This is a genomic window from Polaromonas sp. YR568 (assembly GCF_943369675.1).
Classification (GTDB): Bacteria; Pseudomonadota; Gammaproteobacteria; order Burkholderiales; family Burkholderiaceae_C; genus Polaromonas.
Genome location: NZ_CALROB020000035.1, coordinates 1 through 54,411, shown reverse-complemented (window position 1 = coordinate 54,411; position 54,411 = coordinate 1). Strand labels below are relative to the sequence as shown.

The following is a 54,411-nucleotide window of genomic DNA, read 5'->3' as shown; positions in this document are numbered from 1 at the left end:
GGGAGGTACCGTTGTGGCAAAAATTCTTCGGCAAATATTCCCACCCCCGTCCGGTGAAATTGGCTCACCCCCGTCCAGGCTCACTGCGTGTAGCCTGTTCCCCCCTTGCAGGGGGCGGCGCCTGCGGTCTGGCGAAGCCGCAGGCTACACGGAGTGAACGACCGTGGGGGCGATAATCCAGGCTTCATTTCTGGAGCCCGCATTGGACATTGCACTGTTGATCAAAGCCGCCATCATGGGCATCGTCGAAGGACTGACCGAATTCCTTCCCATCTCTTCAACCGGCCACCTCATCCTGGCCGGCGCGCTGCTCGGGTTTGACGACGACAAGGCGAAAGTGTTCGACATCGCGATCCAGACCGGCGCCATCTTCGCGGTCATCCTGGTTTACTGGCAAAAAATACGCGCGACCGTGGTGGCGCTGCCGACCGAAAAGCAGGCGCAGCAGTTTGTGCTGAACGTGCTGGTGGCCTTTGTGCCGGCGGTGGTGCTGGGCCTGCTGTTCGGCAAGGCCATCAAGGAGCACCTGTTCACGCCTGTCGTGGTGGCCAGCACTTTCATCATCGGCGGCTTCATCATTTTGTGGGCCGAAAAGCGCCAGCAGAACAACCCCGCCGTGGCGCGCATCCAGGAAGTGGAAGCGATGACCATGATGGACGCGCTCAAGGTGGGCCTGGTGCAGTGCCTGGCGATGATCCCGGGCACCAGCCGCAGCGGCGCAACCATCATTGGCGGCATGCTGCTGGGCCTGTCGCGCAAGGCGGCCACCGATTTCTCCTTCTTCCTGGCCATGCCCACGCTGATAGGCGCGGGCGCCTACAGCCTCTACAAGGAACGCGCGCTGCTGTCGATGGCGGACCTGCCGATGTTCGCGGTCGGCCTGGTGTTTTCCTTCTTCAGCGCCTGGCTGTGCGTGCGCTGGCTGCTGCGCTACATCTCGACCAACAGCTTTGTGCCGTTTGCGTGGTACCGCATCGCTTTCGGCATCGTGGTGCTGGCCACCGCCTGGAGCGGGCTGGTGAACTGGGCGGGATAACTCCTCGGGTTATCCGCGCGGAATAGCCGCGGGGGCTTCAACGCCGATTGGCGTGACGTCTGACAGGCGCCGCCACATTCCGGTGTTAGGCTGGATTTTTCAACTCCATCCTGAGGCGCACCATGAGTATTCTCGGCAAAATTTTCGGCAAGATTTTTCCCTCGCTGCAAAAGCCCGACGCCGCACCGACGGACGCCCCTGGAACCGTGACTGCGGCGCCCGCCCCGGCGCCCGCGGCGCCGCCCATGCAGCAGGTGGACGTCGAAGCCCTGCTCAACGACATGGCCAGCAAGAACCCGGAAAAACTCAACTGGAAGACGTCCATCGTCGACCTGATGAAGCTGCTGCACCTGGACAGCAGCCTGGGCGAGCGCAAGGAACTGGCGAAAGAGCTGGGCTACACCGGCGACATGAACGACAGCGCCACGATGAACATCTGGCTGCACAAGCAGGTGATGAACAAGCTGGCGGCCAACGGCGGCAAGGTACCCGCCGACCTGATGGACTGACCCTGCAGAGAGCGCTCAGGCGGACCTGAGCTTCTCCACCAGCGCCGCATAAGCCGCCATCGCCTCTTCGCGGCCCATGCCTTTGCGCTGGGCCCAGGCGTCGTACTTGGCGCGGCCGGTCACGTCCATCATGCCCGGGCGCTCGCCCGTTGCGTCGCCCACCGTGGCCTGTTTGTAGAAGGCGTAGAGCGCCAGCAATTCGTCGTTGCCGGGCGGCTTGGCCAGTGTCTTGACGGCGATGCCGGCGGCTTCAAAGGCGCGCTCGGTCTCGCTGGGGCCCGCGGGCGCCACCGGCGCGCCGAAGTGGGCGTCTTCCAGCGCCACGTCGTCGGGGAACCAGCGCGCGTCGAGCAACCGGCCCGAGCGCACGGCAAAAGCCAGCACGCCTTGCGACATCAGCCCTGCGGCCGTGAGGGTGGCGGGCAGCACGGCGATGCCGGCATTGAACACCGTTTGCCCGAAGGCGGTGAACTTCACGTCACCGGCCCAGGGCAGCATGGCCTGCAGGCCCTTGTTGCCGCGGTAGATGCCGCTGGCACGGTTGGCGCCGGGCTGGAACCAGGCCATGTCGGACGCGCCCCTGGCGAAGATGCCGGCAAAGTCACCGGCTTCCAGCGACGCGCGCAGCGCCTGCGCAAAAGCGTCCAGCGCTTCCGTACTCATCTTCGGGTCGTCCACCGCCATGCCCAGCGAGGCGGCGCTGCTGGCGCCGAAGAATTCGAGCACGTTGCGCGCCACCTGTTCGCGGTCGTTGTCGACGCAGATCATGTGGTAGCTGTTCTCCAGCACCACCATGCGCGCCTTGGCGCCGCCGATTTGTTCGACCAGGTAGTTGGCGGAGGCCAGGCTGGTGAGTTCGTCTTCGCGCGCGTGGATGACCAGGGTTTCGCTGGCCATGTTTTTGAGGTCCGTCATGACCCAGCGGCGCAGGCGGTCGACCTGGCGCACGCAGGCCAGCGGCACCCAGCGGTAGTGGAAGTTTTCGCCGCGCGCGAACTTGGCCTTGACGATGGCGCGCAGCTGTTCGTTCTTGATGCCGAAAGGGTCTTCTTCTTCTACCTTCATGCGCGCGGGAACGCCGGGCACGTAATACATCAGGTGGCGCGCCGGCGTGTACCAGGCGGTGGCCCAGCCGTCGATGTAGATGGGCGGGGCCAAGGCGATCAGCTTGCCGCGCGTGTGTTTCTGGCGCTTGGCCAGCTCGGTGGCCAGCAGCGCGCCCATGCACATGCCCATGATGTGGAAGTTGTCGTGCTGCGCGGCGACCTCGTGGTACTTGGCCGTGACGGCTTCCATCCATTGCTCGGCGGTCACGTTCACCAGGTCTTCGGGCGTGGTGCCGTGGCCGGGCAGGGTGAGCGAATGCGTGACGAAGCCGGCGTTCTTGAGCCGCTTGTGCATGGAGCCCAGGTCGTATTGCGTGCCGCCCAGGCCGTGGATCAGGAAAACGGCGGGCGTGCTTTTGTCCACGGCCGGCCCGGCTGCGGCGGGCGGTGTGACGGGAGGGGTGGCGGTGTCCATGGCCATGACCTCAGGCCTCGACTTCCAGCAGCACGGCGACCTGCTCGACCTGGCCGTCGGCGCCGCGCACGCCCGACAGGCGCGCGCTCACGGCGGCCACGCGGCCATCGCTCCAGCGCAAGGTGTTCTTCCACAGCGCGTGTTCGCGCTGGCCCTGCGCCAGGTCGCGCCAGTCGGCCAGCAGAGCGGGCTGCTCCTGCGGGTCGGCGTGGGTGATGAAGTCCTGCACGGTGAGCAGCCCGGCGGCGTTGGTGCGCAGCAGTTCGCTGGCGCCTTCGCCCCACTGGGCGGCGCCGGTTTTGGCGTCGAAGTTGGCGACCACGGTGCGGTTGGAGTCGAGCACCTGGCGGTAGCGAGTGCGCCAGTCCTGCGCCTGCGCCAGCGCCTGCGTGGCGGTGGCGCCCAGCGCGTTGACCACGCCCACCAGCAGCGCCATCACGGCCACATAACCCTGGACTTCGATCACGGCCTCGCCGGCAAAACCTTCAACCTCGGCAAACGGCCCGCCGCCGGCGTTGGTCCAGGCGATCAGTGCGAGCGCGCCCAGCAGCGTCGCCACGGTGGCGCCTCGCTCTTTCCAGAGGATGGCGGTGACCACCATGAAAGGCAGCGGCAAATAGGTGAGCGTGGGGCCCAGCGAAGCGCTGAAGCGGTCGGAGACGTCGCTCGAGAAAATCAGCGCCGCCACCACAAAAAACAGCACAAAGGTGCCGGCGCCGGCGAGGAACTGGCTGGTCGCCATGCCGCCCGAGCGCTTGACCTTGAAGCCGGCGAAAGAGGTGACCAGCGGCGCGATCAGCAGGATGCCGACAAAGGTGGTGCAGGTCCACACGCGCCATTCCGTCAGCATCGGGATGGTTTGCGGCAGCGCCCAGCTCCAGAGCACGATGGCGATGCCGCCGCCCAGCGCGGAGGTGAGCAGCGCACCCAGCAGGAAGCCGGCGTAAGCCTTGCCCGGTTCGCTGCGGCCGTCGGGGCCGGGCGCGCGCAGCAGGCGCGCCACCCAGGCGCCCAGGCTGGCCGCCAGCGCTTCGTTGGCGCCAAAAGCCAGCGCGGGCAGCAGCGCCAGGCCGTCCAGCAGCGACAGCGCGACGGCCGCCAGCGCGGCGCCGGCCAGCACGGCGGGGCGTTTGGCGGGCTTGACCACCATCAGCGCGCCGAAGGTCACCCCGGTGGCCAGCCAGACGGAGGCGCTCAGCGTCATCGCGTTGCCCATGCTCTGGGACAGGATGGCCGCGACGGCCCATGCAAGAAAGGTCACGGCAAGGGTGACGATGAAGGGCAGGGCCATGGAATTCTCCTCGCAGAGTCGCTCGTTGTTGCTCGGCTGGACGCCGGATGGTGGGGCTTAGTTTATCCAGTCTGTTGTCACTATTACTTAGGTGTTTAAGGGTAAATCCCCGCGACTTCAATGCAGTCGATATCTACCATATGGACGCATATCCACAATATGGACAAACATCATGCCCGTAGACAGTCCCGACCAGACACCCCTGATGCCCTACCAGTACCCGAACCCGCCCGACGCGAGGCCGGAAATCGTGGTGCAGCACGCCATCCCCACCGACGAGCGGCTGTGGGTGCCGCAGGCCGAGAACGTCTGGTTCCGCCCGCTGTGCCTCAATGCCAGCCAGGGCTACTGGATGAACCTGCTGCGCGTGCGCAAGTCCGGCGTGCTGAGCCGGCACCGCCATCCGCAGGCGGTGCACGGCTTTGTGCTCAAGGGCCGCTGGCGCTACCTGGAGCACGACTGGGAAGCCACCGAAGGCAGCTACGTCTTCGAGCCGCCCGGCGAAACCCACACGCTCTACGTGCCGGAGGACGTCGAGGAAATGATCACCTACTTCCAGGTCAACGGTGTCATGTACTACACCGACCCTTACGGCAAGGGCATGGGCTACGAAGACGTGTTCACCAAGATAGAAATGTGCAACAGGCACTTTGAAGCCGTCGGCCTGGGCGCCGGCTACACCCAACAATTCATCCGCTGAGCGCGGCCATCTTTCAGGAATTCATCCATGACTTACCAGGCTGACCTTTTTAAAGGCAAACGCGCGCTAGTCGCCGGGGCGACGCAAGGCATAGGCGCCGTCATCGCGAATCACCTCGCGGCGCTGGGCGCCGAAGTCACGGCGCTGGGACTCGGCGGTGGCGACGGCTCGCTCGATGCGGCGGTCGAGGTGCGCCAGGCCGACGTGACATCGGCGGCCAGCCTGGATGCGGCGCTGGCCGGCATCGCCACGCTGGACATCGTTTTCAACTGCGCCGGCATCATCCAGCGCGGCGCCGAGCACGACCTTGAGGTGTTTGAAAAAGTGCTGGCCGTCAACCTGACCGGCACCATGCGCGTGTGCACCGCCGTGCGCGAGCGCCTGAAAGCCAGCCGCGGCTGTATCGTCAACACCGCCTCCATGCTGAGTTTTTTCGGCGGCGGCCTGGTGCCCGGCTATGCGGCCAGCAAGGGCGGCGTCGCCCAGCTCACCAAGTCGCTGGCGATTGCCTATGCGCCCGACGGCATACGCGTCAACGCGATTGCCCCCGGCTGGATCGCCACGCCGCTCACGCAAGCCCTGCAGGACGACCCGGCGCGCGCCGGCCCCATCCTGGCGCGCACGCCCATGGGCCGCTGGGGCACGCCCAAGGACGTGGCCGAGGCCGCGATGTTTCTCTGCACGCCGGCGGCCAGTTTCATGACCGGCGTGATCCTGCCCGTGGACGGCGGCTACATGGTGTCGTGATGGCGCCGTCCGCCCCGTCGCAGGTCGCGGGCACGGCCGCGTTCTCCAAATTCATGCACGTGCTGCAACTGGTGGCCGACTCGGAGCAACCGCTCAACGTGGGCGCATTGGTCAAGGCCAGCGGCTACCCCAGGCCCACGGTGCACCGCATCGTCGCCGCGCTGGTGGCCGAGGGCTTGCTGGTCGAAAACGAGCGCGGCGCCTTGTTGGCGCTGGGCCCGCGCCTGATCCAGCTGGCCAGCCGCAGCTGGGGCCGCTCAGACCTGCGCGTGGCCGCGGTCGATGAACTCAAACGCCTGCGCGACCTCACCGGCGAAACCGTGCACCTGGCCGTGCCCAATGGCCGCACCATGGTCTACATCGAAAAACTCGAAAGCCCGAGCGCGGTACGCATGGCGTCGCGCATAGGCACCAGCGTGGCCCTGCACGCCACGGCGGTCGGCAAGGCTTACATGGCGGCGCTGGAGCCTGCCGTGCTGGAGCCGCTGCTGCGGGGCTTGCCTTTGCCGCGCTACACCGGCAACACGCTGGTGACGCTGGCCGACTTGCGCGGGCAGTTGCAGCTCACGCGCGAGCGGGGGTGGTCTGTGGATGCCGAGGAGCATGAGGCGGGGATTTTTTGCTACGGCGCCGTGATACGCGGCAGCCGTGGTTTGCCTGTTGCCGCGATCAGCGTGAGTACCTTGATGTTTCGGCAGAAGGCTGAGCCTGAGGCCGCTTATGTTGCGCCCTTGCTGGAGGCTTGCCGGGTGATTTCTGAGAGGGTAGGGGAGGTGCCTGCCTTGGCGGGGGCTGATATTTTTTAGCCCGGTCTTGCTCCGGCGGGGCGCCCTCTGCGTAGGCTTGCTGGCCGGGCTACCCCCGGCCAGCAGAACTAAGAAGAAAGCGCCCCGTCGGAACAAGACCCGAACGACGTAGAGGGTCAAGCCCGTCTGGCAAAGACAAAGGACCTAAATCCACCCTTCCAACACAACCTTCCCCCGCGCCTTGCCAGACTCAACCAACTCATGCGCCTTCCGCAAATTGGCCGCGTTGATCGCGCCAAAGGTCTGCGTCAAGGTCGTGCGGATCAAACCTGAATCGACGAGCTGGGCCACCTCGTTGAGCAAGCGGTGCTGCGCCACCATGTCGGGCGTGTTGAAGAGGGCGCGGGTGAACATCAGTTCCCAGTGGATGGATGCGCTCTTGCGTTTGAACAGCGTGATGTCGAAGTTCACCGGGTCGTCGATCAGGCCGAACTTTCCTTGCGGTGCGATGGCTTCGGCGATTTGCGCCAGGTGGCTGTCGGTTTGCGTGAGGCAGACGATGTAGTCCACGGCGGGAATGCCGATGCGCTTGAGCTCTTCCGCAATCGGGCGGCTGTGGTCGATGACGTGGTGGGCGCCGAGCTCTTTCACCCAGGCCTGGGTTTCGGGCCGTGAGGCCGTGCCGATGACGGTGAGCGAGGTCAGGCGCGTGGCCAGCTGCGTCATGATGGAGCCGACACCGCCCGAGGCGCCGATGATCAGCAGCGTTTTGTTGTTCGGTGTTTTGCCCGGGGCTATGCCCAGGCGGTCGAACAGCATTTCCCAGGCGGTGATGCTGGTCAGCGGCAGGGCGGCGGCTTCGGCGTAACCCAGGGTTTTCGGCATGCGGCCGACGATGCGTTCATCGACCAGGTGCAGCTCGCTGTTGGTGCCGGGCCGGGCGATGGAGCCCGCGTACCAGACCTTGTCGCCGGCCTTGAACAGCGTGACCTCGGGGCCGACGGCGCGCACGATACCGCTGGCGTCATAACCCAGCACCTTGTAATCCGGGCCGGCACTGCGGGCCGCGTTTGCACGTACCTTGGTGTCTACCGGGTTCACCGACACCGCTTTGACCTCGACCAGCACGTCGTGGCCCGCGGGCGTCGGGTCGGGCAGGGTGATGTCGGTGAGGCCGGCCTCGCCTGGGGCGTTGAGTGCGTGGGCCTGGATGTAGCCGATGGCTTTCATGGTGTAGTTCCTTTACGGGTAGTTGTACTCAAAGCAATGCCTGAACTGTATGGGTTTTGAAAATCAAGATAAACAAGCGATCAATTGAAGCTATTTACAAATAAAATTTGTAAATGAAAGCCCTTCAAGACCTGGAGATTTTTGTCCGCACCGTGGACTCGGGCAGCCTGTCGGCCACCGCCCGCAGCCTGGGCCTGACGCCGGCCGCCGCCAGCGCTGCGCTCAAGCGGCTGGAAGAAGAACTGCAGGCGCCGCTGTTTGTGCGCTCGACGCGGAGCCTGCGCCTGACGCGCGAAGGCGAGGTGTTCCTTGCGCATTGCCGGCCCGCGCTGGCTGCCTTGCGCGATGCGCAACTGGAGCTGGCCAGCGGCCGGCAGCAGGCGAGCGGCGTGCTGCAGCTGGCCGCGCCGTCCGACTTCGGCCGCAATCTTTTGCTGCCCTGGCTGGAAGAGTTCCAGCAATTGCACCCCGGCATCCAGTACCGGCTGCATTTGTCGGACCGCGTCACCAATGTCTACAGCGACCTTGTCGATGCCGCCTTCCGCCAGGGCGAGCCGCCCGATTCGAACATGCTCGCCTTGCCGGTGCACCTGACGAATCGCCGCGTGCTGTGCGCCTCACCGGCTTACCTGAAAGCGCGCGGCACGCCCGAAACGCCGCAGGCGGTGGCCGCGCACAGTTGCCTCTGCTTCATGCTCGGCGAGGACGTGTACGACCGCTGGAAGTTCTGGCGCGACGGCGAAGAGGTCACGGTGCGCGCCGGCGGGGGCAACGTTGCCAATGACGGCGACGTGGTGCGCCTGTGGGCGCTGGCCGGGCGCGGCATCATCTACAAATCGCGGCTGGATGTGACGGCGGACCTGGCCGCGGGCCGCCTGGTGGCGTTGTGCCCCGAGTGGCAAACGGAAGCCTCGCCCATGTACATGGTGTTACCGGGGCGGCGGCAATTGACGCCGGGGCTGCGTTTGCTGCGGGAGTTTATCGGCGGGCGCTGCGCGGCATTGAGCGGCGACTAGTTTGCAACGGTGTGCCTTATCACGCAAGCGAATGCTTCAAACCCGCCCTTACCCCAGGGTTGCGTTCAGGACTACAGACCTGCATCGCGCTTGCGCGCACAATGAATTTTCAGCCGCCACCCTGGCGGATCGCAAGGCAGCCCGGCCCGCAGGCCCGCGCGCTGCCATTCCCGAAAGATTCCTGAAAGGAAAAACTCCATGCAAATCCAGGTCAATTCCAAGCACACGATGCACACCGGCGAATCCTTCGAGCGCTGGGCCAGCGGTGAGCTGCATGAATCGCTGAGCCGCTTCAAGGGCGACATCACGCGCATCGAGGTGCACATGAGCGACGAGAACGGCGACAAGGCCAGCCCCGACCAGAAGCGCTGCGTGATGGAGGCGCGCCTGGCGCATCACGACCCGCTGGCCGTCAACCACCAGGCGCCCAACCAGGACCTGGCGTTTCGCGGCGCGAGCGACAAGCTCAAACGCGTGCTGGACCACACCCTGGGAAAACTGCGCGACCACCACCGCGACCGCGAGACCATACGGCGCGAACCCGAGCCCGAAGCCGGTACGCCTTAGCCTGCGCTAAGGCTTGTCCAGGGCCTTGACCATCGCAAAGCGGCGGAACTGCGCGCCGCGCAGTTCGATGTGCTGTTCCTCTTTCACCGTGAAACCCTGGCGCGCAAAAAACGGCTGGCCCAACAGGCTGGCCTCGGTGTAAAGCTGGGCAACGCCGAGTTCGCGCAAGGCGGCCTCGGCGCGGCCCAGCAATTGCGAGGCTACACCGCGTCGCGCCGCCAACGGTGAGGTGAACATCAGGTCGATGTGGCCGTCTTCTTCATAGCCGACAAAACCCAGCAGCCCATCGCTGTTTTGCGCGTCCTGCGCCAGCAGCACCTTCAAAGGCTTCAAGCGCCTTTCCCAGATACCCAGGTCGGGCGGTTGCGGCGCCCAGGCTTTGCGCTGCGCTTCGTCATAGTGGGTGACCGCCAGGCCGTGGATCGCATCGGTGAAAAGCTGGGCGACGGCGGCGAGGTCTTTGTCGCTGTAAGGCCGGATGCGCATGCGCTCAAAAACTTCCGAGGTAATCCATCTTGCCCAGCGGCACGCCCTGGTTGCGCAGGATGGCATAGGCCGTGGTCAGGTGGAAGAAGAGGTTGGGCAGCACGAAGTTGAGCAAATAAGGCTCGCAGTCAAAAGTCATTTCCTTGCCGCGTATCTTGAGCGTCACGGTGCCGTCGGCGCGCGCATTGATTTGCGCTTCATCCACGGTCTTGAGGAAGTCCACTGTTTTGGCGATGCGGGCCTGCAGCTCTTCAAACGTGGTTTCAGTGTCGGCAAAGCTGGGTGGGGTGATGGCCGCCAGACGTGCCGCGCCGAACTTGGCGGCATCGCTCGCGCCCTGGACCTGGCCCGAGAGCGGGTACATGTCGGGCGCCAGGCGGGCATTGACATACGTGGCGAGGTCGACCTTGTTGGCTTCTGCGTGCGCCTTGGCTTTTTCGAGCACGGCCGACAGGTTGGTGAAGCCGCGGATAAAGACGGGGATGGAAGCCTGGTAGAGGGTCAGTGGCATGGGGAGTTCTCGTGGACGGGTTGGTTCGGCGGGATGGCCGGGGGCGGAGACGCCGGAACCGATTTTGTTCCTGTTGCGGAAATTTTGCTGGCCGTACCGCGCGGCCATCGCGCCGCTCCCGGGATTGCCGCTCAGGAGCCGGCCATCAGCTTGTGCACCAGGTCGGCCGTCGTCGACGCCTTGTATTTGCGCATCAAACGCGCGCGATAGATTTCAACGGTGCGGTGGCTGATGATGAGCGCGCGGCCGATTTCCTTGGAGGTCATGCCGTCCATCAGGTGGGCGGCCACTTCGCGCTCGCGCGCGGTGAGCTCGGCCGTGACGGGGCGGCGCGAACTGAGGTCTTCAAAGGTCCAGATGCCGGCCTCGTGCGGCGCGCTGCGGTTGAGGGCGCGGCCGGTGACGTGGCACCAGAAGGTCTCGCCCTTGTTGCGGCCGTCCACGCGCTTCATGATGCGGTCGTCGGAGTACAGGCCCTTGGCGTTCAGGATGGGGATCATGCGCGCGCCAATGCGCTCGTACTCGTCCACGCTGGGATAGAGGATCAGGAAGGACTGGCCGGCGAGTTGTTCACGCGTGGCGCCGAACATCTCGCACAAATGCTGGTTGCAGTCCACAATCGAGCGGTTGCGGGACAGCACCAGTCCCACAGGCGCCAGGTCGAACGCGAGCTGGTAATCCACTTCCACAGTACTTACCTTTACGGAAAACTACGTAACTTAATAAGTAGTATCGTAATGGATTGCTGACGGTGCACCCAGTCCACCCAGGCTCACGACACAAGGAGATGATTTGTGAAGAAACTTTTTCCCTCAGCGGCGGAGGCCCTCAAGGGCGTCGTCCAGGACGGCCAGCTTCTGGCCGTCGGCGGCTTCGGCCTCTGCGGCATCCCGGAGGCGCTGATCGACGCGCTGCGTGACAGCCAGGTGAAGAACCTGACGGTGATCTCCAACAACGCGGGCGTCGACGGCTTCGGCCTGGGCAAGCTGCTGGAAACCCGGCAGATCAAAAAAATGATTTCCAGCTACGTCGGCGAGAACAAGGAGTTCGAGCGCCAGTACCTGGCGGGCGAGCTGGAGCTGGAATTCACGCCGCAAGGCACGCTGGCTGAAAAGCTGCGCGCCGGCGGCGCCGGCATCCCGGCCTTCTTCACCAAGACCGGCGTGGGTACCCAGGTGGCCGAGGGCAAGGAACTGCGCGACTTCGACGGCGAGACCTATGTGATGGAGCACTCGCTGGTGCCCGACGTGGCGCTGGTCAAAGCGCACGTGGCCGACAAGTCCGGCAACCTGCGCTTCAACCTCACGGCGCGCAATTTCAACCCGGCCGTCGCCATGGCCGGCAAGGTCTGCATCGTCGAGGTGGAGAAGATCGTCGAAGTCGGCGAGCTGGCGCCCGACGACATCCACCTGCCGGGCATTTATGTGCACCGCATCGTGCTCAATGCGAATCCTGAAAAACGCATCGAGAAGCGCACCATCACCGAGAAAGCGGGAGTTTGATATGCCCTGGACCCAAGACCAGATGGCGGCGCGCGCCGCCCAGGAACTCGAAGACGGTTTTTACGTGAACCTCGGCATCGGCATCCCGACGCTGGTGGCCAACTTCACCGGCGACAAGGAAGTGTGGCTGCAGTCGGAAAACGGCATGCTGGGCATAGGCCCCTTTCCCACCGAAGACCAGGTCGACGCCGACCTGATCAATGCCGGCAAGCAGACCGTCACCACCATCAAGGGCTCGGCCATTTTCGGCAGCCACGACAGCTTCGCGATGATTCGCGGCGGCAAGATCAACCTGTCCATCCTGGGCGCCATGCAGGTCAGCGAAAAAGGCGACCTGGCCAACTGGATGATCCCGGGCAAGATGGTCAAGGGCATGGGCGGCGCGATGGACCTGGTGGCGGGCGTCAAGCGCGTCATCATCCTGATGGAGCACGTCGCCAAAAAGAAGGACGGCACCGAGGACATGAAGATCCTGCCCAAGTGCACCTTGCCGCTCACCGGCGTGGGCGTGGTCGACCGCATCATCACCGACCTGGCCGTGATGGACGTGACGCCCGAAGGCCTCAAGCTGGTGGAACTGGCGCCCGGCGTGACGCGCGAAGCGCTGCAGGCCAAGACCGGCGTGACGCTGATTTAAGAAGCCGTTCCTGCAGGCCCATTAAAAAAGCCGCCGCCCTGAAAAGGTGGCGGCTTTTTTTCCGCAAGGCTTTTTTGCCGCTTACTTTTGGGCGGATGGCCTGCCGGGTTTTTGTTTGTCCGGCGTTGCCGACTTTTCGGCTTTCTCTTTGGCCGCGTGTTTCGCCCCGACGTTGGCCGCCGCGGCCTTGCGCCTGGCCGGCGTCGCTTTTTCCTGCTGCAATTCGTCGCGGGCCAGGTTTTCAATCATCGCCAGCAGCACGGTGCGCGTCAGTTTGATGTGTTCGGGCGCGATGCCTTCGATGCTGACGTTGTTGGTCTCTTCGGCCAGCGGCACCAGCAGCTTCTTGAGCGCGCGGCCTTCGTCGGTCAGGTGCACGTACATGTTTTTCTTGTTGGTGGGAATCTGCTTGCGCTCGATGTAGCCCAGCGATTCCATGGCCTTCATGGCGGTGAAGGTGGTGGGCTCCATCACGCCGGCGCGCTCGCTGAGTTCCTTTTGCGTCAGGCCGTCGCACTCCCAGAGGATGCGCAGGAAAGTCCAGTGGCCGAAGGGCACGCCATGCTGCGCCAGCCGCACCTGCAGCGCGCGGTGAAAGGCGCGTGAGGCATCGCGGATCAGGTGCGCGAGGCGGTCGTTGGGGACGGCTTCACGCCAGTGGCGGATGATGTTTTGGGTGTCGTTGCTCATGAACCGACATTGTGACTGACTTGGTGCGCCGGGGTGCAATCCCGGCCGCTGCGAGCGGATTCCAGCAGCGCCAGGCAGACCGCCGTGGTGGCGCGGGCCCATTCGCCGCTGTGCACCGCCGGCCTGTCATGGACCACGGCGGCATACAGCTCGTCAATCACCTCCTGGCGCGGGATGGCTGGGGCGGGGAGAAGCTCCACGGTTTTTTCGCTGTCGGTATAAATGCTTACTTCCGAGGGCCCAGGCCGCAGGTCGGCTTTTTCGCAGCTCACGATGAGCTGGCCGAAATGCTGGTGTTGCAGGCCGGTCGGCAGTGCGCTGCCGGCCGTGTACAGGCTGCCGCCGTAGTTGCGGGCGGCCTTGAGCGCGCTTTCTTCGGCGGACGTGGCCGCGCCCTGCAGCCGCTTGCGGGCGGCGCCGTAGTCGGCCGGGTTTTTGGCTTGGCCCATTTCGCCGATGTTTCCCAGCAGCTCGTCCGAGTCGTAGTGGCCGTAGCCGCTGTAGGTGGCCGAGGCGAAGGCGCCGCCTTCAAAGCCCAGCAGCGCGCTGTAGGCGCCCTCGGTGGGGCGGCTCGCGTCCCAGGCGCCGGTGTGGGCGCGCAGGCTGCGCACCAGTCCGCCGCCCAGCAGGCGCACGATGTCCATCTGGTGCGTGGCCTGGCTGTGGATCACGCCGCCGCCGGCGGCCGTGTCCAGCTCTTCGGGCCGGCGCGGGCGGTAGAGGAAGTCGGTGAAATTGAGCGCGTGGATCATCTTCACCGCGCCGTAGCGGCCGCTGGCTATCAGTTCGCGCGTGCGGCGTATCGGGGTGTTGAAGCTGTGGCTGTGACCCACGATCAGGTGCACGCCCGCATTGCGGGCCGCGTCAATCATGCTTGTGCATTCATCCACCGTCAGCGCCATGGGTTTTTCGACCATCACATGTTTGCCGAAAGAGGCGGCCAGGCGCACGTGTTCGGCATGGAACTGGTGCGGCGAGGCGATGTAGAGCGCCTCCACCGCGGGGTTGGCGCACAGCGCCTCGATGGAGTCGTAGCTGGGCGCGCCGAAGTCTTTTTCAAACTGCGCGCGGGCGGCGGCGATGGGGTCGGTCGCGCCCACCAGCTTGACGCGGCCGTCGTGCACAAAGGTGGGCAGCATCAGCGTGAAGGCCCGCCCCAGGCCGACGATGCCGAGTTTCAAAATGCGCTGTGTCATAAGTCCAGTACCAGTTCAGGCGATTTTGCACGCGAGACGCAGACCATGATGTGGTCCGATTTTTCCTCGTCGGTCAGCACCATGTCGCGGTGCTCGGCCTCACCGGCCAGCAGATGGGTTTTGCAGGTGCCGCAGGTGCCGCTTTCACACGAGCTGGCCACGCGCAGGCCGCTGCCGCGCAGGGCTTCGAGGATGGTCTGCTCCGCGCTGACCTGTACCGTCTTCCCGGTTTTCGCCAGGCGCACGCTGAAGGGCGTGTTTTCGGCATAGGCCTTGGCGTCGACGCCGAAGCTCTCGAAATGCACGTTGCCCGAAGGCCAGTGGCCCGACATGTCCGCCACGCTGTCCATCAGGCCCCTGGGGCCGCAGCAGTAGACGTGGGCGGCGGCGGGTTTTTCAAACACCGGCCACAGGTCCAGCGCTTCGTCGATGTCGCCGTTGTCGTGGTGTATCTGCACCTGGCCGGGAAACTCGGCTTGCAGTTCTTTGCTGAAAGCCGTGCCGGCGGCGTCGCGCGTGCAGTAGTAGAGCTTGAAGTTGCCGGCCTGCGTGCGCTTGAGTTGCCGCATCATGGACAGGATGGGCGTGATGCCGATGCCGCCCGCGACAAAAACAAAGTCATTGGCATGCGCGGCCAGCTCGAAATTGTTGCGCGGCGCGCTGACCTGCAGCATCTGCCCGGCCTGCACCTCGTCGGCCATGCTGACGGAGCCGCCGCGGCCGCGCTCGTCGCGCTTGACGGCGATCTGCCAGGCGCCGGTGTCGGCCGGGTCGCTGCACAGCGAATAGTTGCGGCGCACGCCGCTGGGCACCTGCACCGTCAGGTGCGAGCCGGCCGTGAAGGCGGGCAGGGGGGCGCCATCGGGGTGGCGCAGCTCGAACAGGTAAATGCCTTGCGCGACTTGCTCTTTGCGCGCAACCTTCAGGGGGAAGAAATCGGGCTCCGCCGCAGGCAGATCTCCAGCGGGGGCGCTAGGGTTAACGCTCATCCTTGTCTCCACAAATTTTCTTGACAAAACACAAAATAACGATATTCTTAGACGCCTAAGAATAATCCGGCTGCAGCGTATTTGCAAGCTGTTTTTAAACCCGTTTTGAATGAAGGGCCCAGGCACCGGGCCCTCGCTGATTTGATTTTGAATTGAAGGACATTCGCGATGTTGACCGCCGAGGAAAATGAACTGCTCTGCCGCGTCGAAGGCCAGGCCCCCATGGGCCAGCTGATGCGCCGCCACTGGACGCCCGTCTGCCTGATCGAAGAGGTCGGCGAACCCGACGGCACGCCCGTCAAGGCGCGCGTGTTCGGCGAAGACCTGGTGGTGTTCCGCGACACCAAGGGCCGCGTCGGCGTGATGGACGAATACTGCCCGCACCGCCGCGTCTCGCTGGTGTTCGGCCGCAACGAGGACTGCGGCCTGCGCTGCCTGTACCACGGGTGGAAGATGGACGTCGAAGGCAACGTGCTGGAGATGGTCTCCGAGCCCGCCGCCAGCGGCATGGCGCAAAAGGTCAAGCACCTGGCCTACCCGGTCAAAGAGTGGGGCGGTTTTGTCTGGGCCTATATGGGCCCGAAAGAAACCCAGCCCGAGTTCGTGCCGCCGGCCTGGGCGCCCACGGCCGATGCCAAGGTGACGATTGCCAAGGCGCTGATCCCCTGCAACTGGGCGCAAATCCTGGAAGGCGCGATCGACTCGGCGCACAGCTCCAGCCTGCATTCGTCGGACATGGTGCCGGCGCGCGTCGAAGGCGCCGAGGCCACCGACACCAACTGGCTGCGCCCCTCCACCGACAAGGCGCCGCGCATGCAGGTGGAGCGCGGCAGCTACGGCTTTCGTTATGCCGCCATCCGCCGCCCGATCAAGAACGCGGCCGCCAACGACTACATCCGCTCCACCGTGTTCGTTGCGCCGGCCACCGCGCTGATTCCGCCCAACAACCTCTACAACGTCGCCAACATCAACGTGCCGATGGACGACACCAACACGGCGTTTTATTTCATCGCCTGGGGCCACCCCTCGCAGACGCCGGACACCGACAGCTGGCGCAAGTTCCTGGGCCAGCAACTGGGCCCCGACCTGGACGCCAACTACGCGCCGCTGCGCAACCGCGGCAACAATTTCTGGCAGGACCGCGAGGCCATGAAGGCCGGCAATTTCACCGGCATCACCGGTTTCCCCAACCAGGACATCGCGATGTGGGTGACCATGGGGCCGATCGCCGACCGCACGCACGAACGCCTGGGCGCCAGCGACATGGCGGTGGTCGAATTCCGCAAGCAGATGCTGGACGCCGTGCGCGCCTTCCAGGCCGGCGAAGCCGCCATCGGCACCGGCGACTTGCGCATCCCGTCCAGCGTGGTCGCCTTCCAGGCCATCGTGCCCAAGACCACCGACTGGCGCGCCTACCAGGCGAACTATGTGTGGGATACGCGCGAGCCCGCGCTGGAGCCTTCGTATTCGACCTAGGCCGCGGCCCGTCCTCACACTTCTTCTTTACCCTTATCGCTTCCGTTCCGCGCCAGTCAAAGTCAGTTGAGTCAGTCAAGTCAGTCAATAAAGCCAGCCCTAAAACCAGGAGACAAGTCCCATGAAACCACAACGCCGCTCTTTGATGCTGGCCAGCGCGATGCTGCTGGCCGGCATGCTGTTGCCCCCCTTCGCCGCCGCCCAGGGTACCTACCCGAACCGGCCCATCAAGTTTGTCGTGCCTTATGCCGCCGGCGGACTGCCCGACACCGTGGCCCGTATCTATGCGCAGCGCCTGGGCGACAAGCTGGGCCAAGCGGTGGTCGTCGACAACCGGCCCGGCGCGAACGGCGTGGTCGCCGCGCAGGCCCTGGCCACGGCGCCCAAGGACGGCTATACCTTTCTCGTGACCGACGGCTCGATGTTCTCCATCAACCCCGCGATCTATAAAAACCTGGGCTACGACTACAAGCGTGACTTCATGCCGGTCTCGCTCGCGGCACGCGCGCCGCTGTACATGGCGGTGCACCCCAAGGTGCCGGCCAACACGCTGCAGGAATTCATCGCGCTGGCCAAGGCCAGGCCCGGCACGCTGAACTACGGTTCTTCCGGCATCGGCAGCACGCACCACCTGACCATGGAGGCCATGAAGGCCGCGCTGGGCCTGCAGATCACGCACGTGCCTTTCAAGGGCACCGGCCAGTCGGTGCCCGCGCTGATAGGCGGCCAGGTCGAGGTGCTGTTCTCGGCGCTGCCTTCGCTGGCGGGCTTTGTGAAGAGCGGGCAGGTCAAGCTGCTGGCCAACAACGCGGCGCAGCGCTCCAGCCAGGAGCCCAACGTGCCGGCCATCGCCGAAATCATTCCGGGTTTTGACTTCGCGCCCATCGTCGGCGTGCTGGCCGCCACGGGCACGCCGGCCAGCGCCATCGAACGCATCAGCCACGAGATGGCGCTGATATCCAAAATGCCGGAAGTCATCACCACGCTCAACAACGCCGGCATCGAGCCCATAGGCGGCAGCCCGGCCGACTACGGCAAGGCCATCCTCGGCGAAAACGAGCGCCTGGCCAAGGCCATCACTGCCTCCGGCATCAAACCTGAATAAACCACTTACTTAACCTCGCATCAATCCCAAGGAACAAACCGCGACATGTCAAAACTGAAACTGACCTTCGGCTGCTGGAACTACGACCGCACCCGTGCCCTGATGGACGGCAGCGTGCAGCCCGACGGCATTGATTTGAACTACCTCAACATGCCGGTGGAGGAAACCTTCTTCCGCATGTTGCGGCACAAGGAATTTGACGTCGCGGAAATGTCGCTCTCGTCGTACACGGTATCGATGTTCAACGAGACGCGGCCCTTTGTGGCGATCCCGGTGTTCCCCTCGCGCTTCTTCCGCCATTCCTGCATCTACGTGAACGCCAAGTCCGGCATCCGCGAAGCGAAGGACCTGATCGGCAAGCGCGTCGGCAACCCCGAGTACCAGATGACGGCGCCGGTGTGGATACGCGGCATTTTGTCCGACCACTACGGCGTTCCCGTCGACAGCGTGACCTACTTCACCGGCGGCGAGGAAGAGCCCGGCCGCTCCGAAAAAATCAAGCTTGATTTGCCGCCCAACATCAAGGTCGAACGCATAGGCCCGGACCAGACCCTGGCGCAGATGCTGCTCGACGGCGAGATCGACGCGCTCTACACCGCGCGCATGCCTTCGAGCTTCCTCAAGGGCGGCGGCAAGGTCAAGCGCCTGTTTGAGGACTACGAGCAGGTCGAGCGCAACTACTTCAAGGAAACAAAAATGTTTCCCATCATGCACACGGTGGCGATACGCCGCGACGTGTACGAGGCCAACCGCTGGGTGGCGCGCTCGATGATGAAGGCGCTGGAAGAATCGCAGCGCCGCACCTATGAAGACCTGTATGAGACCGCGGCGCTCAAGGCCATGTTGCCCTGGCTGACCTCGCACGTCGAGCAGGTCAAGCGCGAGATGGGCGAGGACTTCTGGCCCTACGGTTTCGAGAAGAACGAGGCCACGCTGCAGACCTTTTTGCGTTATTCGTTTGAGCAGGGGCTGTCGAAGCGGCTGCTGAAACCCCAGGAACTGTTCGCACCCGAATCGCTGGAGGCGTTTAAGATCTGAGCCCGTGACTTCCACGGTTTTTATCCCTGACGACGCGCGCCACGGCCGCGCGCCGGGCCAGCACCCCACGCGCACGAATGTCTGATCCCCTCCTGGGCTACCTGCTGTCAAGCGGGGCGCTGCTGCTTTTCACGGCCTCCATCCTGCTCACCAAGGCGGCGTCCAGCCGCCTGGACCTGGGGTTGGGCTTCCTGGTCGCGACGTCCACCAACGTCGCGTTTTCCGCGCTGGCTTTCGGGGTGCAGATGCAGCTGCGCGGTGACGGCCTGCAGTGGAACCTGCCGGCCTTCTTCATGTTTGCGGCCGCGGGCGGGTTTTCCACCTACCTGGGGCGCTGGTTTTTCTACGAGTCCGTGGTGCGCTTCGGCCCCGCCAAGGCCAGCATTTTCCAGATCAGCAGCCCGCTCTTCACCGCGATGATGGCCTGGCTGCTGCTGGGCGAGCGGCTGACTCCCGTGGTGGCGCTGGGCATGGTGCTGACCATCGCCGGGCTGATCCTGGTGAGCAGCAAGCCGGATATTTTCTCGCGGCGCGGCCCTGTCGCCGCGATGGCGCCCGACGGCGAGCCCGCGCCCGCCGTGGCCAATGCGGAAAAATCTCCCGCAATGCAGCGCCTGATGCAGTCGGTGCTGCTGCTGGGCATGGGCAGCTCACTGGCTTATGCCATCGGCAACGTGCTGCGCGGAAGCGCCGTGCGCAGCTGGAACGAACCCATCCTGGGCGCCCTGATAGGCGCGGCCTGCGGCCTGGCGCTGCAGGTGGCGTTCAGCGCCGGCAAGCGCGGCTTGCTTGCCCGTGCGCGCGCGGCCAGCCGCAGCGGCATGGCCATGTTCGCGGCGATAGGCGTGACCACCATCTCGGCGCAGATGTGCGCGATAGGCGCCATGCGCTACATCCCGCTGTCCATCGCCACGCTGGTGACGCTGTGCACACCCATCCTCGTTTTTCCGCTCAGCCACCTGCTGTTTAAAGACCAGGACAAGATCACGGCGATTACGCTGGCCGGCAGCGGATTGACTTTGCTCGGTATATTCATCATCGTGATGCGCTGAGCTGCGGCCTGCGGGCCCGGTCCATCCGCAGGGAGACACAAAGGACAAGGCATATCCATGGACACCCCGGACAAAGCGCTGCGCCGCGACTACGCGTCGGCGGCCGAGGCCATGGAGATCCTCAAGGTCAGGCAGCAGACGCTGTACGCCTACGTCAGCCGGGGCTGGATACGCAGCGTGGCCCAGCCGGGCCAGAAAGACAAGCTCTACCTGCGCGACGACCTCACGCGCGTGGGCATGCGCTCGCTGGCGCGTTCCGGCCACGGCGCGGTGGCGGCCTCGGCCATGAACTGGGGCGAGCCCATCTTCCCCACCTCCATCACCGAGATCACCGAACAGGGCCCACGCTACCGCGGCCACCTGGCGGCCGACCTGGTGCGCTCCGGCGCCTCGTTTGAAGCGGTGGCCGAACTGCTCTGGACCGGCGAGCTCAACACCCGCGCGAAAGCCTGGACTGTGCGCAGGCCTTCCGCCGAGCTCGTCAGGCTGACCGGGACGCTGACCTCGCTGCAGGCGCGCGACAACGTGCTGGAATCCTTCGCGCTGGTGGTGCTGCTGCTGGGCATGCGGCGCGGCTCCGTGGCCGAGCGCCTGTCGCAAGGCAAAACCCTGCCGGCCGCGCGCGAGATCATGCAGACGGTGGTGGCGTGCTGCGGCTTTGTCGGTGCGGCGCACAGCTACCGGCCCATGCAGCGCGGCGAGTCCGTGGTCACCGGCCTGCTGCATGCGCTGGCCATGCCGCCGACCGAAGAAAACAGTGAGGCCCTGCGCGCCATGCTGATCCTGATGGCTGACCACGAGCTGCCGCCGGGCACGCTGGGCGCCCGCGTGGTCGCTTCCGCCGGCGGTACCTTGCACAGCTGCCTGGCTTCGGCGCTGTGCGCGACCTCCGGTGTCGACATAGGCCGCATGTACGAGCGTGTGGAAGACTTCCTGGGCCACGGCCGGACCACGGCCGTGCTCGTCAAGCGCGCCCATAAGCTGCACGCCCAGGGCCAGAGCGTCCCCGGCTTCGACCACCCGCTGTACCCCAAGGGCGACCCGCGCGCCGCGCAACTGCTGGCCATGGTGTTCGCGCGCCAGAACCCCAGCCGCGAGCTGCGCGCGATCTCGCGCTTCATCGACGAGATGCGCGCCGGCGCCGGCCTGCTGCCCCGGCAGGAACTGGCCCTGGTGGTGATGGCCCGCGCCCTCGGCCTGCCGCGCCAGGCCACCGCCGCGCTGTTTGTGCTGGGCCGGCTCGCGGGCTGGGTCGCGCATGTGCAGGAGCAGCGGGCCAGTGGGACGCTGTTACGCCCCCGGGCCAAGTTCGTGGCGCCCGCGGCCACCTGACCGGTCCCGTCCTCACCAGCAGGGGCCGCGGGACTGGCTTTGCCAGACCGCAGGCGCAGCGGCCCCCTCGGGGGCAGGAAGCTACACGCAGTGAGCGACCGTGGGGGCATTTGATGTTGATTCGATGTTCAAGATTGAATCAATGTCGGGTCTTCACTAGGATGACTGACGCCTGCAAATTGGCGCCATAAATACTGGAGACAAGACAATGCAATTCAATCGCCGCACCGGGATGCTCGCCCTCTGCTGTTCCGCAGCTTTCGCCGCTTTCACCAGCCCGCTCAGCTGGGCCCAGGACTACCCCACCAAACCCATCCACATCGTCGTGCCGTTGCCGCCGGGCGGCTCCAACGACGTGCTGGCCCGCGTCCTGGGCCAGAAGATGTCCGAGTCCTTCGGCCAGCCCGTCATCGTCGACAACAAGCCCGGCGCGGCCGGCAACATTGCCACCGCCTTCATGGCCAAGGTCGAGGCCGACGGCTACAACATCGCCGTCGCGCCCAACCAGACCGTGGCCGTCAACCCGGTGCTGTATCCCAAGCTGCCCTTCAACGTGAACCGCGACCTGACCGGCATCACGATGATGGGCCGCGTGCCCATGGTGCTGGTGGTTTCGCCCGACAAGGTGCAGGCCACTACCGTTGCCGAACTCATCGCGCTGGCCAAGGCCAACCCCGACAAGCTCACCTATGCCTCCGCCGGCTCCGGCAGCCCGCAGCACATGGCGGCCGAGGTCTTCAAGTCCATGACGGGCACCAGCATCACGCAGATCGCGTACAAGGGCTCGGCCCCGGCACTGGTCGACGTGCTGGGCGGCCAAGTGGACGTGATGTTCTGCCCGATGAACTCGGCGCTGCCGCACATCCGCAGCGGCAAGCTGCGCGCGCTGGGCACCACCGGCAGCAAGCGCGTCGAGTTGCTGACCAACGTGCCGACGATTGCCGAGACCGTTCCCAAGTATGAAAGCGACATCTGGATCGGCATGGTGGCCCCGGCCAAGACGCCGAAGGCCATCATCAACAAGCTCAATGCCGAGCTGCGCCGTTCGCTCGCGCTGCCCGACGTGCAGGCCAAGCTGGCCGAGCAGGGCATTTACGCCGAGACCAGTACACCCGCTGAATTCACCAAGCTCATTGCCGACGACCAGAAGCGGTGGGCGGCCGTCATCAAATCCGCCAACATCAAACCCGAGTAAGAGCCACTCAAAAAACCCTCCTGGCGTTGTTGCGCCGCCTTGCCGTGCTGTAGCACTGTCTGCGGCGACGCGCCTAGCCAGGACCGCTTCGCTGGGCTTTGTGAGTGGCTCTTCATAAATCCGAACAAGTTTTTCATCAGGAGATTTCATGACCGTTCCTTCCGGCTCCGCCGTGCGCCGCGACATTCCCAAGCCTTCCAAACCGGAAGAAACCGTCTGGGCCAGCGATGCCATCGCCGACATGATGCGCGCGATGGACATCCCTTACGTGCTGCTGAATCCGGGCGCCAGCTTTCGCGGCCTGCACGACAGCATCGTCAACCACCTGGGCAATGAGAAGCCGCAGATGATGGTGGTGCTGCACGAGGAGCACGCGGTGGCGATTGCCCACGGCTACACCAAGGTCACCGGCAGGCCGCTGATCGCCATCCTGCACAGCAACGTCGGCCTGATGCACGGCTCCATGGCCATCTTCGACGCCTGGGTGGACCGCGTGCCCGTCATCGTGCTGGGCGCCACCGGCCCGGTCGACGCCAACAAGCGCCGCCCCTGGATCGACTGGATCCACACCGCGCAAGACCAGGCCGCCCTGGTGCGCCACTTCATCAAGTGGGACTGCCAGCCCGCCTCGATTCCTTCCGCGCAGGAAGCCCTGCTGCGCGCGCGGCAGATCGCCACCACCGCGCCGCAGGGCCCTGTGTATGTGTGCTTTGACGCGGCGCTGCAGGAATCCAAGCTGACCGAACGTCCAGCTATCCCAGACCCGGCGCGTTACCTCGCGCCGCCGCAGGCACGCCCTTCGGACGACGTTGTCGCGCAAGCCGCCGCGCTGCTGTCCGGCGCCAGCCGCCCGGTGATTTTGATGGGCCGCGTCACGCGCAGCGAAGCCGCGTGGGCCGAGCGCATCCAACTCGCCGAAACCCTCAACGCCGAAGTGCTGACCGACCTGCGCGTGGGCGCCGCCTTCCCGACCGACCACCCGCTGCACGCCGCGCCCAGCGGCGCCTTCCTCACGGCCAATGCGCAGGAAGTGCTGCGCGAAGCCGACGTGGTGCTGAGCCTGGACTGGCTGGACCTCTCCGGCACGCTCAAGCAGGCCTGGGGCGACAAGCCCGTGGGCAGCAAGATCATCCAGGTCTCGGTCGACCACTACAGCCACAACGGCTGGAGCATGGACCACCAGGGCCTGCCGCCCGTCGACGTCTTCATGCTGTGCGAGCCCGAGCCGGCCGTGACCTTGTTGAACCAGCAAATCAAGCCGCGCAAGACGCCCGCACCGGCCAAGCGGCCGCTGCCCGTGTACCCGCCCGTGCAACCCGTGCCGGGCGCCTCGGGCGCCAGCAACATGATGGTGGCCACGCTGGCCGCCACGCTCAAGCGCGCCGTCGGCGACCAGAAGGTCTGCCTGATGCGCCTGCCGCTGAGCTGGAGCGGCGAGATGTGGGACTTCAAACACCCGCTGGACTTCCTCGGTTATGACGCCGGCGGCGGCATCGGTTCCGGCCCCGGCATGTCCATAGGCTCGGCGCTGGGCCTCAAGGGCACGGACCGCCTGCCCGTGGCCGTGATCGGCGACGGCGACTACATGATGGGCGTCAACGCGTTCTGGACGGCCGCCAACGCCCGCATCCCCATGCTGGTGGTGGTCTGCAACAACCGCTCCTTCTTCAACGACGAGGTGCACCAGGAACGCGTGGCGCGCCAGCGCAAGCGCCCGATCGAAAACCGCTGGATAGGCCAGCGCATCAGCGACCCGGCGCCCGACCTCGCCATGATGGCGCGCGGCCAGGGCCTGACCGGAATCGGTCCGGTCGAGGATGCCGGCGAGCTCGAGAAGATCCTGGTCGACGCCATCGCCGCCGTGAAGCGCGGCGAAACCGTGGTGGTCGACGTGGTGGTGCAGACCGGCTACAGCGCGGCCATGACGGCGGGGCTGACGCGGTCCAAGGACTAGCCTTTTTTCCCGGTCTTACTCCCTCTCCCGGCGGGAGAGGGAGTAAGACCGAAGAAGAGTTGAAAGAGTTGAATAGCCAGGAACCCTGACGCGTTGCTATCCCTTTTTTTTTTCCTCTCCCGCTGGCGGGAGAGGGTAGGGTGAGGGGGGTGCGGCCTTGGATCCGTCACAGCGCCCGAATGCGGGGAACCCTCACCCCTGCCCTCTCCCAGGGGGAGAGGGAGTAAGCCCGAAGAAGAATTGAATATCCGAAAGCATCAAAGGACACAAACATGCGCGCACACGAAATCCCCGCCGGCGTCTTGCCGACCCAACGCGGCCTCTACTACGGCGGCGCCTGGCACGCCCCCAAGGCCGGCGGCAAAGCCGAGACCTTTAACCCGACTTACAACGAAGCCATCACCACGGCCCCCATCGCCGATGCGGACGACGTGGACGCCGCCGTGCAGGCCGCGCATGCGGCTTTCCCGGCCTGGGCCGCCACGCCGCCGGTGGAGCGCGGGCGTTACCTGCGCAAAGCCGCAGCCGTGCTGCGCGAGCATGCCAAGCCGCTCGCGCTGCTGGACTCGCTGAACAACGGTAATCCGGTCTCGGCGCTGGCCATGGACGCGGGTTTTGCCGCCGACTGCCTCGACTATTTCGCGGGCCTGGCCACCGAGATCAAGGGCGAGACCATCCCCATGGGCGACGGCAACTTCAACTACACCATCCAGGAGCCGCTGGGCGTGATCGCCCGCATCGTGGCCTACAACCACCCCTTCATGTTCGCCGCCGCGCGCCTGGCCGCGCCGCTGGCCGCCGGCAACACCGTGGTCATCAAGTCGCCCGACCAGGCGCCGCTGTCCATCCTGCGGCTGGCTGAACTCGTGGGCGACATCTTCCCGCCCGGCGTCGCCAACTTTCTGTGCGGCGGCCGCGAGTGCGGCGACGCCATGGGCAAACACCCGCTGGTGCGCAAGATCACGCTGATAGGCGGCGTGCCCACCGGCAAGGCCGTCATGAAGACCGCGTCCGACAACCTCAAACCCGTGCTGCTGGAGCTGGGCGGCAAGAACGCGCTGATCGGCTACCCCGACGCCGACATCGACAAGCTCGTCAACGGCATCATAGGCGGCATGAACTTCACCTGGTCGGGCCAGAGCTGCGGCTCCACCAGCCGTGTCTTCCTGCACGAGTCCATCCACGACCAGGTGCTGGAAAAAGTCGTCAAGCTGCTGCCCGAGCGCCACAAGCCCGGCATCCCGACCGACCCCAAAACCACCATGGGTTCGCTGGTCAGCCGCGCGCAGCTCGAGAAGGTGCAGGGCTACGTCGCCAAGGGCCTGGAGGACGGCGGCCGCCTGGTGTGCGGCGGCAAGCAGCCGACGGACGCGGCGCTCAAGGACGGCTTCTTCTACGAAGCCACCGTGTTCGCCGACATGAAGCCGCACATGCGCCTGGCGCAGGAAGAGGTCTTCGGCCCCATCATGTCGGTGTTCCGCTGGAGCGACGAAGACACGCTGTTCGAGCAGGTCAACGGCGTGGATTTCGGCCTCACCGGCTCGATCTGGACGCAAAACATCAACACCGCGCACCGCGCCGCCAAACGCATCCAGACAGGCTATGTCTGGATCAACAACTCCAGCCAGCACTTTATGGGCGCGCCTTTCGGCGGCGTCAAACAATCGGGCATTGGGCGCGAGGAGTGTTTTACCGAGCTGCTGGAGTTCACCTACACCAAGAACGTGAACCTGAAGTTCGGTTGAGGCGTGAAGGCCGAGGGACACGCGCCGTAGGTGTCTTTATCCGCGTCAATCTGTGGAGTTGGAGAGGTTATCGGCAGATGACGCAGATTTACACAGATTGAAGAGAAGGTATTTTTACGCAAGGCTTTGCCCTGTCGCCACACGTTGGCTGCACGACTTCCATCGTGATTGCCTTTATCTGCGTAAATCTGCGTCATCTGCGGATATCAGTTCTGCGGATATCAGTTCTGCGGCATGTGGCCGAAACGCCCGGCGTTGAAATCCTTCATCGCCTGCACGATTTCCTCGCGGGTGTTCATCACGAAGGGACCATGGCCCACGATGGGCTCATCGATCGGCTCGCCGCTGAGCAGCAGCAGCGTGGCATCGCCGTTGGCTTCAATCTGCAGCGCCTCGCCTTCGCGATCCAGCAGCGCCATCTGCGCTTCGCGCACCACCTCCTGGCCGTTGACCTGCACCGTGCCGTGCAGCACCACGAGGGCGGCCGTGCGGCCTTCGGGAATCGTCAGCACCACCGTCTTGCCTTCGCGCAGCCGCATGTCCCACACGTCGATTGGCGTGAAGGTGTGCGCCGGCCCCTTGTGGCCTTCGTAGTCGCCCGTGATCACGCGCACCGTGCCCGCGCCGTCCGGCAGGTCCACCTGCGGGATGTCTTTTTCCAGGATGCCCTGGTAGCCCGGTGCCGCCATCTTGTCTTTGGCCGGCAGGTTGACCCACAGCTGCACCATTTCAAACGGCCCGCCCGTGCGCGTGAACTCGCGTGAATGAAATTCCTCATGCAGGATGCCGGACGCCGCCGTCATCCACTGCACGTCGCCCGGGCCTATCACGCCGCCGTTGCCGGTCGAGTCGCGGTGCTCCACCTCGCCCTTGTAGACGATGGTCACGGTCTCAAAACCGCGGTGCGGGTGCTGGCCCACGCCGCGCGGCGTCTCGGCCGGCTCGAACTGCGCCGGGCCGGCGTAGTCCAGCAGCAAGAAGGGACTCACGTGCGATCCCAGCGTGTCATAGGTGAACAGCGAGCGCACCGGAAAGCCGTCGCCCACCCAGTGGCCGTGCGGGTTGCTGTAAATGCCCAGAACTTTTTTCATCGCGTGTTTCTCCAGTTTCCTGTGTGAGGCACGGCAAGAACCGGGCCAGACAGGGCAGATGGGGCCAAACAGGCGCCCGCATTAGGGGCCGAAACCGCATGTCTGCGTTCTGTTTTTAGAACAATTAAGAGGCAAGCGCAGGGCGCTGAAGAATGCCCCGCCAAAGCGCGGGGCGGGACGGCCGCGGGCTGAAAAACAAAAGGCCTCGTGAGAGGCCTGTTATTTGGGAGCCGGAACGCGTGACGAGAACATCACCTGGCTTCAAGACCCTCAAAGCACGTGCTGAGCACCAGGGCGATGATTTCATCGTTGGTATAGAGCTCGCCCATTTTCAGGAACTCCAGCACCGGATCGCAGGCGCGGGCGTACAAGGTGTACAGCACCGCAATCGACGGCAGCTTGGGGTTCAGCGCGCCTTGCGCCTGCGCCGCCTCAATCCAGGCACCAAGGCGGTCGCTCACGTCCATGAGCCCGTCCATGTAGTCCTTGTTGGCGATCAGCGCGGTGCGCAGGCTGGAGTTCTGGCTGGGCAGGGAGGGCATTTCACCCGCCAGCTTCAGGCCCATGGTCCAGGCCACCACCTTGCGCAGCTTATCCACCGCGGACAAATCAGGGTGCAAGGCGTCCAGAAAAGCCTGCGCACGGCGCATGACGAACACCATGGCGGCAGCGGCCAGGTCTTCCTTGCTGGGGAAGTGTTTGTAAAGGCTGGCTTTGGCAATGCCCACGTCGGCCGCCACTTCGTCCACCGTCATGGCTTCAAAGCCTTTTTCAGCCAGCAGACGGTTCACCGACTGGATGATGGCGTCCTCACGCGCCAGCAGCATCTGTGCCTTGAAGGAAACCTTGGGGGGAGCGGTAGTGGTGGTCATCGCCTGATTTTAGCCAGTTTGGTTCGTAAAAAGAATTATGAGGAAATATTAATACTGATTGGTTTTTATAAATACTGAGTGGTATAGAATTGGCCCAAGCAATTCAAGGAGTGCTGGGGTGTCGATCAAAGTAGCCATCGTGGGTTCGGGTATTTCAGGCCTGGCGGCCGCCCATGCCCTCCGCGGCAAGGCGGAGGTCACGCTGCTGGAGGCCGGCGGCTATTTCGGCGGCCACACCCACACCGTCGACGTGACGCTCCCCACGCCGCGCGGCGACGTCACCCACGGGGTGGATACCGGGTTTCTGGTCCTCAACGAGCGCACCTACCCGCAGCTGATCAAGCTCCTGGCGGAACTGGGCGTGGCAAGCGTCAAATCCGAGATGTCGTTTTCCGTGCGCGCGAATGATGCCGCCAACGGCCACCCGGTCGAGTGGAGCGGCTCCAGCCTGAACACGGTGTTTGCGCAACGCAGCAACCTTTTGAACCCGCGCTTTTGGGGCATGTTGCGCGACCTGCGGCGCTTTAACGCCCTGGCTACCGGCCTGGCCCAAAGCGGAACCGATGCGCAACTGGGTCAGCCGCTCGGAAAGTTCCTGGACGAGCAAGGCTTCGGCACCGAGTTTCGCGACTGGTACTTCCTGCCCATGATGGCCTGCATCTGGAGCTGCCCGACCGCGCAGATGCTGCAGTTCCCGGTCTCGACCATGGTGCGCTTTTGCCACAACCACGGCCTGCTGCAAATCACCAACCGCCCGCAGTGGTGGACGGTGCAGGGCGGCGCCCGGCACTATGTCGAAAAAATCATCGCCGGCATTGCCGACAAGCGGCTGAACACCCCCGTGCGCAGCATTGACCACGTGAACACCACGCCGGATGGCAAAGGCGGCGTGCGCATCTACACCGATGCAGGCGCCGAGCTGTTTGACAAGGTCATCATCGCCACCCATTCCGACCAGGCCCTGCAGATGCTGGCCGCGCCCACGGCGTGGGAGCGTGACACCCTGGGCGCCATTTATTACCAGTCCAACAAGGCCGTGCTGCACACCGATGCTTCGGTTCTGCCGGCGCGCAAGGCGGCCTGGGCGGCGTGGAACTATGAGCGCGCGGCGGCGCCGGGGCAGGAGGGCGCGCGCGTGTGCCTGCACTACCTGATCAACCGCTTGCAGCCCTTGCCCTGGGAGCAGCCGGTGATCGTGTCCCTGAACCCGGTGCGCCCCATCGCACAGGGCAAAATCATCGGCGAGTACGACTATGCCCACCCGGTGTTTGATGCGGTCGCCGTGGCCGCGCAGCAGTGCATGCCGGCACTGCAAGGCAAACACCATCGCTACTTTGCCGGCGCGTGGATGGGCTACGGCTTCCATGAAGACGGCCTCAAGGCCGGGCTGGCTGCGGCCGCGCAGTTGCTGGCGGACACATGAAGCCGCCCGTGCCGCTCATCGGTTTCGGCCAGGTGCGCCACACCCGGCTGCGCCCGCGGCGCCACGCGTTTGCCTACCCCGGCTACTTCCTGATGCTGCCGCTGCGCAGCCTGCACAGGCAGGCGCCCCAGCCCGGCCAGTGGGACATCAACCGCGGCGGCGCGCTGAGTTTTTTCGAAACCGACCATGGCGACGGGCGCGCGCCGGAGCAGGGCGGCGCCATCGCCTGGCTGGACGAAGTGCTGCGGCGCGAAGGCATCCATGACGCGACCGGCGAAGCCTGGCTGCAGACCTTTCCGCGCGTGCTGGGCTACACCTTCAAGCCGGTGAGCTTCTGGTATTGCCACCGCGCGGCAAACGACCAGGACGGCTGCCTGCGCGCCATCGTGGTGGAAGTCAACAACACCTTTGGCGAGCGGCACTGCTATGTGCTGGACGCGCCCCGCTATGGCGTGGAGCAGCGCGCCGACAAGGTGTTTCATGTCTCGCCCTTCAACCCGGTGCAGGGCCACTACCGCTTTCGCTTCATGCGCAGCGAACACGGTGAACACGGCGAACAGGGTGGGCAGGCGCGCACCGTGGCCCGTGTGGATTTTTACGACGACATCGTCGCCGACGCCGCCGTATTAAAAACCAGCCTCAGCGGCACGCTGCAGCCCATCACCACCGCCGCGCTGCGCCGCGCCGTGTGGCGCTACCCCGCGATGACGCTGGCCGCGGTGCTGCGCATCCATGCCCAGGCGCTGCGCCTGTGGCTCAAAAAAGTGCCTTTCTTCCGCAAGCCCGCGCCGCCGCAATCCTTTGTCTCGCGCTAGAGGCACGCCCCGCGCCCACGCCCCATTTCAGGAGATACCCATGAACGCCGCCACCCGCACCGCCCCAAGCCTGGGCTTTCCACAGGATGCGCCGCCGGCCGCCCGAAGCGCGCTGCGCCTGCTGCAAAAGCTGCGCCACGGCGCGCTGACCCTGCACCTGCCCGACGGCTCGCAGCGCCGCTTTGGCGAGCACCAGCCCAGGCACCCCGGCGCCAGCATGACGCTGCACAACTGGAACGTGTTCGGCGCCGCGCTCAAGTCCGGCGACATCGGTTTTGCCGAGAGCTACATCGCCGGGGACTGGAGCACGCCCAACCTGACCGAGCTGCTCAAAATATTTTCCGCCAACCGCCGCGAGATCGACGCCATGGTCTTCGGCACCTGGTTCGGCCGGCTGCTGTACCGCGTCAAGCACCTGCTGCACCACAACAGCCGCGCCAACAGCCGCAAGAACATCCACGCCCACTACGACCTGGGCAACGCGTTCTACCGCCTGTGGCTGGACGAGACCATGAACTACTCCAGCGCCTGGTTCGACGGCGACCTGTCCCGCCCCTTGCCCGAGGCGCAAAACGCCAAGGTGCGCCGCGCGCTGGACATGGCCGGTGTGAAGCGCGGCGACCGCGTGCTGGAAATCGGCTGCGGCTGGGGCGCGCTGGCCGAGCAGGCCGCCGCCGAACGCGGCGCGGCCGTGGTCGGCGTGACGCTGAGCACCGAGCAACTGGCCTACGCGAATGAGCGCATGCAGCGCCTGGGCGTGAGCACCGGCACGGGCGGCAGCGCCGACCTGCGCCTGCAGGACTACCGCGACATCCCGGATGCGCCGTTTGACGCGATCTGCTCCATCGAGATGGTGGAAGCCGTGGGCCAGGCCTATTGGCCCACCTACTTCGCCACCGTGAGCCGCCTGCTCAAGCCCGGCGGGCGCGCCTGCCTGCAAAGCATCGTGATCGCCGACGCGCTGTTTGAGCGTTATGCCGCGTCGACCGACTTCATCCAGCAGTACATCTTCCCCGGCGGCTGCCTGCCTTGCCCGCGGGAGTTCCGCCGCCAGGCCCAGGCCGCGGGGCTGGAGGTGGTGGACGAATTCGCCTTCGGCACGGATTACGCCGAGACGCTGCGCCGCTGGCGCGATGCCTTCACGGCGCGCACGGCCGAGGTGGCGGCGCTCGGCTTTGACGAGCGCTTTATGCGGATCTGGGCGTTTTACCTCGCCTACTGCGAGGCCGCCTTTGACACCGGTGACATCAACCTGATGCAGTACACCTTGCGCAAGCCCGCCGCTGCTCCGGTATGAAAGCCATCAAGAACGCGGCCGCCTGCGCGATAGTCGCGGCCGCCGCTTGCCTGCCTGGCGTGCCCGCCCAGGCCCAGTCCTTGCCGCAGGAACTGCGCCCCGCCTTGCCCGCGGCCAGCCTGTCGGGCCAGGCCAAATTCACCTACTGGGGCTTTGAGGTCTACCAGGCCACCCTCTGGGTCGCCCCCGGCTTTGCCGCGCCGGCCTATGAACAAAGCCCGTTTGCCCTGGAGCTGGCCTACCTGCGCGACTTCAAGGGCGCGGACATCGCCAAACGGTCCATCGCCGAGATGCGCCGCCAGTCGCCCATCACCCCCCTCACTCCCGTGACCCCGGCACAGGAAGCCGCCTGGGAAACCCAGATGCGAGCGCTGTTCCCCGACGTCGGCAACGGCGACCGCATCACCGGCGTGAACCAGCCCGCCACCGGCGCGGTGTTCTGGAGCAACGGCCGCCTGCTCGGCGAGGTGCGCGACCCGCTGTTTGCCAAACTCTTTTTCGGCATCTGGCTGTCCCCGCAAACCTCCGAGCCGCCCCTGCGCCGCGCGCTGCTCGCGCAGGAAAAACCACAGTCCTCGTCAGGCACCGCACCATGAGTTCCCACATGGCGGCGCAAATCGAAGCGGCACCGCAAGGCTGGAGTGCGGGCGACGGCCTGCGCTACGGCCTGCTGGGTTTGCCGCTGGCGTTTTGCGCGCTGCCGCTGTATGTGCTGATGCCCAACCTGTATGCGCGCCAGTGGGGTGTTCCGCTGGCCGCTTTGGGCGCCGTGCTGCTGGGCGCCCGCCTGCTTGACGCGGTCATAGACCCGCTGCTGGGCCGTTTGTGCGATCGCCTGTATGCCACCTCGTTGCGCGCGGTGCTGGCCATGGGCGCGCTGGCCGCGGCCGTGTTGGCCACGGGATTTTCTTTTTTGTTTGTGCCGCTGGTGCATGGGCCCACCGCGCTGCTCTGGTGGGCAGCGGTTTGCCTGGTCGTGACCTATGCGGCCTACAGCGCCTTGTCGATCGCGCACCAGTCCTGGGGCGCCATGCTGGGCGGCGACGCGCTGTACCGCAGCCGCGTCGTGGCCTGGCGCGAAGGGCTGGGCCTGGTGGGGGTGCTGCTCGCGTCGGTCACACCGGCGCTGCTGGGTGTGCCCGCCATGCTGGCCCTGCTGCTCGCCGGCCTGGCCGGCGGCTGGTGGGCCTGGCGCGCAGCGCCCCAGCCCGTGCGCCACCCGCATGCGGCCGCTCCCGCCGCAGCCGGCGCGCTCTGGCACCCGCTGCGCAACCCCGGCTTTCGCCGCCTTCTGGGCGTGTACCTGCTCAACGGCATTGCCAGTGCCATCCCGGCGACGCTGGTGCTGTTTTTCCTGCAAGACCGTTTGCAGGCCAGCGAGGCCATGCAGTCCGCCGCGCTGGGAATCTACTTTGCGTGCGGTGCGCTGTCCATGCCGCTGTGGCTGCGCCTGGTAGGGCGCCTCGGGCTGGCGCACAGCTGGCGCGCCGGGATGCTGTTGTCGATTGCGGTTTTTCTGGGCGCGAGCCAGCTCGGCGCGGGCGACGCCCCCTGGTTTTTGCTGGTGTGCGCGCTGTCGGGTGCGGCTTTGGGCAGCGACCTGGCTATTCCCGGCGCACTGCTGGCCGGCCTCATCGCCAGGGCCGGTGACCGCGGCCGTGCCGAAGGGGCTTACTTCGGCTGGTGGAACTTCGCCACCAAGCTCAACCTGGCGCTGGCCGCCGGCCTGGCCCTGCCTTTGCTGGGCTGGCTGGGTTATGTGCCCGGCGCGCGCGATGCCGGCGCGTCCAGCGTGCTCACCGCCGCCTACTGCCTGCTGCCCTGCGCGCTCAAAGCCCTGGCGGCCGGCGCACTCCAGATTTTCATCATCCAACCGACGGCCCAGCCGCACACACCATGAAACAACAACGCACTTTTTTCGGCCGCTCACTGCTTCTTGCTGCCGTGGTCTCGGCCGCATTGCTGGGCGCGTGCAGCACGCCGCAAGTGCAGGACTACGCCAAAGAAACCCCGGTGCTGGAACTGCGCGACTACTTCAACGGCACGCTCGACGCCTACGGCATCTTCACCGACCGCTCGGGCAAGGTGGTCAAGCGCTTTACCGTGGTCATGACATGCACCTGGAAGGGCGACGCCGGCGTGCTCGACGAAGCCTTCACCTACTCTGACGGCAGCACCCAGCGGCGCATCTGGCGCCTGACGCGCCACGCCGACGGCCGCTACACCGGCCAGGCTGACGACGTGGTGGGCACCGCCGAGGGCCGGCAAAGCGGCAACGCCTTCAACTGGGCCTACACCCTGGCCCTGCCGGTGGACGGCCGGGTCATCAACGTGCAGTTTGACGACTGGATGTACCTCATGAACGACAAGGTCATGCTTAACAAGGCCGCCATGCGCAAGTGGGGCGTGGGCCTGGGCGAAGTGACGCTCTCCTTCACCAAACGATAGAACGCCATGGCACTCAACTCTCGCATGCAAGACTGGCGCGGCCGCACGGTCTGGCTGGTGGGCGCGTCCACCGGCATAGGCCGGGCCACCGCATCGGCGCTGCACGCCCAGGGCGCGAAGGTCGTGGTGTCGGCCCGCAACGCGGATGCGCTCAGCGCCTTCGTCGACACGCACCCCGGCGCCCTGGCCCTGCCGCTGGACGTGACCGACGCGCGCGCGGTCAAGGCCGCGGCAGCAGGCCTGGCCGCGCAGGGCGCGCTGGATTGCGTGCTGTACTGCGCAGGCCACTACCACGCCATGGACGCCCTGCACATCGACCTGGGCGACCTCGTGCGCCACAACGAAGTGAATTACCTCGGCGCGCTTTACCTGCTCGATGCGGTCGTGCCGCACCTGCTGGCGCGGCCGCTGGGCCAGCGCGGCCACATCAGCCTCATGGGCAGCGTGGCGGGCTACCGCGGCCTGCCCAACAGCCTGGCCTACGGCCCCACCAAGGCCGCGCTCATCAACCTGGCCGAAACCCTGTACCTGGACCTGCACGCCCAGGGCGTGGGTGTGTCGCTGATCAACCCCGGCTTTGTCAACACACCTCTGACGCAACAGAACCAGTTCAAAATGCCCGCCCTGATCACCCCCGAACAGGCGGCGCGTGAAATACTGAAAGGCTGGGCGCGCGGGGAGTTTGAAATCCACTTTCCCAAACGCTTTACCCGCTGGATGAAAGCCCTGCGGCTTTTGCCTTACCCTCTATTTTTCGCGGCGACCCGCCGCCTCAGGCAAGCCTAGACAATCCATGAACTCCACCCCATCCGCTGTCGACCGCATTGCAAACACCTTCCAGCTCCTCACGCCCGCCGGCGTGGAAACGCTGGGCGCCATCTACGCCCCCGACGCGCGCTTCAAGGACCCGTTCAACGACGTGCAAGGCCTGGCCGCGATCCAGCACGTTTTTCGCCACATGTACGAGAGCCTGGAGAACCCGCGTTTCGTCGTCACAGGGCGCATCGTGCAAGACGCGCAATGCTTCCTGACCTGGGAGTTCCACTTCGCCTTCAAAAGTTTCCAGCAGGGAAGGGCGCAGCGCATCCTGGGCGGCTCGCACCTGGTGCTGGACGGCGAAGGCCGCATCACGCTGCACCGCGATTACTGGGATGCGGCTGAAGAGCTGTATGAAAAGCTGCCTGTGGTCGGTAGCTTGATGAGATGGTTGAAGCGGCGCGGGAATTCGTGAGCCCGATAAGGGGATAACGGACTGGCGCATCATGAGCCAGCCCGGTCACATCGAGCTGCGACGGGACTTGGTCAAAAACTGCGACCGCTATATGGTCCGTTTCGCGGACATCGCCGCCAGCCGCCTGCATGAATGCTCTGGGGACGGCATGAGCGCGATGGGCTCGGCCGTGAAAAAGGCCTCACGAGAGGCCTTGCATTTGTCCGGGTTTTCGCCGGAGTAGCTAGCGAGTGGAGGTACACCCTCTCGCCGTGATTTTTATTAGAAATAAAAAGGGGCATATAAGCCCCTTAATTTTCTCCGTAAGGTCAGTTTAAAAGTCGACGTTGACGCCGTGCAGGTGAGGTGCTTGGAGCTAGCAAGAGTTCTGTGCTGAATGCATCAAGCACCAATGTGTAGGCGCCGTTGGCTTTCCCGACCTTCTGCGGATCTGCTCGGTATGCGTCAAGCACGACACGATATTTCCCGACGATGGCTTCCAAATGATCGTCTAAGAACTCTACTGGATCATGGCTCCACCCCACGGTGCCATCCTCTTTGATGGTCATCAAAGCGCGTAGTCCGTAAACCAACGGCATTATTAGGCCATCCGGGTAACTGTACTGCACCTCTTGATCGGTGAAATACGTAGTGGGCTTCGAATGCATGTTTGACGCCATCTTCACCACCCCTACCTTCCCAAACTTGCCATCATTTTTGTTGTAAGCCAAAGGGAAATCCGTGTAAATCTTGTCGTAAAGCTCTGGTATTTCTGCCGCCAGCTTCAAGGCGCTCCGTACTGCCTGGTTATGCACAGCACGCGTGTATTCGCCATCGGTGGGATGCGAAACGGCTTCATCACTCATCAATTCGTCAAATAGCTTTGCACATTCACCTTTGTTTCGATAGATGTTCTGTGGGGGAATTTCGGGAATGTAATCTTCGTCGATTAATGACAGCGGTATCCAGGCGAGCGCGATCAAATCGCGTGCCTTTATCTCTCCTCCATCATTTGTTTTCCATTCAACACGCATTGCTATCGCTTTCGGTAAAGCCTTTTGGAGGTCTTCAAAAAACCCCTTTTTATTAGCTTTTGTCTCTTGCGTTAACTGAACGTTGTTATTCCGCGCTGAGCAGATAGCTAGCAGGGAGGCATTGAAAGCGTCCATTGAGTCTTCGCTTTCCAAATCCGAGGGCACCAATATTTCAACAGGTACGAGGAAGTCAAGAGCGTTGCTGTCGTATTCATCTTCGGTTTCCTTAACCCGGCGGAGGGCTTCTATTTCCTCTCGATGCTCTTGCCATTGCTCCTTAAAGTCGGCCCAGCGACGGATCTTCTTTTTGATGCCCTCACCAACCGCGTGCATCAGGATGTGTGTACCAATTGCCAGGGTGTTGTGGCCGCCATCTAGAACGCCTTCGATTCGAGTGTTTTCGAACACCAATCGATACCGATTCCGCTGTAGTTTCTCGTAGCTCGATGCACCAACAAGAATTCCCTTCGTCTTAAAGACAAAGATGTCAGGGGTGTGTTCAATGCTCTCAAGAATGTCTTCAGTCACAGGGCCGCTCTTTGCTGACCGTGGATTTGCTTCCAAATCGGCGGCATCGAAAAGCTGCAGCAACTCGCGTGCATTGACGAAGCCAATGATACGCAAGACAGGATAAGCGGCTTGTTCAGCCACTGACTCAAAACGCACTATTACGCTTGTGGGATTCATTTTCCGGAACTCCAAGTAATGGGTCCGGCTCTGGAAGAAGGTCGGGCACGAAAGGTGATACCAACCAAGGTCGCCGTCCGGCAACTTAAACATCCAGAACCTTAACCAGGTTCATAAAACAGCCTCTAATCCAAGAGGCTGGGGATCAATATAGCAGCCTAAATTGAATTTAGCAACGGATCATGCTAAAACATTCAATTTTCGGAGAAGTTATGCAAGTCGATGGCTATATCTCAAAAGGCTACGGCCTTGTTGTGCCTACAGGCACTGACCTTTTAGCTTTAACAGGCGATCCCGCGAGAGCCGTGCAGAAGCTCCAGCCATGGACCAAAAACAAAACCAATGTCGCGTTAACCACAATTGCAGTTGGGGAACTTCTGGTCTTTTTGGAAAGACAGATCTTGGCGGAAGGTGCGGGCTTAATAAAGCAGACGGTTTCATTTACGGAAATTTAGCAGCGAGCTTGCTGCGAATAATGATGCGCTCTTGATGATCGGTTTGTCACGCTGATCGAGCGTTGAATCAAAACCATAGTGGACATTGCCGTCGCATTTTGGGATGTCCTACGTTGCTTCTGCACGTAGTCATTTCCAATCTCTATTAATAGATTTAAAACACGAAGGCTCGCCTGGCTTTCTGCGGTCTGCGGAGCTTTAAAGGAGATTTGTCGGATGCCTTGGGGCGCTGCAAGTAAGCATACGGCGTTCGTGGTGCCGATAAATGCAGCCTTGTCTTTCCACCATGTGGTGCTGTGGTGGTGGGGCCTCTGCATATGTAAGAGGCAGTCCATTAGAGCGTGTGGAGCGGGTGAAGGGAATCGAACCCTCGTATGAAGCTTGGGAAGCTGCCGTTCTGCCATTGAACTACACCCGCGTTTGCGTGGCTGCTGACGAACCACTTTAGCGCTGAAGCCACTAGTACCAGGCTCGCGGCGATTTTACACCCCGGTTGTGGCTTTTAAGCGCGCCAATTAGGCTCAAGCAACGCCGACAACGAAAGCTTGAGCTGGTCATGCTCGCGCAGGCCACCTGCGCGCCGATTGCGGCGATGTATTTCGAATAGGCCTATGACAAGGATTGGCGCTTATGGTTGGGCACGCTGTCTCTAATGCGCTGGAGAGTTGGCCTTTGAGTTCATACTGGGGCTTCAAAAAATTGCGAGGTGCGAAATGGATAGAGACGCAGTTCTCGACGGATGCCCGACCGATGCCGCTTGGAACGCCTTGCATCCGACAAAGCGCCACCGCTGGGCGGTGACCCTGATCGGCCGCACGCTCGATGAGCTGGAGAAGGAGGGGCGGGAGCCAGATAACTGGGAGGCAAACGATCTTGCCTATGCCATTGCGGCGTGTGCTGGTGGCTTGTATTCCTTGGCCTGTACGGCTGTGGCTCGTGCTTTGACGCCGCCCGAAGGCAGAGCAGAGGGTTACGTAAAGTTAGAGCCAGGGCTCGACCTGCGTGCATTGCGCATAGGTCTTGGAAATGTTGCTGCTGTGTCTTCTACCGCCAATGAGGGCGCTGGATCTGGGCCCCGACTCTAGGCACGTCAAAGAGGAGAGGGAGAGAATGAAAAATACCGTTATTGTGGTGGGCGCTGGTATAGCGGTGGTGTTTGGCTTAGCCTTCGCTTGGAAGCCGCCCACAAGCTCTAGCGATGTGGCTGGTTGGGTCCAAGCGTTCGGTTCGATCGTTGCAATTGGCTTGGCCGTGTGGCTGCAGTACGAAGCCAAAACAGATAAGCGACGTGAGGCAGAGCGATTGGCTGTGGTCCTTTCCGCCCAAGTGCTTGCCTGTCTTGACGGGCTGCAATACAGCTGTCGGACTCAGAACTGGACAGAGTACGTTTCCCTTCGCCAGTTGCTGATGTCCACGTCGGCTATCGAGCCACCTCTTGGTGAGCTCAGCGCAGACTTTTTGAACATGGTCTTGGGATTGAAGAATGCGGCGGTAAAGGCTGTCAGCGACTCGGCCGACCACGGTCAATATGGCAACTGGGCTCATTTCGACGGGGTCTTTGGCAACCTCGCGCAGGATTGCCGGATGATGATTAAGCATGCCGGTCTCACTCCAGGCGAAAAGAGTTTTTCGCCTTGATTGTCGGGTTAGAGGTTCAGCAGACGTCGGCAGCGATAGGTTTAGTTGAACGGCGTTTTACGCCTGCCAGTAAGGCTCGGGCAAATGCGGCAGCGAAAGCTCCGGCTGCTCCTGCTCACGCAGCGCCGCCTGCAGCCCATGCTGCAGCTTGCCGGGCTGGTCCATGCCGGCGCACAGGGTTTCGATGTGGGCCCTGGCCGTGACCCGGTCGTTGTGCACGCCGAAAACCGTTTGCGCTTTCTTGAGCCAGTCCAGCCAGTCTTCGGTGGCCTGGGTGTCGTAGCGGCCGGCGATGAATTCCGTGAGGTAGCGCAGCTTCTTGGCTTTGATGCGCAGGCGGTGCAAGCGTGTGGGGCTCAGGTGTTCGAGCCGGGGCAGGGCCTGCCGCAGCTGGTGTTCCAGTTTGTCCAATTGGGCCGTGAGTGCGTCATAGGGCACGGGCGGATCTGCTTCGTCCGGCTGCGCGAGGCAGCGGCCCAGTTGCAGCAGCAGGCGCTGGGTGTCGCGCTCCTCGATGGCGGCCTGGGCTTGCAGGCGGGCGGTGGCCTGTTGCAGGCCGGCGGCTTCCTGCAGTTTCTGGCGCAGGGCGGCGTCGTTCAGGCCGTCTGCGAGTGTCGGCCAGGTTTCTTCGATAAAGACGTCCCAGTCGCGCGCGGCGCCCAGGCGCTGGCCCAGCGCGCGCAGGCTGTCCTGCACGGGCGCCAGCGCTTCCTGTTGCCATTGGGCCGCGCGCGCCAGCGGGCCGCAGGCCACGCGCAGCCTTCGCACGGCCACGCGCAGCTGGTGCAGGTATTCGCTGTCGTAGTGGTCGCCCTGTGGCTGGGCCAGGAAGCCGGCTTCATTGGCCTGCCAGTGGGCCAGGGCGGCTTCGACGGCTGTTCGCGCCGCGGCGCGTGCATCGTCGCCCTGGGGCACGTCCGGCGTGGCGGCTTTGGCGGGCGGCGGCAGGGCCGTGCCCTGGGCCAGCCGGCCGCCGCGTTCGGCTTTGCTGCGGTTGTCCAGCACCAGCGGGTGGCGTTCGACCAGCAGCAGGGCGAGGGCGAACACGTCGTCCACAGTCCCGCTCTTGAGTTCCAGCTCCACCTCGCACAGCGGCTCGCTGCGCCCCCCGGCCAGGATCTCGCCTTCGTCGATGGCGACTTCGATGACGCCCCCCGCTGCGCCGGTGATGTGGCGGAGCTCGCGTTTGAAGCGCGTGCGGAACTCGGGCTGCAACTGGTCTTTGAGGGGCTCCAGCACCGGCCCGAAGGCCGTGCCTCTGAGGGGCGCCCATTCCAGCGCCGGGCCGCCGACGGGGAACTCGATTTCTTCGCGCTGGTGCAGGCCGGCGCGGCTGCCGCCGCCGCCCTTGGCGGTCTGCAGCCAGCGCTTGCCGTCGCTGCGCAGGCGCAGGCCTATGCGGGCCTGGGCGAGGGCGCGCTGCGGCGTGTCGAAGTAGATGTTGTCCAGTTGCTGGTGGGTGGCGCGGGTAGCGCCCCACAGCGGGTCGGCGCGCAGCGCGGCCAGCGCGGCAGGGGGCAGCCTGAGCTTGAGTTCGATTTCCATGGTGGTGAGTGCGGCGGTGAGAGCGCGGCGGGTGCGTGGCGGAGCAGGCCATGGTACTGCGCGCCCGCCTGCCTGGCGAGGTGCAAGCGACGCCGGTGGCGGGCCAAGCTGTAATCACAAAGGTGTATCCATAGGTTACTATCGCTCGACCGTGCTTCAAGCCGGCCGCCCCAGTGACAAAGCCGCCTCCCGGGATGCAAGAAGAATTGTTTTGAACGAAACCAATTTATTCAGTCCGAGCGAATACACCGCCGCCTTGCTGCTGTACCTGCGCAAGCACCCGGCGCGTGTGCAATCGTCGCGCGCGCTTGAGATGGGGCCGGGCAGCGGCGTGGTGATGGCGACGCTGCTGGCGCTGGGCGCGCAAAGCGCGCTGGGCATAGAACTCGAAGCCCTGGCCGTGCAGGCGACGCAAAAACTGCTGGACCAGGAAGGCCTGCAGGCCAATGCCAGCCTGCTGCAGGGCGACATGTGGGCGGTGTGCGGTGATGCGCGCTTTGACCTGGTGGTGACCAACCTGCCGCAGTTCGCGGCCGAACACATCGAGGGCGATGGCCGCCTGCCGACCTGGAGCGCCGGCGGCGCCGACGGCCGCCGCTGCGTGGACCAGTTCCTCAAGGGCCTGAGCCGGCACCTGGCCCCCGGCGGCCTGGCGGTGATGACGCACAACGTGTTCCTCGACTTCGCCAAGACGCAGCTGATGGCCGACGCCCTGGGCCTGCAGGCCCGCGTCGCCTACTGCGCGTCTGCGCCTTTGCCCGCGTACAAGCTGGCCAGCATGAGCCCCGAAGTGCTGGCGCGCTTTACCGGGCTGGGCATCCACAAGATGGGTGATTTCTGGTTTGTTGACTTTGACCTGGTGGAAGTCAGCTGGAAGCATGAGGGCGCTTGATGCGAGCTTGCGGCATGGATGATGAAGTGGGGACGGGGTTCCGGGCGGCATCGAAGCGGCTTTTGCTGGCGCTCAGCCTGGCGCTGCTGTGTCTTGGCGCCGCGGCCCAGGGCCTGCCGCAACCGCAGCCGCCGCAGCAGGCGCCGGCCGGCCCGCAAAAAGCCCGGGCCTGCGACGAGACGGCGGACGTGCTCTCGCGTGTCCTTTGCACCAAAACCCTGAGGGTAGGCGTGCGCACCGGCTACCCGCCCTTTGCCTACGAAGACAACAACATCCTGCAGGGTTTTGAGATCGACCTGGCGCGCCACCTGGCGGCCTCGCTGGGGGTCAACCCTGTCTTTGTGGTGGTCACGCCGGCCAGCCGCCTGGCCCTGCTGGGCGAGGGGCGCATCGACCTGGTCATCGCGACCATGGGCCACACCCTGCAGCGCGACCAGGAGGCCATCTTTGTCAGGCCGCACTACTACCAGTCGCAGACCATTGTGCTGGGGCGCAAGGAGCTTCAGATAGGCGGGCTGGTCAAGCTGCGCGGCAACACGGTCTGCGTGACGGTGGGCAACAGCACCAATGCCGAGCTGTCCGTCAACGGCGCGCACCTGAAGCTGTTCGACAGGGCGGCCAGCCTGGTCGACGAGCTTCGCCTGGGCGGCTGCTCGCTGGTCGCGCAGGACGACAGTTTTTTTGCGTCCTACCTGCAGCAGCCCGCGTTCGCCGCGGCCTACGACACCAAGTTCGGCTTTGCGCCTCTGCCCTGGGGCGTGGCCGTGTCGCGCGAAGGTGGCGCCCGCCTGGCCGACGTGCTGGCGCTGTCCATGCAGCAGTTGCACATCTCGGGCGCGCTGCAGGCGCTGGCCAAAAAATACGGCGTGGACTCGCCCTTCCTGGAGCAGCAACGCCTGTTGTGGTCCGGCAGCCGCTGCTCGCAGATCACCTCGCTGAGCGACCCGGGCTGCGTGCTGGCGCCCATGGACAACCAGCTGGAGCCCACGCCGTTTGCGCACCGGGTCGACCGGCTGGAAGACGCCATCCACCAGGCCACCGGCATGAAGGTGACCCTGGCCATGTTCAAGACCTGGGTGGCGTTTGACCTGCTGTTTGAAGGCGTGTGGTTCTCGCTGCTGCTGGTGGCGGGCGCGGTGCTGGCGACCTGGGCCTTTGCCCTGGCCTTCGGCGCGGGCCTGACCTCCCACAAGCGCTGGGTGCGCTGGGCCGTGCGCGGCCTGCTGTGGCCGCTGCAATCGACGCCGCTGATCCTGCTGATGATCCTGGCGGGCGTGCTGGTCGGCGCCTTTGGCGCGACCTCGCCCATCGTCTCGCTGTGCGCGGCCGTGCTGGTGCTGGGCCTCTTCAACGGCAGCAACGCGGGCCAGGCCGTGGCCGAGGCCATGGTCACGCTGCGCGAGGAACGCGCGCCATCCTCGCCGCCCGCGCTGAGCGCCGCGGTCTATCGCGCCAGGGCGCAGATCGTGGCCTTTGTCGTCAACGCCACGCGCGGCAGCCCGGCCGCGTCGGTGATGGGCGTGCCCGAGCTGCTGTCGGCGCTGACGGACGTGGCCTCGTTCTCCAGCGAGCGCATCACCACCTACACCTTGCTGCTGATTTTTTACATGCTGCTGGTCGCCGTGGTGCACAAGCTGGCCGACGTGTGGCAGTCGCGGCTGGCGCTGAGCAGGGCTTCCTATGCTTGAGCTGCTGCCGCGCTTTATCCCGGAATTCCTGGCCGGCCTGGTCGTGAATTTCCAGATCGCCATCTGCGCGCTGCTGGGCGGCATGCTGCTGGGCGCGCCGCTGGCTTTTGCGCGCTTTCGCAACGGCCTGGCCGCCACGCCGGCCGCCTGGCTGGTCGCGCTGATGCGCACCGTGCCCACCTTTGTGGTGATGTTTTTCCTGGTCAACGTCGTGCCGGCCCTGGGGGCCCTGGGTCACCACCCATTCGCGATGACGCCCTGGCTGGCCGTGGTGCTGTCGCTCACGCTGTATGCGGCGGCCTATGTGTCCGACCACGCGGTCGAGGCCATGCGGCAGTTGAGGAGCGGCTCGCCCGTGGCCGCCATGCTGTTTGTGATGGGCCTCGTGCGCGCGTTTTTTGTGATGGTGCTGTCCTCGGGCTTCGGCGCCGCGGTGGGCGTGGTCGAGGCGACGACGATCACGCTGCGCACCATGGAAACCCTGCCCAAGGTCGGCGACAGGCTGCAGCTGATCGCGCTGGTGATCGTGATTTTCACGGTGTGCTTCCAGCTGATCTACCACCTCATCAATTATTGGCGCGGCAAGCTGAACCAGCGCTTTCACCGGCCGGTGCAGGCGGCGCGGCTGGAAGGGGCTGAGCAGCCTTGAAGGGGCTGGGCCCGCTGCTGGTAGGGCCTACGGGGCAGGCGCCACAACAGCTGTCGTCGTCCAGGGTCTGCACCTGGCTGCATCTTGAGCGCCGGTGCCATGATGATTTGTGGCCTTCAGGGACTGCTTGGTCCCACTATCTCGCTTGATCCCCTTCGAGTCGTCATTGCCGGGTTGAGGCAGTGTGAGACCATCCGACGATTGATGTCGACAAAGCGCGATCTTGCCCCTCCTGACTTAACAATGAAACTTCCTGATGAAAACCATGACCTCCATCTACTTTCGTTTGATGCTGCTGGCGTCTCTGGTGTGTGTGCTCATCGGCGCATCCATTGATTCAGTATTTCCTTCCGCGATACCAGAAGTGCTCGCGAAGGCCAGAGATGCCTATGAGGTCCAGTTTTATGAGGCCATGGGGAGCGGCGTGATTCTCGCCGGCGTCCTGATCTTTGTGGTCAGCGGTGTCGCATTTGCAGGACTGTTTTTCTTCCGGTCGTGGGGGCGTCCTCTGGCCATTGCAGGCACGGCGCTCCTGCTGGGAATGGGATTCTTCGCCGGTGTTGGTGTCCAGTCGGAGCGTTCCATGTTCTTTGGTGAGCTTGGCTCACTTCTCTGGGGGGCCGTGCTTGCGATCTCCTACCTGTCTCCAGTCAAGGAAAAGTTTGCGGCCGCCCGTGGATCGATGACGCAAGATCCGGTGCAGGATTTGTCGAATTCGCGGTAGCCAGAGTATCCGGTTTGGCGCGGCAACTACCACTTGAGCCCCATCGATGCAACTGAAGCCGGACCGGCGGCCGACGTCAAGGCCGCAGGTAAGCCCAGCCTTCGTGCTGCTTCTTCATGATTTCGGTGACGCCGGCGGGCACGTAGCTGATGCCGGTGAGCATGTCGTCCTTGGTGAGCTTCTGGCCGCGCATGGTGTTTTCGCAGGCGGTGACCTTGACGCCGGCTTTGGCGGCGTCGGCGATGCGTGAGCCTGTCGGGGATTCCAGCTTGAGCATGGAGATGCCGGGGCCGTAGGCGACGATCTCGATGTCGACGTTGGCGGCGCCGACGTCATCCTGCAGGTTTTTGGCGTTGTTGAGCGCCAGGTTCCATTTGGCCGGGTCGTTGTCGCTGACCTGGATCACGATGCCCTGGCGCTTGGCGCCTGCGGTTTGGGCGTGAACACCGAGAAGGAGGGTGGCGAGGGCTGCCGTGGCGCCGGCCTGGAGTACGAGTCTGCGGTTCATGTTGGAAGGTCTCCTGAAGGGAGGCTTATTTCAACACATTGCCCGAATGAAACAAGCCCCCCGACCCTGCTTGCGCGGGTTGGGGGGCTTGTTCGTGCGAGAGGTGAACGGGTTTGGCTTATTTGCCGCCGACTACGGGCACAGGCGTTACCGCTGCCAGGGGTGTTACCTCAATCTCACCCGCCGCATGCACCACATGGTCCGGCGACTTGATCAGCTTGCGCACAAACACCACCACCTGCCAGACGACCAGCGTGCCAATCATGGCCAGCAGGGTGCCGCTGATGGGGCGGTTGACGAAGACGTTGAAGCTGCCGCGGCTCAGCAGCATGGCGCGGCGGAAGTTCTCTTCGAGCATGGGGCCCAGGATGAAGCCCAGCAGCAGCGGCGCGGCCTCCATGTCCAGGCGCAGGAAAAGGTAGCCGACCAGGCCGAACACGGCAGTGGTGTAGATGTCGTCCAGGCTGTTGTTGATGCTGTAAGTGCCTATGCAGCAGAAGAACAGGATGGCCGGGAACAGCACGGTGTAGGGGATCTTGAACACCGACAGCCAGTAGCGCACCAGCGGCACGTTGAGGACCAGCAGGAAGCAGTTGCCTATCCACATGCTGGCGACCAGGCCCCAGAACAGGTCGGGGTGGGTGGCGATCATGTTGGGGCCGGGCTGTATGCCCTTGACGACGAAGGCCGCCATCATCAGCGCCATGACGGCGTTTTCGGGAATGCCGATGGCCATCAGCGGGATGAAGCTGGTGCGCGCGGCGGCCTCGTCGGCGGCGGCCTGGCCGGCCACGCCTTCGATGCAGCCGGTGCCGATCTCGTGCTTGTACTTGCTGAACTTCTTGTCGGCGGCATAGGCGGCGAACTGGGCGATGGTGGGGCCGCCGCCGGGCAGTATGCCCAGGACGGAGCCTATGATGCTGCCGCGCAGGGCGCTGGGGATGATGCGCTTGAACTCGGGCCAGGTCGGCATGAGCTTGATCTTGCCGTTGAAGGGCGTGAGCACGTTCTTGTTGTCGAGGTTTTTCACCACCTCGGCAATGCCGAAGCAACCCAGCGCGATGCTGATCAGCCCTATGCCGTCCATCAGGAAGGGCAGGTTCATGGTGTAGCGGGCGACGCCGCTGTTGACGTCGGTGCCGACCATGCCGAGCAGCACGCCGACCATGGCCATGGCCAGGCCGTTGAGCAGGCTGCCGCTGCTGACAAAACTCACGCAGAAGAAGCCCAGCAGCATCAGCGCGCAGTAGTCGGCCGGGCCGAACAGGAAGCCGACTTCACCGAGCGCGGGCGCCATGGTCGACAGCACGATGATGGCGACCGTGCCGCCTATGAAGCTGGAGACGCCGGCCGTGAAGAGCGCCAGGCCTGTCTTGCCCTTGAGCGTCATCTGGTAGCCGTCTATACACGCCACGATGCTGCTGGCGTGCGGGATCTTCATGGTGATGGCACTCACGCTGTCGCCGTATTGCGCCCCGTAATAAATGCCGGCCAGCATGATGAGCGCGCCGCCGGTGGGGATGGAATAGGTCAGCGGCAGCAAGAGGCTGATGGTGGACAGCGGGCCCAGGCCCGGCAGCAGCCCGATGAGCGTGCCCACCGTGCAGCCGATGGCGCAGTACAGCAGGTTCTGCCAGGTCAGCGCGTGTTCGAAACCGAAAGAGAGGTTGTGTAGGACTTCCATGTCAATCTCAGTAGATCAGTAGAGGGGCAGGTTAAGGCCGAGCAGATGCTGGAAACCAAAAGCCACCGCGATCAGGCCCGCGGAGATCTTGATGTTGCGGACCACGGAGTACGAGGTGCCGGCGAAGGTGGAGCAGAACACCAGGAAGACGATGCCGACGATCATGTTGATGTGCTGCGAGATCACCGAAAAACCGACCAGGCTCAGCAGGATCAGCGCGATGTTCTTGACGCTGTAGTCCAGCGGCACGGGCTCGACGAAGTGCGAGCGCACCAGCGTGAGCAGGCCGATGACGAACAGGAAACAGCTGACCATCATCGGGAACAGGCCGGGCCCGGATCGGCTCAGTTCGCCCATCGAGTAGTTGAAGGACACGCCGCCGAAAAGCAGCGCGATCGCCATGAGGCACAGGCCCCTGACGAAGTTGCGGTTGTTCATGTTCATGGGGTGCGCCTCCGGGCCGGGGCCGGCGCGGCCTGGTCGTGGAACGAGGGGTGTGTCATCCGTGTCTCCTGCTAATTCCCGCGCTCTTCGGTCCTGCACAGCGCAGCCGGCGGGGCGTTCGGGTTGGAGGGGATGTTAGGAAGCGAGGCTTCCAATCGGCTTTCGTTTTGCGCGGCCTGGGCCAAAATACGTGTTATCACTAACAGGGTGAATGCCTTGCGAAAAGGCCGTTCCCTCTCCGGCTATCTTGTCCCCTCTCCCTCTGGGAGAGGGTTAGGGTGAGGGCCAGCGGCGGATAAATATCCACTGCGCCATGTTGAGGCCGCTGGCCCTCACCCCCGCCCTCTCCCGGAGGGAGAGGGAGTAATACCAGGAGTCGGAGCAGCAGGCGCCAGCGGCAGGCGCAGGATGGCGCGCAGCCCGGCGCCGGCGGCCGTATCGGCCAGCTCGATGTCGCCGCCGTTGCGCCTGGCATAAGCGCGTGCGATGCCCAGGCCCAGCCCGGCGCCGCGATGGCTTTTTTCGGCGCCCGGGTCGGCCGAATGGAAACGTTCAAAGACCTGCGCGCGCCGCGCTACCGCGATGCCGGGCCCGTCGTCGCGCACTTCGGCGAATGCCGTGCCGCCCTGCATACCCGCCATCACGGTGATGTGGCCGCCGGCCGGCGTGTAGACGATGGCGTTGTGCACCAGGTTGGACAGGGCCTCGTGCAGCTCGGGGCCGCGGGCCAGCACCGGCACCGCCTGTTCCGCCGGTGTTGCTGAGGGCGCGTCTTCCCGCGCGTCCACCCAGCCCAGGTCCTGGTTTTTTTCGTGCGCCAGCGTGAGGTACTGCAGCACCACGTCCCGGGCGATGCTGTTGAGGTCCACCACTTCGGGGGCTTCGGAGGGGCTGGCCGGCAGCTCGCTTTCGTTCGCATGGGCCAGCGACAGCAATTGCTCGCACAGGCGCCGGCTGCGCGCGATCTGCGTGACCATGGCGCGCAAGGTGGCATGAAGCTGGGCGGTGTCTTTTTCGCGTAGGGCGACGCCGGCCTGGGTCAGCATGATGGCCAGCGGCGTGCGCAGCTGGTGCGAGGCATCGGCCAGGAATTGCGACTGCTGTTCGAGCAGGTCGCGGTAGCTGGCCAGGTGCTGGTTGACGGCGTCGACCAGCGGCGCCACTTCATGTGGCACGTCGCTTGTGTCCAGCGGTTTCAGGTCGCGGCCCTTGTTGGCCAGCACGGTTTTGCGCAGGCGCTCCAGCGGTTGCAGCGACCAGGTCACGCCCAGCCAGACCAGCAAAATCATTACCAGCACCATGCGCGTGTCGCGTATCAGCTCCTGCTGCAGGGTGGCGGCCTGCGCCCGGTCGCGCGGGCCGGTGCTTTCGGCGACCTGAACCAGCAGGTCGAAGGCCTGGCCGTGCCCGTCTTTCACCTGGCTTTGCAGCGCCACCACGCGGACCGTGTGGCCGTCGTAGTAGCTGTCGTACCAGACGGTGGAGGAGGGGGTGGCAGGCGCGGCTGTGTCAGCCTGCGGAGGCGGCGTGGGCAGGTCGGTTTCGCCGAGCAGGGTCAGTTCTTTCGCGCCTGCCGCGCCTTGCGGTGTCAGCCCGACGTGCAGGTGTTTTTGCAGGGGGCTGGCGGGGTCGGAGACCGTCTGCAGCGCCAGCGGCGTGGCCAGGCGCAGCGAGCCATCCGGCGCCAGCGACAGGCTGCCGCGCAGCACGTGGACGGATTCGAGCATGGCCTGGTCGTAGGCGTCCTGCACCTGGTTGCGCAGGGCGCTGTAGTCGTTCCAGCTGTCCAGCGCGAGCAGGCCCAGGATGCCCGGCAGCAGCAGCGTGAGCAGGCGCGCGCGTATGCCGAAGCGGTCGGGGTCAGTCCGCAGTATCTTCATGCGCGACCGCTTCCAGCATGTAGCCCAGGCCGCGCACGGTGACGATGCGCACGTCGCCGCCGTCCAGCTTGCGGCGCAGCCGGTGCAGCACCAGCTCGATCGCATCGGGGCCGGCGTTGCTGTCGGCAGGGAAGACCTTGCCGGAAAGCTGCGATTTTTCCACCGGCGTGCCGCTGCGCGCCAGCAGCACCGACAGGGCCGCGCTTTCGCGCGGCGTGAGCTGCAGCAGCGTGCCGGCCAGCGTGAAGGCGCGGCTGTCGTGCGGGCATGAGAGCGATCCGCATTGCAGCGGCGCATGCGAACGACCGCGGCTGCGCCGCACCAGCGCGGTGAGGCGAGCCTCGAGCTCTTCAATCGCAAACGGTTTGGTCAGGAAGTCGTCGGCGCCGACGTTCAGGCCCTTGACGCGGTCCTGCAGCGAGCCCTGCGCCGTGAGCACCAGCACGGGCGTGCGGTTGCCGGCCTTGCGCAGGTCGGCCAGGATGGCCAGCCCGTGTTTGTCGGGCAGGCGCAGGTCCAGCACGACGGCGTCGTAGTCGTTGCCGGCCAGCAGAGATTCGGCCGTGGCGGCGTCGGGCGCGTGGTCGGTCACAAAGCCGCTTTGCTTGAAGGCGCGCAGCAGCCAGGCCGCCATCTCGGCTTCGTCTTCAACAAGCAGCAGGCGCATGGGGCGGTGTCGGGTACGGGTCGGCTCAGCGCTGGATGTCGCCCAGGCACAGGTACTTCATCTCGAGGTATTCCTCCATGCCGTGGCTGGAGCCCTCGCGGCCCAGGCCGGACTGCTTGACGCCGCCGAAGGGCACGTGCTCGGTGGCGATCACGCCGACATTGATGCCCACCATGCCGTATTCCAGCGCCTCGGCCACGCGGTAGATGCGGCCTATGTCGCGGCTGTAGAAATAGCTGGCCAGGCCGAACTCGGTGTTGTTGGCCGCATCGATGGCTTCCTGGTCTTTCTGGAAGCGGAACACCGGCGCGAAGGGGCCGAAGGTTTCTTCTTTGGCGCACAGCATGTCGGCGGTGGCTTCGGAGATCACCGTGGGCTCGAAGAACTGGCCTTCGAGCTTGTGGCCGCCGGCCAGCAGCTTGCCGCCCTTGGCGACCGCGTCGGCCACGTGGCGCTGCACCTTCTCGACGGCGGCGTCCTCGATCAGCGGGCCCTGGGCCACGCCGTCTTCAAAGCCGTTTCCGACCTTCAGCAGCTTGACCTTGGCGGCGAATTTTTCGACGAACTGGTCGTACACGCCGTCCTGCACATAGATGCGGTTGGCGCAGACGCAGGTCTGGCCGGCGTTGCGGTATTTGCTGGCGATGGCGCCCTCGACGGCGGAGTCCACGTCGGCATCGTCGAACACGATGAAGGGCGCGTTGCCGCCCAGCTCCAGGGAGAGTTTCTTGACGGTGGGCGCGCTCTGCGCCATCAGGATGCGACCGACTTCGGTGGAGCCGGTGAAGCTGATGTGGCGCACCACGTCGCTGGCGCAGAACACCTTGCCCGCGGCGATGCTGTTGGCGCTGTCGGCCGTCAGCACATTGAGCACACCGGCCGGGATGCCGGCGCGCTGGGCCAGCTCGGCGGCGGCCAGGGCCGTCAGCGGCGTGAGTTCGGCCGGCTTGATGACGACGGGGCAACCGGCGGCCAGGGCCGGGGCGACCTTGCGCGTGATCATGGCCAGCGGGAAGTTCCAGGGCGTGATGGCGGCGCACACGCCGATAGGTTGCTTGATGACCATCAGGCGGCGGCTGTTGTCGAACTGCGGCAGGGTTTCGCCGTTGACGCGTTTGGCCTCTTCGGCGAACCACTCGACAAAACTCGCGCCGTAGGCGATCTCGCCCTTGGCTTCGGCAAAAGGCTTGCCCTGTTCGGCCGTCATGATGCGGGCCAGGTCTTCCTGGTTGGCCATGAGCAGCTGGAACCACTTGAGCAGGATGGCGTGGCGTTCCTTGCCGGTCTTGTTGCGCCAGGCGGGCCAGGCGGCATTGGCGGCGGCGATGGCGGCTTCGGCGTCCTGCGGGCCCAGGTTGGCGACGTCGGCGAGCTTGCGGCCGTTGGACGGGTCGTTGACGTCAAAACGCGCCTTGCCGGCGACCCACTGGCCGTTGATCAGCGCGTCGGTCTTGAGCAGGCTGGGGTCTTTGAGCAGGGAAAGCGGGGCGGTCTTCATGTCCATGGCGAGTGTCTCTTCTTTGTGGGGGTGGTCGAATGGGGGGAGGGATGAATGTTTGCGCGGGCCGGTGCGGCAGGTGGGGCCGACGGGTCAGCGCTCAGGATACTGCGATTTTCAAGGCCATGGGCCGCGCGGGGTTGACGCGCAGGTGACCGTGCACGGCCTCTCAAATCTCGATGACGCGGCGGGCAAAACCCTCAAGATAGTCCATGAGCTGGTTGGCGCCGCGCACTGCGGCGGCTTCGTCGCCGGTGGCGATGCCCTGGGCCAGCACCATGTGAAAGCGCGCGGCCTCGGTGATCTCGCCCTCGTGCTGGTAGGCGTACCAGAAGCGCCGGCACTGCACGATCAGCGGCACGACGCTCTTGACGGCCGAGCTGTTGCGGCAGGCTTCGTGGTTGACGATGTCCAGTTCGTGGTCGGCCGCCATATAGGCCGCCAGGTTGCCGCGTTCGGCGGCCTTGATCATCTTGGCGGCGCGGTCGACGATGGCCTTGCGCTGGGCCGCCGTGGCGCGCCGCGCCGAGCCGGCGGCGATCACGCCTTCGAGCACGCGCCGAGTGAGGATCACGTCCAGGTGTTCAGCCAGGTCGATGTTGGAGACCCGCAGGCCGCGGCGCGGCTGCTGCACGACCAGGCCGATGGAGACCATGCGCAGCAGGGCTTCGCGAAGGGGCGTGCGGCCCATCTGGGTGCGTTCGACCAGGTCGGCCTCGACCACGGGCGCGCCGGGCTCGAGCTGCAGGGTGGCGATCATGGCTTCAATCGCGTCATAGGCGACGTCGGCGGCCCGGCGTTTGGGGGGCGTTCGGAGTGCGGTCGTGGACATGGTTGTTGTTCAGGGTCTCGGCGTTGTGGCGCGGGCTCAGGGCCGGAATGAAGCCTACCACGCGCGACGGGGGCCCGGCCTCATGCGCGCGGCTACGCCGAGTCTGCCGCGTCGCCGGTTGAGGCCAGCGTGGCGATGCGCGCCGGCGACAGCGGCGGGCGCGGCGAAGGCGGCGCCCAGCCGAAGATGAATTGCGCGGCCGCGCCGCACACGCGCCCCTGGCAGGCGCCCATGCCGCAGCGGGTGTGCAGCTTGGCGTCGGTCCAGCCCTGGCGAGGGGCCAGCGCGCCGTGGGCCACGTCCTCGCAGCGGCACACGAGGGTGTCGGGAGCCGCCAGCCGGCGCAGCGGCTCGGCGAGGGCGAAGCTGTGGTGCAGGGCTGCGGCGAAAGCGTCCCAGCGGGTGAGTTGCGGGCGCAGCGTATCGGCCTGGGCGGTGGCGCCGACAGCCGCGTGGCCGGCGATGGCGCCTTGCACCAGGGCACGATCGCTGCCGCCGACGCCGGTGTTTTCACCCGCGGCGTAGATGCCGGGCACGCTGGTGGCCTGCGCGGCATCCACGGCCAATGCGGCGCTTCCATGGCGCGTCACCACGGCGCAACCCAGGTGTTGCCCGAGTTCGGTGTTGGGCACCAGGCCGAAGCCGCAGGCCACGCGGTCGCACACGATGTCCTCCACGCCCGACGCGCCGCGCCGCAGGCGCACCGAAACGAGGCGGCTTTCGCCTTGCGCCGACAGCACGTGGCTGCCGGTACGGTAGGCGGTGCTGAACAAATCCAGCGACTGCATCGCCTTGCCCGGCCAGCGCGCGAGCTGCGCGGCGAAGCCGGCGACGGCCTTCAGGCCGGCCTGCTCCGCAATGCGCACCACCTGCGCGCCGGCCTTGGTCGCCGTGGCGGCCGCGGCCAGCAGCAAGGGGCCGCTGCCGGCGATCACGATGCGTTCGCCTTTCACCGGCAGGCCGGACTTGACGAGCGCCTGCAGTGCGCCCGCGCCGGTGACGCCGGGCAGCGTCCAGCCCGGAAAAGGCAGCAGCAGCTCGCGCGCGCCGGTGCAGAGGATCAATTTTTTCCAGGCCATGCGCCAGCCGCGCTGGGCATCTTCCAGCAGCAGTTCGAAGGGGGCGGGCGCGGCGACGACCCGCGCGCCGCTGACCAGCCGGATATTGGCGGTGCGGGCGATGGCGTTGCGAAGCTGCATGGCGGCTACCGGCAGGTCGGCATTCGGGCCGTCGCGCCAGATCTGGCCGCCGGGCGCCGGGTTGTCGTCGATGACCACGATGCGGGCGCCGCTGGTGGCCGCAGCCAGCGCCGCGGCCATGCCCGCGGGGCCCGCACCGATGATCAACACATCGCAATATTCAACGGCGATTGACGGGTTGTGGAGGTTCATGTTGCAGCCTCCACCACCATGCCGTCTTCGCAGCGCGTCTGGCAGGCCAGCCGGCGCAGGCCGTCGATGTCGACGCGGCATTCCTGGCAGATGCCCATGCCGCAGAAGGGCGCGCGGGCTTCGCCGTCCACCGAGCGGCGTGCCATGCCCATGCGCGGGGCGTCGGCAATGCGCAGCGCCGCGGCCACGGAGGTACCGGTCTTGACCGACAGCGGCCGGCCGTTGACGTGAAGCGTCACGGTGTCGGGTGTTTTCATGGCTGCGTTCATGGCTGTGCGGTTTGCGCAAAGCGCTGGGCGGCATAGGGCGCGGGATCGAAGGCGGGCGTGGCGCCGGTCATCTGCGCGGCCAGCAGTTGTGCCGTGCCGGTGGCGGTGGTGACACCCAGGCCTTCATGGCCGACGGCCAGCCACAGGCCTTCACGCCAGGGATGGCGGCCGATCAGGGGCAGGCTGTCGGGCGTGGCGGCGCGCAGCCCGGTCCAGGTGCGGATGGCATTCAGGCCGGCAAGCGCGGGAATGTAGGCCAGCGCGCGCTGCAGCATCCGCGAGACCATGGCGGCTTCCACCTCAAGATCGCTGGTGCCGAACTGCCGCGACGACCCGACCAGCAATTGCCCGGTGGGGCGCGGCTGCAGGTTGAACGCGACCGACGGGCCTTCGCTGTGGTGCGCGCTGGTGACGTAGCCGAGTTCCACCAGCTGGTGGTGCACCTTGCCCGGGTAACGGTCGGTGATCACCAGGTGGCCTTTTTTGGGCCGGATCGGCA

General features: G+C 65.0%; 55 protein-coding genes and 1 tRNA gene. 32 read left to right on the top strand and 24 right to left on the bottom strand.

Features of this window, described 5'->3' with window-relative positions; all coding sequences use genetic code 11:
* Positions 1-202: 202 nt before the first annotated feature.
* The gene (locus ACLV8F_RS18185) at positions 203-1,036 is read left to right on the top strand and encodes an undecaprenyl-diphosphate phosphatase (RefSeq protein ID WP_411885607.1); all 834 of its coding nucleotides are present in this window, start codon (positions 203-205) and stop codon (positions 1,034-1,036) included.
* Positions 1,037-1,158: 122 nt separating this feature from the next.
* A complete protein-coding gene (locus tag ACLV8F_RS18180) occupies positions 1,159-1,545 on the top strand; it encodes a DUF3597 domain-containing protein (protein ID WP_411885606.1) in 387 nt (128 codons plus the stop codon).
* A 15-nt stretch (positions 1,546-1,560) separates the two neighbouring features.
* Here ACLV8F_RS18180 and ACLV8F_RS18175 read toward each other — a convergent pair whose 3' ends face one another.
* Together ACLV8F_RS18175 and ACLV8F_RS18170 are read right to left on the bottom strand one after the other, a co-directional pair.
* The gene (locus ACLV8F_RS18175) at positions 1,561-3,066 is read right to left on the bottom strand and encodes an acyl-CoA-binding protein (protein ID WP_411885605.1); all 1,506 of its coding nucleotides are present in this window, start codon (positions 3,064-3,066) and stop codon (positions 1,561-1,563) included.
* Between the two features lie 10 nt (positions 3,067-3,076).
* Entirely contained in the window at positions 3,077-4,357 is a 1,281-nt protein-coding gene (locus tag ACLV8F_RS18170) for an MASE1 domain-containing protein (protein ID WP_411885604.1), read from the bottom strand.
* Between the two features lie 172 nt (positions 4,358-4,529).
* On the opposite strand from ACLV8F_RS18170, the gene ACLV8F_RS18165 reads away from it, so the two are divergent.
* Genes ACLV8F_RS18165 through ACLV8F_RS18155 form a run of 3 tightly spaced genes read left to right on the top strand, consistent with a single transcriptional unit; the run spans position 4,530 to position 6,610 of the window.
* On the top strand, positions 4,530-5,057 hold the full coding sequence (locus tag ACLV8F_RS18165; RefSeq protein ID WP_411885603.1) for a 2,4'-dihydroxyacetophenone dioxygenase family protein: 528 nt from the start codon (positions 4,530-4,532) through the stop codon (positions 5,055-5,057).
* A gap of 27 nt (positions 5,058-5,084) precedes the next feature.
* Entirely contained in the window at positions 5,085-5,804 is a 720-nt protein-coding gene (locus tag ACLV8F_RS18160) for an SDR family NAD(P)-dependent oxidoreductase (protein ID WP_411885602.1), read from the top strand.
* Entirely contained in the window at positions 5,804-6,610 is an 807-nt protein-coding gene (locus ACLV8F_RS18155) for an IclR family transcriptional regulator (protein WP_411885601.1), read from the top strand. Before ACLV8F_RS18160 ends, ACLV8F_RS18155 begins: the two co-directional genes overlap by 1 nt.
* Positions 6,611-6,754: 144 nt before the next feature.
* Here ACLV8F_RS18155 and ACLV8F_RS18150 read toward each other — a convergent pair whose 3' ends face one another.
* Positions 6,755-7,780 (bottom strand): zinc-binding alcohol dehydrogenase family protein, encoded by a 1,026-nt coding sequence (locus ACLV8F_RS18150; protein ID WP_411885600.1) that lies wholly within the window; start codon positions 7,778-7,780, stop codon positions 6,755-6,757.
* Between the two features lie 113 nt (positions 7,781-7,893).
* On the opposite strand from ACLV8F_RS18150, the gene ACLV8F_RS18145 reads away from it, so the two are divergent.
* Positions 7,894-8,796, top strand: coding sequence for a LysR family transcriptional regulator (locus ACLV8F_RS18145; protein WP_411885599.1), 903 nt, complete (start codon positions 7,894-7,896; stop codon positions 8,794-8,796).
* A 198-nt stretch (positions 8,797-8,994) separates the two neighbouring features.
* The gene (locus ACLV8F_RS18140; RefSeq protein ID WP_411885598.1) at positions 8,995-9,363 is read left to right on the top strand and encodes an HPF/RaiA family ribosome-associated protein; all 369 of its coding nucleotides are present in this window, start codon (positions 8,995-8,997) and stop codon (positions 9,361-9,363) included.
* Between the two features lie 6 nt (positions 9,364-9,369).
* Here the strand turns inward: ACLV8F_RS18140 and ACLV8F_RS18135 are convergent, their stop codons facing one another.
* The 3 genes from ACLV8F_RS18135 to ACLV8F_RS18125 form a co-directional block, all read right to left on the bottom strand.
* Positions 9,370-9,849: a GNAT family N-acetyltransferase gene (locus tag ACLV8F_RS18135; RefSeq protein ID WP_411885597.1), complete on the bottom strand. Its 480-nt coding sequence runs from the start codon at positions 9,847-9,849 to the stop codon at positions 9,370-9,372.
* A 4-nt stretch (positions 9,850-9,853) separates the two neighbouring features.
* Complete coding sequence (locus ACLV8F_RS18130; protein WP_411885596.1) at positions 9,854-10,360, bottom strand: DUF1993 family protein; 507 nt, start codon at positions 10,358-10,360, stop codon at positions 9,854-9,856.
* A 131-nt stretch (positions 10,361-10,491) separates the two neighbouring features.
* Positions 10,492-11,049, bottom strand: a complete 558-nt coding sequence (locus ACLV8F_RS18125; protein WP_411878922.1) for a LuxR C-terminal-related transcriptional regulator — start codon at positions 11,047-11,049, stop codon at positions 10,492-10,494.
* Between the two features lie 105 nt (positions 11,050-11,154).
* Here ACLV8F_RS18125 and ACLV8F_RS18120 point away from each other — a divergent pair, with 105 nt between their 5' ends.
* Both ACLV8F_RS18120 and ACLV8F_RS18115 read left to right on the top strand, forming a co-directional pair.
* Entirely contained in the window at positions 11,155-11,862 is a 708-nt protein-coding gene (locus tag ACLV8F_RS18120) for a CoA transferase subunit A (RefSeq protein ID WP_411885595.1), read from the top strand.
* Between the two features lies 1 nt (position 11,863).
* The gene (locus ACLV8F_RS18115; protein WP_411878924.1) at positions 11,864-12,499 is read left to right on the top strand and encodes a 3-oxoacid CoA-transferase subunit B; all 636 of its coding nucleotides are present in this window, start codon (positions 11,864-11,866) and stop codon (positions 12,497-12,499) included.
* A gap of 81 nt (positions 12,500-12,580) precedes the next feature.
* Here ACLV8F_RS18115 and ACLV8F_RS18110 read toward each other — a convergent pair whose 3' ends face one another.
* Genes ACLV8F_RS18110 through ACLV8F_RS18100 form a run of 3 tightly spaced genes read right to left on the bottom strand, consistent with a single transcriptional unit; the run spans position 12,581 to position 15,374 of the window.
* A complete protein-coding gene (locus ACLV8F_RS18110; RefSeq protein ID WP_411885594.1) occupies positions 12,581-13,189 on the bottom strand; it encodes a MarR family winged helix-turn-helix transcriptional regulator in 609 nt (202 codons plus the stop codon).
* Entirely contained in the window at positions 13,186-14,385 is a 1,200-nt protein-coding gene (locus ACLV8F_RS18105; protein WP_411885593.1) for a Gfo/Idh/MocA family protein, read from the bottom strand. Before ACLV8F_RS18105 ends, ACLV8F_RS18110 begins: the two co-directional genes overlap by 4 nt.
* On the bottom strand, positions 14,382-15,374 hold the full coding sequence (locus tag ACLV8F_RS18100; protein ID WP_411885592.1) for a PDR/VanB family oxidoreductase: 993 nt from the start codon (positions 15,372-15,374) through the stop codon (positions 14,382-14,384). The genes ACLV8F_RS18105 and ACLV8F_RS18100 overlap by 4 nt, the downstream gene beginning before the upstream one ends.
* Before the next feature lie 168 nt (positions 15,375-15,542).
* Here ACLV8F_RS18100 and ACLV8F_RS18095 point away from each other — a divergent pair, with 168 nt between their 5' ends.
* From ACLV8F_RS18095 to ACLV8F_RS18060, 8 genes are all read left to right on the top strand, one after another.
* A complete protein-coding gene (locus ACLV8F_RS18095; protein ID WP_411885591.1) occupies positions 15,543-16,850 on the top strand; it encodes a Rieske 2Fe-2S domain-containing protein in 1,308 nt (435 codons plus the stop codon).
* 121 nt (positions 16,851-16,971) lie between these two features.
* Positions 16,972-17,955 carry a Bug family tripartite tricarboxylate transporter substrate binding protein gene (locus ACLV8F_RS18090; protein ID WP_411885590.1) on the top strand — a complete coding sequence of 328 codons (984 nt, stop codon included), beginning with the start codon at positions 16,972-16,974 and terminating at the stop codon, positions 17,953-17,955.
* A gap of 45 nt (positions 17,956-18,000) precedes the next feature.
* A complete protein-coding gene (locus ACLV8F_RS18085) occupies positions 18,001-18,993 on the top strand; it encodes an ABC transporter substrate-binding protein (RefSeq protein WP_411885589.1) in 993 nt (330 codons plus the stop codon).
* A gap of 77 nt (positions 18,994-19,070) precedes the next feature.
* A complete protein-coding gene (locus ACLV8F_RS18080; protein ID WP_411885588.1) occupies positions 19,071-20,045 on the top strand; it encodes a DMT family transporter in 975 nt (324 codons plus the stop codon).
* Between the two features lie 57 nt (positions 20,046-20,102).
* Positions 20,103-21,377, top strand: coding sequence for a citrate/2-methylcitrate synthase (locus tag ACLV8F_RS18075; protein WP_411885587.1), 1,275 nt, complete (start codon positions 20,103-20,105; stop codon positions 21,375-21,377).
* Between the two features lie 208 nt (positions 21,378-21,585).
* On the top strand, positions 21,586-22,572 hold the full coding sequence (locus ACLV8F_RS18070) for a Bug family tripartite tricarboxylate transporter substrate binding protein (RefSeq protein WP_411885586.1): 987 nt from the start codon (positions 21,586-21,588) through the stop codon (positions 22,570-22,572).
* A 148-nt stretch (positions 22,573-22,720) separates the two neighbouring features.
* Positions 22,721-24,526, top strand: a complete 1,806-nt coding sequence (locus ACLV8F_RS18065; protein WP_411885585.1) for a thiamine pyrophosphate-binding protein — start codon at positions 22,721-22,723, stop codon at positions 24,524-24,526.
* Positions 24,527-24,798: 272 nt separating this feature from the next.
* Entirely contained in the window at positions 24,799-26,271 is a 1,473-nt protein-coding gene (locus ACLV8F_RS18060) for an aldehyde dehydrogenase family protein (protein ID WP_411885584.1), read from the top strand.
* 221 nt (positions 26,272-26,492) lie between these two features.
* Here ACLV8F_RS18060 and ACLV8F_RS18055 read toward each other — a convergent pair whose 3' ends face one another.
* Both ACLV8F_RS18055 and ACLV8F_RS18050 read right to left on the bottom strand, forming a co-directional pair.
* Entirely contained in the window at positions 26,493-27,362 is an 870-nt protein-coding gene (locus ACLV8F_RS18055; protein ID WP_411885583.1) for a pirin family protein, read from the bottom strand.
* A gap of 251 nt (positions 27,363-27,613) precedes the next feature.
* Positions 27,614-28,234, bottom strand: coding sequence for a TetR/AcrR family transcriptional regulator (locus ACLV8F_RS18050; RefSeq protein WP_411885582.1), 621 nt, complete (start codon positions 28,232-28,234; stop codon positions 27,614-27,616).
* Positions 28,235-28,358: 124 nt separating this feature from the next.
* Here ACLV8F_RS18050 and ACLV8F_RS18045 point away from each other — a divergent pair, with 124 nt between their 5' ends.
* From ACLV8F_RS18045 to ACLV8F_RS18005, 9 genes are read left to right on the top strand one after another with little or no spacing between them, the layout of a single operon-like run.
* A complete protein-coding gene (locus ACLV8F_RS18045) occupies positions 28,359-29,657 on the top strand; it encodes an NAD(P)/FAD-dependent oxidoreductase (RefSeq protein WP_411885612.1) in 1,299 nt (432 codons plus the stop codon).
* Positions 29,654-30,472, top strand: a complete 819-nt coding sequence (locus ACLV8F_RS18040; protein WP_411885581.1) for a DUF1365 domain-containing protein — start codon at positions 29,654-29,656, stop codon at positions 30,470-30,472. The genes ACLV8F_RS18045 and ACLV8F_RS18040 overlap by 4 nt, the downstream gene beginning before the upstream one ends.
* Positions 30,473-30,512: 40 nt before the next feature.
* Positions 30,513-31,769 carry a class I SAM-dependent methyltransferase gene (locus tag ACLV8F_RS18035; protein WP_411885580.1) on the top strand — a complete coding sequence of 419 codons (1,257 nt, stop codon included), beginning with the start codon at positions 30,513-30,515 and terminating at the stop codon, positions 31,767-31,769.
* Positions 31,766-32,365, top strand: a complete 600-nt coding sequence (locus ACLV8F_RS18030; RefSeq protein ID WP_411885579.1) for a chalcone isomerase family protein — start codon at positions 31,766-31,768, stop codon at positions 32,363-32,365. Before ACLV8F_RS18035 ends, ACLV8F_RS18030 begins: the two co-directional genes overlap by 4 nt.
* Positions 32,362-33,669: an MFS transporter gene (locus tag ACLV8F_RS18025; protein WP_411885578.1), complete on the top strand. Its 1,308-nt coding sequence runs from the start codon at positions 32,362-32,364 to the stop codon at positions 33,667-33,669. The genes ACLV8F_RS18030 and ACLV8F_RS18025 overlap by 4 nt, the downstream gene beginning before the upstream one ends.
* Entirely contained in the window at positions 33,666-34,217 is a 552-nt protein-coding gene (locus ACLV8F_RS18020; RefSeq protein ID WP_411885577.1) for a DUF3833 domain-containing protein, read from the top strand. The genes ACLV8F_RS18025 and ACLV8F_RS18020 overlap by 4 nt, the downstream gene beginning before the upstream one ends.
* Before the next feature lie 6 nt (positions 34,218-34,223).
* Positions 34,224-35,003, top strand: coding sequence for an SDR family NAD(P)-dependent oxidoreductase (locus tag ACLV8F_RS18015; RefSeq protein ID WP_411885576.1), 780 nt, complete (start codon positions 34,224-34,226; stop codon positions 35,001-35,003).
* Positions 35,004-35,010: 7 nt separating this feature from the next.
* Entirely contained in the window at positions 35,011-35,448 is a 438-nt protein-coding gene (locus ACLV8F_RS18010; protein WP_411885575.1) for a nuclear transport factor 2 family protein, read from the top strand.
* A gap of 31 nt (positions 35,449-35,479) precedes the next feature.
* Positions 35,480-35,671 (top strand): hypothetical protein, encoded by a 192-nt coding sequence (locus ACLV8F_RS18005; RefSeq protein ID WP_411885574.1) that lies wholly within the window; start codon positions 35,480-35,482, stop codon positions 35,669-35,671.
* An 85-nt stretch (positions 35,672-35,756) separates the two neighbouring features.
* On the opposite strand, the gene ACLV8F_RS18000 is transcribed toward ACLV8F_RS18005, so the two are convergent.
* On the bottom strand, positions 35,757-37,148 hold the full coding sequence (locus ACLV8F_RS18000; protein ID WP_411885573.1) for a hypothetical protein: 1,392 nt from the start codon (positions 37,146-37,148) through the stop codon (positions 35,757-35,759).
* A gap of 182 nt (positions 37,149-37,330) precedes the next feature.
* Between ACLV8F_RS18000 and ACLV8F_RS17995 the strand changes: the two genes are divergently transcribed.
* Positions 37,331-37,603 carry a hypothetical protein gene (locus ACLV8F_RS17995; RefSeq protein ID WP_411885572.1) on the top strand — a complete coding sequence of 91 codons (273 nt, stop codon included), beginning with the start codon at positions 37,331-37,333 and terminating at the stop codon, positions 37,601-37,603.
* A 344-nt stretch (positions 37,604-37,947) separates the two neighbouring features.
* On the opposite strand, the gene ACLV8F_RS17990 is transcribed toward ACLV8F_RS17995, so the two are convergent.
* A tRNA-Gly gene (locus ACLV8F_RS17990) sits at positions 37,948-38,021 on the bottom strand.
* A 692-nt stretch (positions 38,022-38,713) separates the two neighbouring features.
* Between ACLV8F_RS17990 and ACLV8F_RS17985 the strand changes: the two genes are divergently transcribed.
* On the top strand, positions 38,714-39,241 hold the full coding sequence (locus ACLV8F_RS17985) for a hypothetical protein (protein ID WP_411885571.1): 528 nt from the start codon (positions 38,714-38,716) through the stop codon (positions 39,239-39,241).
* A gap of 57 nt (positions 39,242-39,298) precedes the next feature.
* On the opposite strand, the gene ACLV8F_RS17980 is transcribed toward ACLV8F_RS17985, so the two are convergent.
* A complete protein-coding gene (locus ACLV8F_RS17980; protein WP_411885570.1) occupies positions 39,299-40,786 on the bottom strand; it encodes a CHAD domain-containing protein in 1,488 nt (495 codons plus the stop codon).
* A gap of 211 nt (positions 40,787-40,997) precedes the next feature.
* Between ACLV8F_RS17980 and ACLV8F_RS17975 the strand changes: the two genes are divergently transcribed.
* The 4 genes from ACLV8F_RS17975 to ACLV8F_RS17960 all read left to right on the top strand — a co-directional run bounded on the left by ACLV8F_RS17975 (position 40,998) and on the right by ACLV8F_RS17960 (position 44,739).
* Positions 40,998-41,678, top strand: coding sequence for a methyltransferase (locus tag ACLV8F_RS17975; protein WP_411885569.1), 681 nt, complete (start codon positions 40,998-41,000; stop codon positions 41,676-41,678).
* Between the two features lie 62 nt (positions 41,679-41,740).
* A complete protein-coding gene (locus tag ACLV8F_RS17970) occupies positions 41,741-43,366 on the top strand; it encodes a transporter substrate-binding domain-containing protein (RefSeq protein ID WP_411885568.1) in 1,626 nt (541 codons plus the stop codon).
* Positions 43,359-44,015, top strand: a complete 657-nt coding sequence (locus tag ACLV8F_RS17965; protein WP_411885567.1) for an ABC transporter permease subunit — start codon at positions 43,359-43,361, stop codon at positions 44,013-44,015. The genes ACLV8F_RS17970 and ACLV8F_RS17965 overlap by 8 nt, the downstream gene beginning before the upstream one ends.
* A gap of 256 nt (positions 44,016-44,271) precedes the next feature.
* A complete protein-coding gene (locus tag ACLV8F_RS17960) occupies positions 44,272-44,739 on the top strand; it encodes a hypothetical protein (protein ID WP_411885566.1) in 468 nt (155 codons plus the stop codon).
* A 76-nt stretch (positions 44,740-44,815) separates the two neighbouring features.
* Here ACLV8F_RS17960 and ACLV8F_RS17955 read toward each other — a convergent pair whose 3' ends face one another.
* From ACLV8F_RS17955 to ACLV8F_RS17910, 10 genes are all read right to left on the bottom strand, one after another.
* Entirely contained in the window at positions 44,816-45,247 is a 432-nt protein-coding gene (locus tag ACLV8F_RS17955) for a DsrE family protein (protein WP_411885565.1), read from the bottom strand.
* Positions 45,248-45,365: 118 nt separating this feature from the next.
* Positions 45,366-46,931, bottom strand: a complete 1,566-nt coding sequence (locus tag ACLV8F_RS17950; protein ID WP_411885564.1) for a tripartite tricarboxylate transporter permease — start codon at positions 46,929-46,931, stop codon at positions 45,366-45,368.
* 15 nt (positions 46,932-46,946) lie between these two features.
* Entirely contained in the window at positions 46,947-47,369 is a 423-nt protein-coding gene (locus ACLV8F_RS17945; RefSeq protein WP_411885611.1) for a tripartite tricarboxylate transporter TctB family protein, read from the bottom strand.
* Between the two features lie 338 nt (positions 47,370-47,707).
* Positions 47,708-49,255 (bottom strand): sensor histidine kinase, encoded by a 1,548-nt coding sequence (locus ACLV8F_RS17940; RefSeq protein WP_411885563.1) that lies wholly within the window; start codon positions 49,253-49,255, stop codon positions 47,708-47,710.
* The gene (locus ACLV8F_RS17935; protein ID WP_411885562.1) at positions 49,236-49,922 is read right to left on the bottom strand and encodes a response regulator; all 687 of its coding nucleotides are present in this window, start codon (positions 49,920-49,922) and stop codon (positions 49,236-49,238) included. Before ACLV8F_RS17935 ends, ACLV8F_RS17940 begins: the two co-directional genes overlap by 20 nt.
* Before the next feature lie 25 nt (positions 49,923-49,947).
* Positions 49,948-51,426, bottom strand: a complete 1,479-nt coding sequence (locus ACLV8F_RS17930) for an NAD-dependent succinate-semialdehyde dehydrogenase (RefSeq protein WP_411885561.1) — start codon at positions 51,424-51,426, stop codon at positions 49,948-49,950.
* Between the two features lie 163 nt (positions 51,427-51,589).
* On the bottom strand, positions 51,590-52,252 hold the full coding sequence (locus ACLV8F_RS17925; RefSeq protein ID WP_411885560.1) for a GntR family transcriptional regulator: 663 nt from the start codon (positions 52,250-52,252) through the stop codon (positions 51,590-51,592).
* A gap of 92 nt (positions 52,253-52,344) precedes the next feature.
* Entirely contained in the window at positions 52,345-53,643 is a 1,299-nt protein-coding gene (locus ACLV8F_RS17920; protein WP_411885559.1) for an FAD-dependent oxidoreductase, read from the bottom strand.
* Positions 53,640-53,900, bottom strand: a complete 261-nt coding sequence (locus tag ACLV8F_RS17915) for a (2Fe-2S)-binding protein (protein ID WP_411885558.1) — start codon at positions 53,898-53,900, stop codon at positions 53,640-53,642. The genes ACLV8F_RS17920 and ACLV8F_RS17915 overlap by 4 nt, the downstream gene beginning before the upstream one ends.
* A gap of 8 nt (positions 53,901-53,908) precedes the next feature.
* On the bottom strand, positions 53,909-54,411 hold a 503-nt coding region (locus tag ACLV8F_RS17910), incomplete at its 5' end, for an NAD(P)/FAD-dependent oxidoreductase (protein ID WP_411885557.1).

What these genes read in the sequence shown, in the direction of transcription:
- ACLV8F_RS18035 (WP_411885580.1), top strand. Translation starts at nt 30,513, where the DNA reads ATGAACGCCGCCACCCGCACCGCCCCAAGCCTGGGCTTTCCACAGGAT.
- ACLV8F_RS18155 (WP_411885601.1), top strand. Translation starts at nt 5,804, where the DNA reads ATGGCGCCGTCCGCCCCGTCGCAGGTCGCGGGCACGGCCGCGTTCTCC.
- ACLV8F_RS18180 (WP_411885606.1), top strand. Translation starts at nt 1,159, where the DNA reads ATGAGTATTCTCGGCAAAATTTTCGGCAAGATTTTTCCCTCGCTGCAA.
- ACLV8F_RS18135 (WP_411885597.1), bottom strand. Translation starts at nt 9,849, where the DNA reads ATGCGCATCCGGCCTTACAGCGACAAAGACCTCGCCGCCGTCGCCCAG.
- ACLV8F_RS18080 (WP_411885588.1), top strand. Translation starts at nt 19,071, where the DNA reads ATGTCTGATCCCCTCCTGGGCTACCTGCTGTCAAGCGGGGCGCTGCTG.
- ACLV8F_RS18085 (WP_411885589.1), top strand. Translation starts at nt 18,001, where the DNA reads ATGTCAAAACTGAAACTGACCTTCGGCTGCTGGAACTACGACCGCACC.
- ACLV8F_RS18075 (WP_411885587.1), top strand. Translation starts at nt 20,103, where the DNA reads ATGGACACCCCGGACAAAGCGCTGCGCCGCGACTACGCGTCGGCGGCC.
- ACLV8F_RS18055 (WP_411885583.1), bottom strand. Translation starts at nt 27,362, where the DNA reads ATGAAAAAAGTTCTGGGCATTTACAGCAACCCGCACGGCCACTGGGTG.
- ACLV8F_RS18070 (WP_411885586.1), top strand. Translation starts at nt 21,586, where the DNA reads ATGCAATTCAATCGCCGCACCGGGATGCTCGCCCTCTGCTGTTCCGCA.
- ACLV8F_RS18170 (WP_411885604.1), bottom strand. Translation starts at nt 4,357, where the DNA reads ATGGCCCTGCCCTTCATCGTCACCCTTGCCGTGACCTTTCTTGCATGG.
- ACLV8F_RS18115 (WP_411878924.1), top strand. Translation starts at nt 11,864, where the DNA reads ATGCCCTGGACCCAAGACCAGATGGCGGCGCGCGCCGCCCAGGAACTC.
- ACLV8F_RS18060 (WP_411885584.1), top strand. Translation starts at nt 24,799, where the DNA reads ATGCGCGCACACGAAATCCCCGCCGGCGTCTTGCCGACCCAACGCGGC.
- ACLV8F_RS18175 (WP_411885605.1), bottom strand. Translation starts at nt 3,066, where the DNA reads ATGGACACCGCCACCCCTCCCGTCACACCGCCCGCCGCAGCCGGGCCG.
- ACLV8F_RS17920 (WP_411885559.1), bottom strand. Translation starts at nt 53,643, where the DNA reads ATGAACCTCCACAACCCGTCAATCGCCGTTGAATATTGCGATGTGTTG.
- ACLV8F_RS18030 (WP_411885579.1), top strand. Translation starts at nt 31,766, where the DNA reads ATGAAAGCCATCAAGAACGCGGCCGCCTGCGCGATAGTCGCGGCCGCC.
- ACLV8F_RS18105 (WP_411885593.1), bottom strand. Translation starts at nt 14,385, where the DNA reads ATGACACAGCGCATTTTGAAACTCGGCATCGTCGGCCTGGGGCGGGCC.
- ACLV8F_RS17940 (WP_411885563.1), bottom strand. Translation starts at nt 49,255, where the DNA reads ATGAAGATACTGCGGACTGACCCCGACCGCTTCGGCATACGCGCGCGC.
- ACLV8F_RS17950 (WP_411885564.1), bottom strand. Translation starts at nt 46,931, where the DNA reads ATGGAAGTCCTACACAACCTCTCTTTCGGTTTCGAACACGCGCTGACC.
- ACLV8F_RS18160 (WP_411885602.1), top strand. Translation starts at nt 5,085, where the DNA reads ATGACTTACCAGGCTGACCTTTTTAAAGGCAAACGCGCGCTAGTCGCC.
- ACLV8F_RS18040 (WP_411885581.1), top strand. Translation starts at nt 29,654, where the DNA reads ATGAAGCCGCCCGTGCCGCTCATCGGTTTCGGCCAGGTGCGCCACACC.
- ACLV8F_RS18010 (WP_411885575.1), top strand. Translation starts at nt 35,011, where the DNA reads ATGAACTCCACCCCATCCGCTGTCGACCGCATTGCAAACACCTTCCAG.
- ACLV8F_RS18050 (WP_411885582.1), bottom strand. Translation starts at nt 28,234, where the DNA reads ATGACCACCACTACCGCTCCCCCCAAGGTTTCCTTCAAGGCACAGATG.
- ACLV8F_RS18145 (WP_411885599.1), top strand. Translation starts at nt 7,894, where the DNA reads ATGAAAGCCCTTCAAGACCTGGAGATTTTTGTCCGCACCGTGGACTCG.
- ACLV8F_RS18150 (WP_411885600.1), bottom strand. Translation starts at nt 7,780, where the DNA reads ATGAAAGCCATCGGCTACATCCAGGCCCACGCACTCAACGCCCCAGGC.
- ACLV8F_RS17925 (WP_411885560.1), bottom strand. Translation starts at nt 52,252, where the DNA reads ATGTCCACGACCGCACTCCGAACGCCCCCCAAACGCCGGGCCGCCGAC.
- ACLV8F_RS17915 (WP_411885558.1), bottom strand. Translation starts at nt 53,900, where the DNA reads ATGAAAACACCCGACACCGTGACGCTTCACGTCAACGGCCGGCCGCTG.
- ACLV8F_RS18140 (WP_411885598.1), top strand. Translation starts at nt 8,995, where the DNA reads ATGCAAATCCAGGTCAATTCCAAGCACACGATGCACACCGGCGAATCC.
- ACLV8F_RS18015 (WP_411885576.1), top strand. Translation starts at nt 34,224, where the DNA reads ATGGCACTCAACTCTCGCATGCAAGACTGGCGCGGCCGCACGGTCTGG.
- ACLV8F_RS17960 (WP_411885566.1), top strand. Translation starts at nt 44,272, where the DNA reads ATGAAAACCATGACCTCCATCTACTTTCGTTTGATGCTGCTGGCGTCT.
- ACLV8F_RS18025 (WP_411885578.1), top strand. Translation starts at nt 32,362, where the DNA reads ATGAGTTCCCACATGGCGGCGCAAATCGAAGCGGCACCGCAAGGCTGG.
- ACLV8F_RS18065 (WP_411885585.1), top strand. Translation starts at nt 22,721, where the DNA reads ATGACCGTTCCTTCCGGCTCCGCCGTGCGCCGCGACATTCCCAAGCCT.
- ACLV8F_RS17980 (WP_411885570.1), bottom strand. Translation starts at nt 40,786, where the DNA reads ATGGAAATCGAACTCAAGCTCAGGCTGCCCCCTGCCGCGCTGGCCGCG.
- ACLV8F_RS18095 (WP_411885591.1), top strand. Translation starts at nt 15,543, where the DNA reads ATGTTGACCGCCGAGGAAAATGAACTGCTCTGCCGCGTCGAAGGCCAG.
- ACLV8F_RS18100 (WP_411885592.1), bottom strand. Translation starts at nt 15,374, where the DNA reads ATGAGCGTTAACCCTAGCGCCCCCGCTGGAGATCTGCCTGCGGCGGAG.
- ACLV8F_RS17965 (WP_411885567.1), top strand. Translation starts at nt 43,359, where the DNA reads ATGCTTGAGCTGCTGCCGCGCTTTATCCCGGAATTCCTGGCCGGCCTG.
- ACLV8F_RS18000 (WP_411885573.1), bottom strand. Translation starts at nt 37,148, where the DNA reads ATGAATCCCACAAGCGTAATAGTGCGTTTTGAGTCAGTGGCTGAACAA.
- ACLV8F_RS18130 (WP_411885596.1), bottom strand. Translation starts at nt 10,360, where the DNA reads ATGCCACTGACCCTCTACCAGGCTTCCATCCCCGTCTTTATCCGCGGC.
- ACLV8F_RS17935 (WP_411885562.1), bottom strand. Translation starts at nt 49,922, where the DNA reads ATGCGCCTGCTGCTTGTTGAAGACGAAGCCGAGATGGCGGCCTGGCTG.
- ACLV8F_RS17945 (WP_411885611.1), bottom strand. Translation starts at nt 47,369, where the DNA reads ATGAACAACCGCAACTTCGTCAGGGGCCTGTGCCTCATGGCGATCGCG.
- ACLV8F_RS17985 (WP_411885571.1), top strand. Translation starts at nt 38,714, where the DNA reads ATGAAAAATACCGTTATTGTGGTGGGCGCTGGTATAGCGGTGGTGTTT.
- ACLV8F_RS17995 (WP_411885572.1), top strand. Translation starts at nt 37,331, where the DNA reads ATGCTAAAACATTCAATTTTCGGAGAAGTTATGCAAGTCGATGGCTAT.
- ACLV8F_RS18005 (WP_411885574.1), top strand. Translation starts at nt 35,480, where the DNA reads ATGAGCCAGCCCGGTCACATCGAGCTGCGACGGGACTTGGTCAAAAAC.
- ACLV8F_RS18020 (WP_411885577.1), top strand. Translation starts at nt 33,666, where the DNA reads ATGAAACAACAACGCACTTTTTTCGGCCGCTCACTGCTTCTTGCTGCC.
- ACLV8F_RS18090 (WP_411885590.1), top strand. Translation starts at nt 16,972, where the DNA reads ATGAAACCACAACGCCGCTCTTTGATGCTGGCCAGCGCGATGCTGCTG.
- ACLV8F_RS18165 (WP_411885603.1), top strand. Translation starts at nt 4,530, where the DNA reads ATGCCCGTAGACAGTCCCGACCAGACACCCCTGATGCCCTACCAGTAC.
- ACLV8F_RS18110 (WP_411885594.1), bottom strand. Translation starts at nt 13,189, where the DNA reads ATGAGCAACGACACCCAAAACATCATCCGCCACTGGCGTGAAGCCGTC.
- ACLV8F_RS17955 (WP_411885565.1), bottom strand. Translation starts at nt 45,247, where the DNA reads ATGAACCGCAGACTCGTACTCCAGGCCGGCGCCACGGCAGCCCTCGCC.
- ACLV8F_RS17930 (WP_411885561.1), bottom strand. Translation starts at nt 51,426, where the DNA reads ATGGACATGAAGACCGCCCCGCTTTCCCTGCTCAAAGACCCCAGCCTG.